Below are 54,088 nucleotides of genomic sequence, written 5' to 3' on the forward strand. Positions count from 1 at the left end.
GGGATCCGCGTAACTTATTACTTGTTCGCCCCACAGGGAAGCGGAGAGGCCGAGAGCTTCACCCCCCTCAAGTGGAGAACCGCCTTCCATCTTTCACATGCTTCTTGAGTGTGTGGGCCTTCGGGTCTAGGATGGGAGTTTCCACCTCTTCTTCGGTTGTTGTTGGTGCGCTTGTGGGTCTTTGATTCGCGGGTTGTGCTGATTTGACTTTCCGGTTGTGGTGGGTAAGATTGAGAAGTTGCCCTGCGGGCCTGGTTGTGATGGCCGGGTCGTGGGAGCATCCGATCCTTGAGAACTCAACAGCGTGCACTTGTCAAATGCCAAATTATCCTCGTCTAGCTTCGGCTGGGTGAGAATTCCTTTGGATCAAAGACCAACCTCCTTGTGGGGTTGGCATTCGGATGAAGTCAGCAATGAATTTGTCTCTTTGGTCAGCATCAAACTCGCTGCGTCACCGTTTTCCCGGTGTCGTATGCATTTCTTTTTTACGGAGAGTTTGATCCTGGCTCAGGATGAACGCTGGCGGCGTGCTTAACACATGCAAGTCGAACGGTGAAGCCCAGCTTGCTGGGTGGATCAGTGGCGAACGGGTGAGTAACACGTGAGCAACCTGCCCCTGACTCTGGGATAAGCGCTGGAAACGGCGTCTAATACTGGATATGTGACGTGACCGCATGGTCTGCGTCTGGAAAGAATTTCGGTTGGGGATGGGCTCGCGGCCTATCAGCTTGTTGGTGAGGTAATGGCTCACCAAGGCGTCGACGGGTAGCCGGCCTGAGAGGGTGACCGGCCACACTGGGACTGAGACACGGCCCAGACTCCTACGGGAGGCAGCAGTGGGGAATATTGCACAATGGGCGCAAGCCTGATGCAGCAACGCCGCGTGAGGGATGACGGCCTTCGGGTTGTAAACCTCTTTTAGCAGGGAAGAAGCGAAAGTGACGGTACCTGCAGAAAAAGCGCCGGCTAACTACGTGCCAGCAGCCGCGGTAATACGTAGGGCGCAAGCGTTATCCGGAATTATTGGGCGTAAAGAGCTCGTAGGCGGTTTGTCGCGTCTGCTGTGAAATCCCGAGGCTCAACCTCGGGCCTGCAGTGGGTACGGGCAGACTAGAGTGCGGTAGGGGAGATTGGAATTCCTGGTGTAGCGGTGGAATGCGCAGATATCAGGAGGAACACCGATGGCGAAGGCAGATCTCTGGGCCGTAACTGACGCTGAGGAGCGAAAGGGTGGGGAGCAAACAGGCTTAGATACCCTGGTAGTCCACCCCGTAAACGTTGGGAACTAGTTGTGGGGTCCATTCCACGGATTCCGTGACGCAGCTAACGCATTAAGTTCCCCGCCTGGGGAGTACGGCCGCAAGGCTAAAACTCAAAGGAATTGACGGGGACCCGCACAAGCGGCGGAGCATGCGGATTAATTCGATGCAACGCGAAGAACCTTACCAAGGCTTGACATATACGAGAACGGGCCAGAAATGGTCAACTCTTTGGACACTCGTAAACAGGTGGTGCATGGTTGTCGTCAGCTCGTGTCGTGAGATGTTGGGTTAAGTCCCGCAACGAGCGCAACCCTCGTTCTATGTTGCCAGCACGTAATGGTGGGAACTCATGGGATACTGCCGGGGTCAACTCGGAGGAAGGTGGGGATGACGTCAAATCATCATGCCCCTTATGTCTTGGGCTTCACGCATGCTACAATGGCCGGTACAAAGGGCTGCAATACCGTGAGGTGGAGCGAATCCCAAAAAGCCGGTCCCAGTTCGGATTGAGGTCTGCAACTCGACCTCATGAAGTCGGAGTCGCTAGTAATCGCAGATCAGCAACGCTGCGGTGAATACGTTCCCGGGTCTTGTACACACCGCCCGTCAAGTCATGAAAGTCGGTAACACCTGAAGCCGGTGGCCTAACCTTTTTGGAGGGAGCCGTCGAAGGTGGGATTGGTAATTAGGACTAAGTCGTAACAAGGTAGCCGTACCGGAAGGTGCGGCTGGATCACCTCCTTTCTAAGGAGCATCTGACTCTTCGGAGTCCAGAACCCCGATCAGAGCGTTCGTCTCTGCGGGGAGCTCATGGGTGGAACATTTGACATGGCATCAGGATCTGATTCTTGAACTAGTACACAGCTTGCTGTTGGAACGTTTGGGTGTCGGGGGTGGGTGTCTGCACGCTGTTGGGTCCTGAGGGACCGGATGTGCTCTGGCCTTTGGGTTGGGAGCCAGTCGGTTACTCTGGACCTCTTTCTGTTTGTCCGTTTGGGCAGGTGGATGGGGGTACCGCCCGTACTTTGAGAACTACACAGTGGACGCGAGCATCTTGCAACTGATCTTCGGATTGGTTGCACAAGATGATCTTAAAGATCATTAGTCAATTTCATGCCAAGCCTTTCGGGGTTTGGTGTCGATTCTGATTCAAACTCATGTGATTTCAAGTCTTTAAGAGCAAACGGTGGATGCCTTGGCATCTGGAGCCGAAGAAGGACGTAGCAATCTGCGATAAGCCTCGGGGAACTGATAAGCAAGTTTTGATCCGAGGGTGTCCGAATGGGGAAACCCCGCTGGGCGGCGTGCCGACCTAGTGACTCCCGCCTGAATATATAGGGCGGGTAGAGGGAACGTGGGGAAGTGAAACATCTCAGTACCCACAGGAAGAGAAAGCAACCGCGATTCCGTTAGTAGTGGCGAGCGAAACCGGAACAGGCTAAACCTAGCGTGTGTGATAGCCGGCAGGTGTTGCACGTTGGGGGTTGTGGGACTTTTCAGTCATCTCTGCCGAGGTGGCGGCGTTACAAGAAGGTATAGACGAACGGTCTTGAAAGGCCGGTCATAGAGGGTGCCAACCCCGTAGTCGAAATGCCTCTCTTGGCGCGAAGAGTATCCCAAGTAGCACGGGGCCCGTGAAATCCCGTGTGAATCTGTCAGGACCACCTGATAAGCCTAAATACTCCCAGATGACCGATAGCGGACAAGTACCGTGAGGGAAAGGTGAAAAGTACCCCGGGAGGGGAGTGAAATAGTACCTGAAACCGTTTGCTTACAAACCGTTGGAGCCTCCTTAGTAGGGGTGACAGCGTGCCTTTTGAAGAATGAGCCTGCGAGTTAGCGATATGTGGCGAGGTTAACCCGTGTGGGGTAGCCGTAGCGAAAGCGAGTCTGAATAGGGCGATTCAGTCGCATGTCCTAGACCCGAAGCGAAGTGATCTATCCATGGCCAGGTTGAAGCGACGGTAAGACGTCGTGGAGGACCGAACCCACTTAGGTTGAAAACTGAGGGGATGAGCTGTGGATAGGGGTGAAAGGCCAATCAAACTTCGTGATAGCTGGTTCTCTCCGAAATGCATTTAGGTGCAGCGTTGCGTGTTTCTTGCCGGAGGTAGAGCTACTGGATGGCCGATGGGCCCTACAAGGTTACTGACGTCAGCCAAACTCCGAATGCCGGTAAGTGAGAGCGCAGCAGTGAGACTGTGGGGGATAAGCTTCATAGTCGAGAGGGAAACAACCCAGACCACCAACTAAGGTCCCAAAGCGCGTGCTAAGTGGGAAAGGATGTGGAGTTGCTTTGACAACCAGGAGGTTGGCTTAGAAGCAGCCACCCTTGAAAGAGTGCGTAATAGCTCACTGGTCAAGTGATTCCGCGCCGACAATGTAACGGGGCTCAAGCACGCCACCGAAGTTGTGGCATTGATATTTTTGGTAGGCCTTCGTGGTCCAGCCGTATTGATGGGTAGGAGAGCGTCGTGTGGCCAGCGAAGCGGCGGTGTAAACCAGCCGTGGAGGCTACACGAGTGAGAATGCAGGCATGAGTAGCGAATGACGTGTGAGAAACACGTCCTCCGAAAGACCAAGGGTTCCAGGGTCAAGCTAATCTTCCCTGGGTAAGTCGGGACCTAAGGCGAGGCCGACAGGCGTAGTCGATGGACAACGGGTTGATATTCCCGTACCGGCGAAGAACCGCCCAAGCTAATCCAGTAGTGCTAAGTGTCTGAATCCCAGTGACTGATCCCTTCGGGGTGACGCTCTGGGCCTAGCGCACGACCCCGTTCTGGTGCGGTTAGCGTATTAACAGGTGTGACGCAGGAAGGTAGCCCAGCCGGGCGATGGTTGTCCCGGTGCAAGTGCGTAGGCCGAGTCGTAGGCAAATCCGCGACTCATACAGGCTGAGACACGATGCGGATAATAAGTGGGTGATCCTATGCTGCCAAGAAAAGCATCGACGCGAGGTTCAAGCCGCCCGTACCCCAAACCGACTCAGGTGGTCAGGTAGAGAATACCAAGGAGATCGAGAGAATCGTGGTTAAGGAACTCGGCAAAATGCCCCCGTAACTTCGGGAGAAGGGGGGCCTTCGGCGTATAGGGACTTGCTCCCAAAAGCGTTTGGAGGCCGCAGAGACTAGTGGGTAGCGACTGTTTACTAAAAACACAGGTCCGTGCCAAGTCGCAAGACGATGTATACGGACTGACGCCTGCCCGGTGCTGGAAGGTTAAGAGGACCGGTTAGCCGCAAGGCGAAGCTGAGAATTTAAGCCCCAGTAAACGGCGGTGGTAACTATAACCATCCTAAGGTAGCGAAATTCCTTGTCGGGTAAGTTCCGACCTGCACGAATGGCGTAACGACTTCCCAACTGTCTCAACCGCGAACTCGGCGAAATTGCATTACGAGTAAAGATGCTCGTTACGCGCAGCAGGACGGAAAGACCCCGTGACCTTTACTATAGCTTTGTATTGGTGTTCGGTGTGGCTTGTGTAGGATAGGTGGGAGACTTTGAAGCATGGACGCCAGTTCGTGTGGAGTCATTGTTGAAATACCACTCTGGTCACTCTGGATATCTAACTTCGAACCGTAATCCGGTTCAGGGACAGTGCATGGTGGGTAGTTTAACTGGGGCGGTTGCCTCCCAAAAAGTAACGGAGGCGCCCAAAGGTTCCCTCAACCTGGTTGGTAATCAGGTGTCGAGTGTAAGTGCACAAGGGAGCTTGACTGTGAGACTGACAGGTCGAGCAGGGACGAAAGTCGGGACTAGTGATCCGGCAGTGGCTTGTGGAAGCGCTGTCGCTCAACGGATAAAAGGTACCTCGGGGATAACAGGCTGATCTTGCCCAAGAGTCCATATCGACGGCATGGTTTGGCACCTCGATGTCGGCTCGTCGCATCCTGGGGCTGGAGTAGGTCCCAAGGGTTGGGCTGTTCGCCCATTAAAGCGGTACGCGAGCTGGGTTTAGAACGTCGTGAGACAGTTCGGTCCCTATCCGCTGCGCGCGTAGGAAATTTGAGAGGATCTGACCCTAGTACGAGAGGACCGGGTTGGACGAACCTCTGGTGTGTCAGTTGTTCCGCCAGGAGCACCGCTGATTAGCTACGTTCGGGATGGATAACCGCTGAAAGCATCTAAGCGGGAAGCCGGCCTCAAGATGAGATTTCCATACCTTCGGGTGAGAGGCTCCCAGCCAGACTACTGGGTTGATAGGCCAGATGTGTAAGTGCAGTAATGCATGCAGCTGACTGGTACTAATAAGCCGATGACTTGATAACACACCGTTTGTTGGTGCTACGCGTCCACTGAGTGGTTCTCGATGTACGGTCGAGAACCGCATAACAACATTGACTTTGTTATGTGTTTGATTGAAACATCAATAGTGTTTCGGCGGCCATAGCGTGAGGGAAACGCCCGGTTACATTCCGAACCCGGAAGCTAAGCCTCACAGCGCCGATGGTACTGCAGGGGGGACCCTGTGGGAGAGTAGGACACCGCCGGACTCCTTTTAGTCAAAATGGCCACCCATCGTTGGGTGGCCATTTTGCGTTTACACGAAAGAGAATAGGAAGCATCATGCCAGAAGAGGAAGAGCGCCGTCCGCGTCGCAACGACAGCGGATCCCGCGATCACCGTGCTTCTGGGGGGCGTCCTGCTTCTCAAAACCGCGATTCCGCGCCTCGTCGTGAGGGTGGTTACAACCGCGACAATAACAGCAGCCGCGATTCCGCTCCGCGTCGTGAAGGTGGCTACAGCCGCGACAGCAACAGCAGCCGTGATTCCGCGCCTCGTCGTGAGGGCGGTTACAATCGCGACAGCAGCCGTGATTCGGCGCCGCGTCGTGAGGGCGGATACAACCGCGACAACAACAGCAGCCGCGATTCCGCTCCGCGTCGTGAAGGTGGCTACAACCGCGACGGCAGGCGCGATTCGGCGCCGCGTCGTGAGGGCGGATACAACCGCGACAGCAGCCGTGATTCGGCTCCTCGTCGTGACGGTGGTTACAACCGCGAGAGCAACCGTGATTCGGCCCCGCGTCGTGAAGGTGGTTATAACCGCGATTCCGCTCCGCGTCGTGAAGGTGGTTACAGCCGTGATTCGGCCCCGCGTCGTGAAGGTGGCTACAACCGCGATTCCGCTCCGCGTCGAGAAGGTGGGCACAACCGCGACAACAACCGCGATTCCGCTCCTCGCCGCGAGGGTGGCTACAACCGCGACAGCAGCCGTGATTCGGCTCCGCGGCGTGAGGGCGGTTACAGCGGCGACAGCAACCGCGGCTCCGCGCCTCGTCGTGAGGGCGGTTACAACCGTGATTCGGCGCCGCGTCGTGAGGGCGGTTACAGCGGCGACAGCAACCGCGGCTCCGCGCCTCGTCGCGAGGGCGGTTACAACCGTGATTCCGCGTCCCGCCGTGAGGGCGGTTACAACCGCGACAACAACAGCAACCGTGATTCGGCGCCGCGTCGTGAGGGTGGTTACAACCGCGACAACAACAGCAACCGTGATTCGGCGCCGCGTCGTGAGGGTGGTTACAACCGCGACTCCGCGCCTCGTCGTGAAGGTAGCCGCGATTCCGCGCCCCGTCGTGAGGGCGGTTACAACCGTGACTCCGCGCCGCGTCGTGAAGGTAGCAACGACCGAGACCGTGCCCGTTCGTATCCGCAGCGTGGGGGAGCGGGCCGGGAACGGCCGGTTCAGGCGACAGACGATCGCCCGCGCCACAACGACCCCATGCTTCCGGACGATGTCACCCCGCAGGACCTGCACTCGTCTGCCCGCAATGAGCTCAAGACTCTGAGCAAGGAGAACGCGGAGGTCGTGGCGCGTCATCTCGCGATGGCCTCGCGTCTGATCGACGAGGACCCTGCACTGGCGCACGAACATGCTCTGGCAGCTTCGCGGCGTGCCGGCCGTATCGCGATCGTTCGTGAAACGCTCGGCATCACCGCCTATGCGACGGAGGACTTCGCTCTGGCCCTCCGCGAGCTGCGGACGTTCCGCCGCATCTCGGGCAAGGACGATCAGATCGCGCTGATGGTCGACAGCGAGCGCGGGATCGGCCGTCCTGATCGGGCACTCGAGACCGGTCGCGCTGCCGATCGCGCCGCTCTTCCCACGCCGGTGCGCGTGGCTCTCGCGATCGCGATGTCCGGCGCCCGCCTCGACCAGGGTGATCTGGAGCTGGCGCTCGGCGAACTGGAGATTCCGGAGTTGAATCCGGATCGCGCCTTCGAGTGGAGTCCTTCTCTGTTCGCTGCGCGTGCGGCTGTCCTCGAGGATCTCGGACGCACCGAGGAAGCGGAGTTCTGGGCGCATCGCGCCGATGTCGCCGCCGAGGCGCTCGGCGTCGACGAGGCCGGCGACGAAGAGATCATCATCGAAGACGGTCTGATCGAAGGCGAGTTCCTCGACGACGACGAAGACGCTCCCGCCGTCGAGGCTGAGGCTGAGGCTGAGGCTGAGCTCGACGTTGACGCTGACGCCGCGACCGACGCCGATGAGGATGCCGCGACGCCTGAGCCTGAGCCGACCGTCGAAGACGAGGTGCGCGAACTCCTCGGCGAGACCGACGAGCCGCAGCAGGAGGCGTAGTGGCGCTGTTCTCGCGCAAGCGCGCCGCCGCTACGCCGCTGGACGGCGTCGACACGGTGCTGGCCGACCTCGACGGCGTGGTCTATGCCGGGCCGGGAGCGTTGCCGTTCGCGGTCGAAAGTCTCAACGAGGCGGCCAAGAGCGCGCGGCTCGGCTACATCACCAACAATGCCTCACGAACGGATGCGTCCGTCGCCGAGCACCTGAGCAGTCTGGGTCTCGACGTCGCGGCCGACGACGTCGTCACGAGCCCCCAGGCAGCCATGCGGCTCCTGGTGGGCATCGTGCCGCCGCCGGCCGTGATCATGGTCGTCGGCGGTGACGGACTCGTCGACGAGGTGCAGAAGGCCGGCTACACGGTCACGCGCAGCGCAGAGGACTCACCGAGCGCCGTGGTGCAGGGCTTCGCCCCGGAAGTGGCCTGGACGGATCTCGCCGAGGCGGCGTTCGCCCTGAAGGTTCCCGAGGACGAGGGTGGGATCCCGTGGATCGCGACCAACACGGACTGGACGATCCCGCGCGAACGTGGCGTGGCACCCGGCAACGGCACGCTGGTGTCTGCCGTGCACACGGCGATCGGGCGTCTCGCGACGGTCGCCGGCAAGCCTGAGGCGCCGATCTTCGAGGTCGCGGTCGACCGCTTCGGCGCACGCAAAGCGCTTTTCATCGGTGACCGCCTCGACACCGACATCATGGGCGCGAGCCGGGTCGGCATCGATTCGGCGCTCGTCCTCACCGGTATTGACCGTCCGAAACATGTGCTGGCCGCTCCGGCTGGCTCGCGGCCGACGTATATCCTGTCGGACCTGCGCGAGCTGCACCTGCCGTATCCGGAGGCCGTCGAGAAGGACGGCGTCTTCACCGTGAACGGTGCGGCGGTTCGTGTGGTGGGCGCCGACGTCGAGATCGTGGCGGAGTCGGGAAATCAGATCGACCTCCTCCGCGCAGGCGCAGCGGCGATCTGGGCGTCCGGGACCCCGGTGTTCGTTCTGCGGGTGCCGGAGCGCCTGTACGACGACCCGTTCCACCGCCCCTGACCGCACCGCCCGCTGACCTGCTCGGATCCTGAACAGGATCCGTCGTGGCTCCGTCTTCGGCGGGACGCGCCGCGTACAGTGGAACGGTGAGCGAAGAGACGACGGATGCACCGACGGATGGCCTGTGGAGCCGTCTGCGTCTGATCGAGGGGCAGCCGCTGTCTGATCGAGCAGAGGCGTATGTCGCGCTGCACGATGAGCTCGCCCGACGTCTCGAGAGCGGGGCCAAGCTCGAGCAGCGGGAGCCCTCCGGTTCCCGATGACGAGACTGGACGCAGCTCTCGCCTCCCGCGGCCTCGCCCGCTCGCGCACGCACGCGGCGACATTGATCGCCGAGGGCGTGGTCAGCGTCGACGGGCGTCCGGTCGTGAAGGCATCCGCCGCTGTCTCAGATGACGCCGTCATCACGATCGCCGCGTCAGACCACTACGTGGGTCGCGCAGCGCACAAGCTGATCGCCGCCCTCGACGGATTCGGGCTGAATGTCGAAGGTCGACTCGCGCTCGACATGGGGGCCTCCACCGGGGGCTTCACGCAGGTGCTGCGCGAACGCGGTGCGCGCCGTGTGCTGGCGGTCGATGTCGGCCACGGACAGCTCGCGCCCTCGATCGCCGGCGACCCGGGCGTCGCGTCCGTCGAGGGCTACAACGTCCGGCACATGACGCCCGAGAATCTCGCCTCTGCCACCGGCGAGCAGGCTCTTCCCGACCTGATCGTGGGGGACCTGGCCTTCATCTCGCTTGAACTGGTCCTTCCGGCTGTCGCTTCGGTCGCTGCCCCGGATTCTGACATCGTGCTTCTCGTGAAGCCGCAGTTCGAGGTCGGGCGAACCGCCGTTCGCGGCGGTCTCGTGACCGACCCCGCCACCCGTGCCGACGCCGTCGCCCGCTCCGTGTGGAGCGCGTGGGACGCAGGACTCGGGATGCTCGGCATCCTGGCATCGCCGATCCTGGGCACGCATGGCAACGCCGAATACCTCGTCCATCTGGCGCCGGGGCGGGGCAGCAATCCGACAGAATGGTTGGATCGCATCAACGCTTTGGCAGGAGGACGATGAACGAGCGCAGCATTCTGGTCGTCGCCCATGCGGGCCGCACCGAGACGGTCGCGGCTGCCCGGCGAGTCGTCGAGGAACTGCGCGGCGCCGGAGCACGTCCTGTGCTCGCCGCCGATGATCGGGCCGAACTCGCCGCCGTCGACGGCGTGTTCTCCGATGTCGCCGTGCTCGGTGAGACGGTCGATCCGAACGAGCTGGAGCTCGCGATCGTTCTGGGAGGCGACGGCACCATCCTGCGGGCCGCTGAGCTCGTGCGCGGCAGTGACGCCCCGGTGCTCGGCATCAACATGGGCCATGTCGGCTTCCTCGCCGAGACCGAGCGCGATGAGATGGACGACGCTGTGCGTCGTGTCATCGCCCGCGACTACGGCGTCGAAGAGCGCCTCGCGCTCTCGGTGCGAGTCAAGGATCACGACGGCACGGTCATCTACGAGACCTGGGCGCTCAACGAGGCGACGGTCGAGAAGGCCAGCCGTGAGCGCATGATCGAGATCGTGCTCGAGATCGACGGCCGTCCGCTGTCCAGCTTCGGATGCGACGGCATGGTCATCTCCACCCCGACGGGATCCACCGCATATAACTTCTCGGCCGGCGGCCCGGTCATCTGGCCGACTGTCGAAGCGATCGCGGTGGTGCCGCTGTCAGCACATGCGCTGTTCGCGAAGCCGCTGGTCGTGAGCCCTGACGCCGCAGTGGCCATCGAGATGCTCGAGCGCACGAGCGGATCGGGCATTCTCTGGTGCGACGGTCGTCGCTCGCATGATCTCCCGCCCGGCGCCCGCGTGGTGGTGCGACGCTCATCGCGCCCGGTGCGATTGGCGCGGCTGCATCCGACGGCTTTCACCAACCGCCTGGTGCGCAAGTTCCAGCTGCCGGTCGAAGGCTGGCGCGGACAGGAACCGGGGAAGACCTCATGATCGAGGAGATGCGCATGCAGGGGCTCGGCGTCATCGCCGACGCCGTGCTGCCCCTCGGGCCCGGATTCACTGCCATCACCGGAGAGACGGGCGCCGGCAAGACCATGGTCGTCACCGGGCTTGGTCTGCTGCTCGGCCAGCGTGCCGACTCGGGGGCTGTGCGTGCCGGCTCGCCTCAGGCATCGGTCGCGGGCGTGTGGATCGTTCCGGACACCGGCGATGTTGCCGATATCGTCGCGGACGCGGGTGGCGAACTCGAACCCGCCGGCTCCGGCACCGCCGAGCTGTATGTGTCGCGCACACTGAGCGCCGAAGGCCGCAGCCGCGCCAGCGTGGGCGGCCGTGCCGCGCCCGCCGGCGTGCTGTCTGCCCTGGCGGAGGAACTCGTGGTCGTGCACGGCCAGTCCGAGCAGCTGCGCCTCCGGTCCGCTGCCGCGCAGCGCGACGCGCTCGACCGTTTCGGCGGCGAGCCGATCGCGACGGCGCTGGCCTCCTACTCCGCCTCATTCGCGCGCTGGCGCGAGTTGGATGCCGAGATCGTCGAGATCACGCAGAACCGCGACCGTCGCGCCGAAGAGGCGTCGCGCCTGCGTGAAGCCCTCGCTCTGATCGAGGCGACCGCGCCGGAAGCAGGGGAGGACGACGAGCTCTCCGCCCGTGCCGAACGCCTCGCCAACGCCGAAGAGCTGCGTCTCGCGGCATCCCTCGCGCACGGGGCGCTCTCGAACGAAGACGGCGAACCCGACGCGACGATACTGGTGGCCGAAGCTCGACGCGCCCTGGAACGCGTGACCGACCCGCAGCTGGCCGACATCGCCGCCGTGCTGGCCGACATCGGGTACCGGATCGCGGATGCCGCCGCCCAGATCTCCGCATACCTCGCCGACCTTGACGAGACAGGGCCGCACGAACTCGCCGCAGTCGAGGAGCGCCGCGCCGCGCTCGGCGTGCTGATCCGCGCGCACGGCTCCCTCGATCAGGCCCTGGAGGTCTGGCAGACCGGGTCCGCCCGGCTGGCCGAACTCGACGACGACGGCGACCGTCTGGACCGCCTCATCGCCGCACGCGACGAGGCCCGCGCCGAGCTCGATGGGTATGCGGCGGCGCTGACCGCCACGCGCGCCGATGCCGCGGAGCGACTCGGCACGGCCGTGAGCGAGGAGCTGCGTGCGCTGGCGATGCCGGACGCCCGCCTGGTGGTGTCCGTCTCCGAGGGCGCAGAGACCGCGCACGGTCGAGACGACGTGTCGATCCTTCTCGCCCCTCACCCGGGAGCCGAACCGCGTTCGGTGGCGAAGGGCGCGTCGGGCGGTGAGCTCTCGCGCGTAATGCTCGCGATCGAGGTCGTGATCGCCGCGACCGATCCGGTTCCGACGTTCGTCTTCGACGAGGTCGACGCGGGCATCGGCGGCGCCGCCGCGATCGAAGTCGGGCGACGACTCGCCCGACTCGCAGAGAAGTCCCAGGTGATCGCTGTCACACATCTCGCGCAGGTGGCCGCGTTCGCCACCAACCACCTCTCCGTTGTGAAAGCCAACGACGGAGCGGTCACCGCCTCGAGTGTGCGTCGTCTGACGGGCACCGAACGGGAGGCCGAGATGGCCCGCCTGCTCTCCGGATTGACCGATTCGGATGCCGCACTCACCCATGCCCGAGAACTTCTGAGCCTCGGGGCCTGAGCCGACTGTTAGGATTGAAGCCCGTGATGAACTCTTCTGAAGCGGGACCCAAACACGACACCACGCAGCGCACATTCACGACGAAGCACATCTTCGTGACCGGCGGTGTCGTCTCGTCTTTGGGCAAGGGACTCACCGCTGCGAGCCTGGGCAATCTGCTCACCGCCCGCGGTCTGCGCGTGGTCATGCAGAAGCTCGATCCGTACCTGAACGTCGACCCGGGAACGATGAACCCGTTCCAGCACGGCGAGGTCTTCGTCACGGATGACGGAGCCGAGACCGACCTCGACATCGGTCACTACGAGCGCTTCCTCGACATCAACCTGTCGGAGGCGGCGAACGTCACCACCGGCCAGATCTACTCGCAGGTGATCGCGCGTGAGCGCCGGGGCGAGTACCTCGGCGACACGGTGCAGGTCATCCCGCACATCACCGATGAGATCAAGCGCCGCATGCGGCTGCAGGCCACGGAGGAGCCCCGCCCCGACGTGATCATCACCGAGGTCGGCGGCACGGTGGGCGACATCGAGTCGCAGCCGTTCCTCGAGTCCGCACGTCAGCTGCGCCACGAGCTCGGTCGCGACAGCGTGTTCTTCGTGCACGTCTCGCTCGTGCCGTTCATGGGTGCGTCCGGCGAACAGAAGACCAAGCCGACCCAGCACTCGGTCGCCGCCCTGCGTCAGGTCGGCATCCAGCCCGACGCCCTGGTGCTGCGCAGTGACCGGCCGGTCAGCGAGAGCAACCGCAACAAGATCGCGCTGATGTGCGACGTCGACGTGGAAGGCGTCATCAACACGGTCGACCTGCCGAGCATCTACGACATCCCGTCCACGCTGAACGAGCAGGGCCTCGACTCGTACATCGTGCGCCGTCTGGGTCTCGACGAGAAGTCGGACGAGGTCGACTGGGCGCGCTGGAACAAGGTGCTGCACGCCGTCCACAACCCCAAGCACGAGGTCACGATCGGCCTGGTCGGCAAGTACATCGATCTCCCCGACGCGTACCTCTCCGTCACCGAGGCGCTCAAAGCGGGCGGCTTCGCGCAGGAGACCAAGGTCAACATCCGCTGGATCCCCTCCGACCTGTGCGAGACGCCGGAAGGTGCGCAGGAGCAGTTGTCCGAGATCGACGGAATCTGCGTGCCCGGCGGCTTCGGCATCCGCGGCATCGAGGGCAAGCTGGGGGCGCTGAAGTTCGCGCGCGAGCAGGGCATCCCGACTCTCGGGCTGTGCCTCGGACTGCAGTGCATGGTCATCGAGTACGGGCGCAACGTCGCCGGCATCGCGGGTGCGTCGTCGACCGAGTTCGATCCGGGCACGGCAGAGCCGGTGATCGCCACGATGGCCGAGCAGGTCTCGATCCTCGACGGCGGCGACCTCGGCGGCACCATGCGCCTGGGGCTGTACCAGGCCGCACTGGCCGAGGGATCGCTCGCCCGTGAGCTGTATGGCGCCGCCGAGGCGTCAGAGCGTCACCGCCACCGCTACGAGGTCAACAACGCCTACCGCGACCGCCTGGCAGACGCCGGACTGGTGTTCTCGGGACTGAACCCCGAGCTCGACCTCGTCGAGTACGTCGAGCTTCCGCGCGACGTGCACCCGTACTACATCGCCACGCAGGCTCACCCCGAGCTGCGCTCGCGCCCGACGGCGCCGCACCCGCTGTTCCGCGGACTGATCGGCGCCGCCATCGAGCGCCACCGCTCCAGCGAGCTGTTCGACGTCAGCGCCGATGCCTGAGTCCGAGAACGACGACCTCTTGCGCGACGAGCCGTTCGCGCCCGAGGTGCTGCGCAGCGACCTCGCCTACGAGGGCGCGGTGTGGAACGTCCGTGATGACCGGGTGCGCTACGGCAACGAGGAGATCCGTCGCCAGTACGTGGAGCACACCGGGGCCGTCGCGATCGTGGCCCTCGATGACGCGGGGCGGGTGCTGCTGATCCAGCAGTACCGGCATCCGATCCGTCATCGCGACTGGGAGCTGCCGGCCGGGCTCCTCGACGTCGCGGGGGAGGAGCCCCTCGAGGCTGCGCGCCGAGAGCTCGCCGAGGAGGCCGACCTGGTCGCCGAGCACTGGGAGCCGCTCGTCTCGCCCTGGACGACTCCGGGCGGCAACGACGAGGTCATCCACCTGTTCCTCGCCACGGGCATCTCGGCCGCCGCGGCCGCTCACGCCCGGGAAGACGAGGAAGCAGACATCCGTGTCGAGTGGGTCCCGCTCGCCGAGGCCGTCGATGCGGTCCTCGACGGCCGCATGCGCAACGGCATCCTCGGCATCGGAGTGCTCGCGGCCACGCTGAGGCAGCACTCCCGGGGCTGAGGGTGCAGCTCGAACGGGCGCTCGACGCCTACCTGCGTCACGTCACGATCGAGCGTGGACTGAGCACACACACAGTGGCGGCGTACCGGCGTGATCTGGGCGGTTACCTCGAGTGGCTGCAGACTGACGGGCTCACCGACACGCTCGAGGTGACGCCGGCCGTGGTCGGACGCTTCATCGCGGAACGCGCCGGCACCGTGCCTCCGCCGGCCGCCACCAGCCTCGCCCGGCTGCAGTCCTCGGTGCGCGGGTGGCATCGCTTCCTGGTGCGGGAGGGCATCGAGCTCGACGATCCGACCGGACGCCTCCGTCCGCCCAAGGCGCCGCGCCGGCTTCCCAAGGCGCTCACGATCGACCAGATCGAGAGACTCCTCGCCGCGCCCTCTGCGGAGGAACCCCTCGGCATCCGGGACCGAGCGCTGCTCGAGCTGCTGTATGCGACCGGAGCCCGCGTGTCCGAGGCGGTGGGCCTCGACGTCGATGACCTCGCCCACGGCGATGTGCTGCGTCTGCGCGGTAAGGGGTCGAAGGAGCGCATCGTGCCGATCGGATCGTACGCGCGTGCGGCGACCGACGCCTACCTGACGCGCGTGCGCCCGCAGCTGGCGGCGAACGGACGGGCGTCGGCGCGGCTCTTCCTGGGCGCCCGCGGGGCCCCGCTGTCGCGTCAGAGCGCCTGGCTCGTGATCCGCGCCGCTGCGGAGCGCGCGCAGATCACGGCGGAAGTCTCGCCCCATACACTGCGTCATTCCTTCGCCACCCATCTTCTGCAGGGTGGCGCCGACGTCCGCGTCGTGCAGGAACTGCTCGGGCATGCCTCGGTCGCGACCACCCAGATCTACACGCACGTGTCGGTGGACGCGCTGCGCGACATCTACGCGACGTCGCATCCTCGCGCTCGCTGACGCCGACCTGAACTCATCCTTAAGGATGATGACTTCAATCGACACGGTTGACTAACGTGGGTCCTTCCGACTGTCGTCGGCTGCACAAAGGAGTCCCCCATGCGTTCCACCGGTCCTCTTGTCGCGCTCGCGGCGACCGCAACGATGTTCGTCCTCGCCGGCTGCTCCGGCACCGCCGGCGATGACGGCCTCAGCTACGAGGACTCCCCGCTGACGAAGTACGTGACCGCCGCCTACGGCGGAGATCTCTCGCCCGAAGAGCAGCAGAAGCAGATGGAGGAGAACCAGCGGGAGATCGAGGAGCTGGTCGCCAAGTGCATGGCGGACGAGGGGTTCGAGTACGCACCGAACACGGATGCCGGCGGAATGGTCATGTCGGACGCCGGCAACGAGTGGGAGCCCGAGAAGCGCGAGTGGGTCGAGAAGTACGGCTACGGCATGGTGAGCAGTCCCTTCAGCGAGCAGCAGGCGGAGGAGTCGGCTGAGGAGTACGTCGATCCGAACCAGGAGTACGTCGAGTCGCTGTCCGAGTCGGAGCAGACCGCCTTCTACGAGACGCTCTACGGAGTCACCCCCGAGGAAGACGAGCTCAGCGAGGACGGCAGCTACGAGTACCGGTGGGAGGATGCCGGATGCCAGGGCGCGGCGCAGCACGAGGTCGATGGCGAGGATGTGTGGCAGAGCGACGAGTTCGCTGACCTCCGCTCGAAGATGGAGGAGCTCTGGACGTCGTCGCAGGAGTCGCCGGAGCTGGCGGATCTGAACGCCGAATGGGCGTCGTGCATGGCCGACAAGGGCGAGCCCGGGTTCTCGGCTCAGAGCGAGGCCGCGCAGTCGATCAGCGACGAGCAGACCGTGATCTACGACAAAGCCTTCGGTGATGGGTCCGAGCCGGTCGACACGGAGTCGGCCGACTTCGTCGATCCCAACGAGAGCCCCGAGATGAAGGCGCTGGGTGAGCGCGAACTCGAGCTGGCACTGGTCGACCTCGAGTGCCGCGAGAAGACCTCGTACACCGAGGAGTCGCTGAAGCTGCAGTTCGCCCGCGAAGAGAAGTTCATCGCCGACAACAAGGCCGAGCTCGACGCGTTCAAGGCCGCCGCCGAGCAGAGCAAGTGATGCGCGGCGACGACACTCCGACCACGGAGCTGCCGGCCGAGCTGACTGAAGGCGTAGAGAAGGCGCCGGACGACGACGTCGACACGACGCGGGTCAGCGGCTGGAAGCGGGTGCTGCGGGGCAACCGCACGCTGTGGATGGTCGCATTGGCCGCCGTGATCTTCCTGGTGGCCGGGCTGCTGGTGGGCCGGTTCGTGTTCTCGCCCGACTCGTCGAGCGCCGATGCCCCCGAAGCCGGTCTGGTGACCGTGCCGGTGGAGTTCGGTCCGCTCAGCAACGACGTCACCCTGCGCGCGGACGTGGGCTATGCCGACGCCGTCGAGGTCAAAGTCGACACCTCCGCGCTGTCGGGCGCGGCCGTCGTCACCGGTCAGGTGCCGGAGGTCGGTGCCACGCTGAACCCGCTCTCCGTCGCGCTCGAGGTGGTGGGGCGCCCGGTGATCGTGCTTCCGGGAGAGCTCCCGGCATACCGCACGCTTCGCTACGGCGTCTCCGGGCCGGACGTGATCCAGCTCAAGCAGGCTCTGGTGGGTCTGGGCATCGACACCGGAGATGTGGCATCGAACGTCTTCGACGAGGCCACCGCCGCGGCCGTGGGGCAGCTCTACGCACAGGTGGGCTACCCGGCACCGGCGCCCGAGGACGGGGCGTCCGACGCCCTGCGCTCCGCTGAAGAGGCCGTGCGCAGCGCCCAGAGTGGCGTCTCACAGGCGCAACAGACCTTGAACACGGCGGGCGCCGGCCCCAGCAAGGTGGAGAGCTTCCAGGCCGACGTGAAGGTCGCGCAGGCCGAGCAGGAGCTCGCGAACGCGAAGGCCTCAGGCGCCGGCGTGCAGGAGGCCGAATGGGCCCTGCAGACGGCTCGACTCGAACGTGATCAACTCTGGGCGGCCAAGAACACCGGCAGTGAGAAGGCAGCACTGGATGCCGCACGAGCCCAGGCGAACTCCGCCGATCAAGCGCTTCAGGAAGCCCGACAGGACGTGCTGCCATACCTGCCGTCGAGTGAGGTGCTGTACCTCACCGAGCTTCCTCGCCGCGTGGATGCGGTGACAGTGGAGCGCGGGTCCGTGCTCTCGGGTGCGGCGATGACGGTCTCGGGTGCTACGGTCCGTCTCACCGGGGCCGCTGCCGAGGCCGACGCCCGGCTGCTCAAGGTGGGTGCCGAAGCCTCCTTCGAACTGCCGGACGGGGCGCAGACACGCGCGGTGATCGCCGAGTTGAAGCCCGGCAAGGACGACAAGGGCCGCTGGGAGGTGCTCCTCGACCCCGACCCGCTGACGCCCGAGCAGATCACGTTGCTGCAGGGGAACAACGTGCGCGTGCGGATCGCGGTGGGCGCGACCGAGGGAGATGTGCTGTCGGTGCCGCTCGCCGCGCTCACGGCCGGGCCCGGCGGTGAATCGCGGATCGAGGTCGTCGACTCGGATCCGCGTGACGGCAAGGACGCGAAGACCCGGATCGTCGTGGTCGAGACGGGACTGGCCGCGACCGGAGCCGTCGAGGTGCGACCCGTCGACGACGAACTGGTCGAGGGCGATCTGGTGGTGGTGGGCCGGTGACGCCGGAGCCGCTCGTCGAGCTCCGTGACGTCACCAGATCGTTTCCCGGCCCTCCCGAGGTGCAGGCGCTGAAGGCGGCGACGCTGTCGGTGGCGCCGGGCGACTACATCTCGATCGTCGGGCCGAGCGGGTCCGGAAAGTCCACGATGCTCAACCTGCTGGGGCTGCTGGATCGCCCCAGTGTCGGGGAGTACCGGCTGGCCGGCTCGCTGACCGGCGACCTCAGTGACGACGAGCGTGCCGCCGTGCGGGCGCGTTTCATCGGCTTCGTCTTCCAGTCGTTCCACCTGCTGCCGCGCCGCACCGTTCTCGACAACGTGCTGCTGCCGATGCTGTACAGCGGTGTTCCGCGCCTCGAGCGGGAGTCGCGGGCGCGGGAGGCACTGACCCGCGTCGGGCTGGCTCATCGCGTCGACTTCCTCCCGGGGTCGCTCTCGGGCGGTGAACGCCAGCGCGTCGCCGTCGCCCGAGCGGTCGTGAGCGGCCCGCAGCTGCTGCTCGCCGACGAGCCGACGGGCAACCTCGATCAGCGCACGTCCGGCGAGGTGATGGAGCTGTTCGAGGAGCTCAACGACGACGGACTCACCTTGATCGTGATCACGCACGACGATGCGGTCGCGCGACGTGCGCGGCGCAGCATCCGGATCACCGACGGCCGATTGAGCGAGCTGTGAAGCGTCTGTCGTGGCGGCGCACCAAAGGCCGCGCGGTGGGCGAGGAGCCGGCTCAGGCTTCCGAGCCGGACAAGACTTCCGAGCCGGATCAGTCCCTCCTGCCCGCGGTGGCGCACGCCGACCGGTTCACGTTCCAGGATCTGGTCGCCGAGGCCACCGCAGACATCGGCTCGCGCCCTGCTCGTCTGGTGATGACGATTCTCGGAACGGTGCTCGGCATCGCGTCTCTGGTGGCCACGCTCGGGTTCGCCCAGACGGCCGCTGCCCAGATCGCGCGACAGTTCGACGGCGTCGCCGCGACGCAGGTCGTCGTCACGGCGGCGAAGGCGCAGTCGGGAGCCCAGAACACGACGGTGGCCGCGGGCCGTCTGCCATGGGATTCGCCCGCCAGGGTCGCCCTACTTGCGGGTGTCGACAGCGCCGCTCTCATCGGCGAGGTCGAGCTGACGGAGGGGGAGACGATCACAGCCGTGCCGGTGAACGACCCGTCGGCGCCGATCGCAGCGTCTCCGCGACTGTTCGCCACCACCCAGGATCTGCTCGACGCGGCAGAGGGTGCGCTTGTGACCGGTCGCTTCTTCGACGAGGGCCACGACGCGCGTGCCGATCGGGTCGCCGTGCTCGGACAGCGTGCCGCCGAGCGGATGGGGGCCAACCGCGTCGACTCGCAGCCGTCGATCTTCATCGCGGGAGTGCCGTATGCGGTCATCGGGATCGTCGACGGGATGGACCGGCGGTCGGATCTCGTCGACGCGGTGATCATCCCGCAGGGGGCGGCGCGCGCCGATTTCGGACTCACGGCACCCAGCGAGCTCGCCATCCACATCGTCGTCGGCGCAGGACCGCAGGTGGCGAAGCAGTCGGTGCTGGCGCTGCAGCCAGACGACCCCGATTCGCTCGAGGCCCGAGCTCCCGCGGGGGCGTCCGACCTCAGCCAGAACGTGCAGTCCGACGTCAACGTCGTGTTCCTGATCCTCGGGGTGATCGCGCTCCTGGCAGGAGGACTCGGCATCGCGAACGTCACCCTGCTGTCGGTCATGGAGCGGATCGGCGAGATCGGCCTGCGTCGTGCTCTGGGCGCGACCCGTCGGCAGATCGGCGCGCAGTTCATGTTCGAGTCCATCGTGATCGGGTTCATCGGCGGGATCATCGGGGCCGCGGTCGGCGTGGTCGGTGTGATCGTCGTCGCCGTGGTGCAGGGATGGGCGCCGGTCACCGATCCGCTCATCGCCGTCGCCGGAGCAGTGCTGGGCGCACTCGTCGGCTGGGCATCCGGGTGGTATCCCGCTCGCCGTGCGGCGCGCATCGAACCCGTCGCCGCACTGCGCGGAGCCTGAGCGCGGGCGCGCCGGGACGACGAGGAAGGGGCTGGCCGCTACAATCGATCAAGCACGAGGGAGCAGGAGAATCGGTGGCTGACAGAGCGAAGTCCAGGGCGAAGGCACAGAAAGCCGACGACACTCCCATGGGACCCACCGGCCGCCCGTATCACGGCTTCGACACTCCTGCACCGTTGACATCGCACGGTCCCGCGCGGATCATCGCCCTCTGCAACCAGAAGGGCGGCGTCGGCAAGACGACGACCACGATCAACCTGGCCGCCGCGCTCGCGGAGTACGGCCGCAAGGTGCTGGCCGTCGACTTCGACCCTCAGGGCGCCCTGTCTGCCGGTCTCGGCATTCAGACCCACGACGTGCCCACCATCTACGATCTGCTGCTCGACACCAAGCGCGACGCGCACGATGCGATCGTGGCCTCCGGCGTCGAGGGCCTCGACGTCATGCCCGCCAACATCGACCTCTCCGCCGCGGAAGTGCACCTCGTCAACGAGGTCGCCCGCGAGACGATCCTCGCGCGCGTGCTGCGTCAGGTCACGGGGGAGTACGACGTCATCCTCATCGACTGCCAGCCCTCGCTCGGCCTCCTCACGGTCAACGCGCTCACGGCAGCGCACGGCGTGATCATCCCGCTCGAGTGCGAGTTCTTCGCGCTGCGTGGCGTCGCGCTGCTGATCGAGACGATCGACAAGGTCCGCGACCGGCTCAACCCCTCCATCACGATGGACGGACTCCTGGCGACGATGTACGACCCGCGCACGCTGCACTCGCGCGAGGTGCTGGAGCGAGTCGTCGAGGCGTTCGGCGACGACGTGCTCGAGACCGTGATCGGTCGCACCGTGAAGTTCCCTGACGCCTCGGTGTCGGGCGTGCCCATCACCGAGTTCGCGCCGGAGCACGCCGCCGCCCAGGCGTACCTGCGGCTGGCGCGGGAGCTGGTCGCCCGTGGCGCCGTCGCCTGACGAGAGCCTCACCGACGCGCGCCCCGAGGAGAGTTCGGGCTTCCGCGTCTCGCTGTCGAACTTCGACGGCCCCTTCGATCTGCTGCTGAACCTCGTCACGAAGCACGAGATGGACATCACTGAGGTGTCGCTGAGCGCGGTGACCAACGAGTTCATCGCGTATCTGAAAGAGCTCGACGACGACGAGGAGCTCGACCAGGCCTCGGAGTTCCTGGTGGTGGCTGCCACCCTGCTCGACATGAAGGTCGCCGGGCTCCTGCCGCAGGGCGAACTGGTCGACGCCGAGGCGGTCGCGCTGCTCGAGGCCCGGGACCTGCTGTTCGCGCGGCTGCTGCAGTATCGCGCGTTCAAGGAGGTGTCAGCGTGGTTCGCCCGGTGCCTGCAGCGTGAGGATCGCCGGCACGTGCGCGCCGTACGTCTCGATGAGAAGCACCGGCGCAAGACGCCCGAGCTGGTGTGGTCGCTCACGGTCGACGATTTCGCGGCCCTTGCGCTTCTCGCGTTCGCGCCCAAGGAGATCCCGCACGTCGGACTCGATCACCTGCATGCGCCGCTGGTCAGCATCCGCGAGCAGGCGGCGATTGTTGTCACGCTGCTGCGCGGCACCGAATCACTGAGCTTCCGCGAGCTCGTCGCCGGTGTACGGGAACCGGGGATCGTGGTCGCCCGCTTCATCTCGGTGCTCGAGCTGTACCGGCACGCGGCGTTGTCGTTCGAGCAGCTGGAACCGCTCGGCGAGCTCACGCTGCGCTGGGCGGCCGACTCCTGGTCGGACGAGACATTGGCGAGTTTGGGAGCCGACTATGACCGATGACCTGACGACGGATGCCGTCGCCGAGCCCGTGCACGACTCGCCGCTCTCTGAGCGTGTCGAGGCGATCCTGCTGATCATCGACGAGCCGATCGGCCTCGTCGCGCTGGCCGCTGCCGTGGGCGCCCCCGTGCCGGCCGTGCGGCAGACGATCGAGACCCTGGTCGCCGACTACGACGGCCACGGCGCCGGTCCGCGGCGCGGGTTCGAGCTGCGTGAGGTCGGCGGCGGCTGGCGCCTCTACGTGCGCGACGATCACGACGACCTGGTGGCGGAGTTCGTCGGAGGGCAGGCGCCCGCGCGGCTGTCGCAGGCCGCGCTCGAGACGCTCGCGGTGATCGCGTACAAGCAGCCGGTCACCCGCAGCCAGGTCGCGTCGATCCGCGCCGTCAACGTCGACTCCGTCGTGCGCACGCTGCTCGCGCGCGGCCTGATCACCGAACTGTTCGCCGACTCCGAGACCGGCGCCATCAACTACGGGACGACCGATGCCCTGCTGCAGCACCTGGGCATCAACTCTCTCGACGAGCTTCCACCGATCTCGCCGCTGCTCGATGACGGCGCTGACGGTTTTGACGAAGGGACCATCCGATGACTGATACTGCACCTCCCGAGGGCGTGCGTCTGCAGAAGGTGCTCGCCGCGGCCGGCGTGGCGTCGCGACGCGTGGTCGAGGACTACATCGTCGAAGGGCGCATCCGTGTGAACGGCGTGACCGTGACCGAACTCGGCCGGCGCATCGACCCCGAGACCGACCTCGTGGACGTCGACGGCAGCGCGGTGCAGCTCGATGTGTCGAAGCGCTACGTCATGCTCAACAAGCCCACCGGCGTCGTGAGCAGCATGCGCGACGAGAACGGGCGCCCCGACCTGCGACTCTTCACCGAGAAGTACGAGGAGCGGCTCTACAACGTCGGCCGACTCGACGCCGAGACCAGCGGTCTGCTCATCCTGACCAACGACGGCGAGCTCGCTCACGTGCTCGCGCACCCCTCCTTCGGCGTCACGAAGGTGTACATCGCCAAGGTCGAAGGCACCGTGACCGCGCAGACGATCGCGACCCTGACGCGGGGTGTGGAGTTGGAGGACGGCCCCATCGTCGCCGACAAGGCGCGCCTGCTCGACACGTCACGCGGATCGAGTCTGGTCGAGCTCACCCTGCACTCTGGGCGCAACCGCATCGTGCGTCGGATGCTCGCCTCGGTCGGACACCCGGTCATCGAACTGGTGCGTCGACAGTTCGGTCCGCTGCACCTGGGAACGCTCCCGGCGGGAAAGACGCGCGAACTGGGTAAAATCGAACTCGGCGCGCTTCTGACCCTGTCGCGTCGTGATTCCAGCGCCGCCGAGGCGCCAGGCGAGCAGCAGGAGAACGAGTGACAGAGACGAGTGTGCCCACCGGGCGACAGTCGCTCGCTGTCGCGCCCCGGCTGTCGGGCACGGTGCGTGTCGTCGGGGCCGGGCTCCTCGGATCGAGCATCGGCCACGCGCTGCGGGCCAAGGGCACCGACGTCGTCCTGACGGACGCGTCTCCTGCGCAGCTACGGCTGGCCATCGACTACGGCGCCGGGCGCGCGGCCGCCGCCGACGACCGCCCCACGCTCATCGTGGTGGCGGTTCCGCCTGACGTGACGGCCGACGTGATCCAGGCCGAGCTCGAGCGCTACCCCGACGCGGTGGTCACCGACGTCGCGAGCGTGAAGCTCGAGCCGTTCCGCACGCTGCAGTCCCGCGGCGTCGATCTCGCCCGATACATCGGTTCGCACCCGCTCGCCGGGCGTGAGCGTGGGGGAGCGATCTCGGCGCGGGCCGACCTCTTCATCGGGCGCCCCTGGGTGGTCTGCCGTGACGGCGACACCAAGGCCGCCGACCTCGCTCTGGTGGAGGCGCTGGCGCTCGACGTCGGTGCGATGCCGCTCGAGATGACGCCCGAGGAGCACGATCGCTCGGTCGCGCTCACCTCGCACGTGCCGCAGGTCGTCGCGAGTCTGCTGGCCGGACGCCTTGCCGACGCCGAGGAGGGGGCACTGCGCCTCTCCGGACAGGGCGTCCGCGACACGACGCGCATCGCCGCATCCGCCCCCGAACTCTGGGTCCAGATCCTCGGGGCCAACGCCGGTCCCGTCGTCGAGATCCTGGACTCCCTCGCCGACGACCTCCGTCAGGTCTCCGAGGCGCTGCGTGCGCCAGAGGCCCCCGGCGCCCGGCGCGTGGTCGCCGAGACGATCCGACAGGGCAACGACGGCGTCGAGCGTCTGCCGGGCAAGCACGGACAGAACCAGCGCTTCGAGTCCCTCGTCGTGATGATCGATGACACCCCCGGCCAGCTCGGGCGCCTCTTCGGCGAGCTCGGCGAACTCGGCGTCAACGTCGAGGACCTGCGCCTCGAGCACTCGCCCGGCGCGCAGTTCGGTCTGGCGGAGATCAGCGTCGAGCCGGCCGCACTGCATGGCGCGATCGCGGGTCTGCAGGAGCGCGGCTGGCGGATTGCGGGGAACACCAATGACTGACGCCACCAAGTTCATCGCGATCGACGGTCCGGCCGGTTCGGGCAAGTCGAGCGTCTCGAAGGCCGTCGCGCGTCGCCACGGCTTCGGCTACCTCGACACGGGGTCGGCCTATCGGGCACTCGCCTGGCATGTGCTCGACCGCGGTGCCGACACCGACGACGCGGATGCTGTTCTGACCGCCGCCTCCGACTTCCCGGTGCGACTCGGGCTCGACCCCGACGACCGCACTGTCCGCGTCGGCGATGCCGACATCACCGACGCGATCCGCGAATCCCGCGTGTCCGGCGCGGTGAGCGGCGTCGCCCGCGTACCCGAGGTGCGAGCGCAGGTGAACGAGCTGTTCCGCTCGCTCGTCGCCGAGTCGCCGTACCCTGCCGTCGTCGTCGAGGGCCGTGACATCACGACCGTCGTCGCTCCTGATGCGCCCGTCCGCATCCTGCTCACCGCGGCGCCCGAGGTGCGTGCCGCTCGACGCGCCGGCGAACTCGCCGGCGAGAATGCGGATGCGGTCGCCGCCGCCCTGCACAAACGCGACGCATCCGACAGCGCCGTCGTCGACTTCCTGAACGCCGCAGACGGCGTCGAGGTCGTCGATTCGACGGAGCTCGATTTCCCACAGACCATCGACGCCGTTCTCTCGGTGATCGAACGAATCCGAGGAGTACACCATGGCTGACGACGAATACGAAGGCGGCCCCGACCAGCTCGCCGAGAAGATGGAAGCGCTCGACGAGCAGCTTGCCGAGGCTCGCGCCGAGACGCTGCGCGCCGGTCTCGCCGACTACGACCTGGACGACGAGGATGCCGCTCTTCTCGCGGGAATCACGCTCGGTGAGGACGGCATCCAGTTCTTCCCGGCGCTGCCCGTCGTGGCGATCGTCGGTCGCCCGAACGTCGGCAAGTCGGCGCTCGTGAACCGCATCCTGGGCCGCCGCGAGGCTGTCGTGGAGGACACCCCCGGTGTCACCCGCGACCGCGTGACGTACAAGGCCGAGTGGGCTGACCGCCGCTTCTCTCTCGTCGACACCGGCGGCTGGGAGCCCGACGCCCGCGGCATCGACCGCTCCGTCGCCGCACAGGCCGAGGTCGCGATCGACCTCGCCGACATCGTGCTGTTCGTGGTCGACGCGATGGTCGGCGCCACGTCGACCGACGAGCACGTCGTCAAGATGCTGCGCAAGAGCGGCAAGCCGGTCTTCCTCGTTGCGAACAAGATCGACGACGCGCGGCAGGAGCCCGAGGCTGCGGCACTCTGGAGCCTCGGTCTGGGGGAGCCGCACCCCGTGTCGGCGATCCACGGGCGTGGCGTCGCCGATCTGCTCGACGCGCTGCTGAAGAAGCTGCCGGATGTGTCGGCCGTCGCGAAGGCCGAGATCGGCGGACCGCGTCGCGTCGCGATCCTCGGTCGTCCGAACGTCGGAAAGTCCTCGCTGCTGAACAAGGCGGCGGGTGAAGAGCGAGTGGTCGTCAACGAGCTCGCCGGAACGACGCGCGACCCGGTCGACGAGATCGTGGAGCTCGGCGGAAAGCTGTGGCGCCTGGTCGACACCGCCGGCATCCGCCGCCGCGTGCACATGGCGCAGGGTGCGGACTTCTACGCGTCGCTGCGTACGTCAGCCGCGCTCGAGAAGGCGGAGGTCGCAGTCGTCGTCCTCGATGTGTCGGAGGCGATCAGCGAGCAGGACGTGCGCATCATCGACCTCGTCCTCGAGTCGGGACGCGCGCTCGTGCTCGCCTTCAACAAGTGGGACCGCCTGACTGACGACGACCTGGAGAACCAGGACCGCCGTCGGTACCTCGAGCGCGAGATCGAGCAGGACCTGGCGCACGTCGCCTGGGCCCCGCGCGTGAACATCTCGGCGAAGACGGGGCGTCACCTCGACAAGCTCGTGCCGGCGCTCGAGACCTCGCTGCAGAACTGGGACCGTCGCATCCCGACCGGCAAGTTCAACGCGTTCCTCGCCGAACTCGTCGCCGAGCACCCGCACCCGCTGCGCGGTGGCAAGCAGCCGCGCATCCTGTTCGGCACGCAGGCATCGACCCGTCCGCCGACGTTCGTGCTGTTCACGACCGGATTCCTCGACCCGGGCTACCGTCGATTCATTCAGCGTCGCCTGCGCGAGCTGTACGAGTTCGACGGCACCCCGATCGTCATCAACATGCGCGTGCGCGAGAAGCGTCAGCGCTGATCGCGCGTCGCTGTTCCGGCGTATGACCGATCCGATGCCGATGCTCCTGGCCTGTGGAAGGCTGGGGACGTGACCATCGTTCCTCCCGGCCCCGGTGAGCCGCGCCGCCCTGTGGGGCCGCGCGACTCCGGGGACGCCTGGGTTGTCGCCCCGACGGGTGAGCGGTACTGGGGGCGCTACGGCGCCGCCGGGCTGCTCGTCGTCGACGCCGAGCGCGGGGTGCTGCTGCAGCATCGCGTGGCGTGGAGCCACTTCGGCGGCACGTGGGGTCTTCCCGGTGGCGCTCTGCATGAGGGCGAGAGCGCCCTCGTCGGTGCGTTGCGCGAGGCGCAGGAGGAGGCCGGCGTGCCGGACGGCGCGACGCGTGCACGGTTCACCAGCGTGCTCGAGCTCGGCATCTGGTCGTACACGACGGTCGTGGTCGACGTGTCGGTGCCGTTCGAACCGGTGATCAGTGATCCCGAGAGCGTGGCTCTGGAGTGGGTGCCGGTCGATCGCGTCGCGGATCTGCCGCTGCATCCGGGGTTCGGAGCAGCGTGGCCGATGCTGCGCGAGCTGCTTTCGGTACGACCGGCGGTCGTGGTGGATGGCGCGAACGTGGTCGGATCCGTGCCCGACGGATGGTGGAAGGATCGTGCGGGAGCGGCAACACGGCTGCGTTCCCAGCTCGCGGACCTCTCGGTGCCGGCTGACGATCTCGGCCTCGGCGGCACGATCTGGTTCCCGGAGGTCGCTCTTGTCGTGGAGGGGCGGGCGCGGTCGCTGGATGACTCGGCGGCGCAGACTTCCGCGGGAGCAGAAGCGGGCCCTGGAACGATTTCGACGTCTGCCGTCGACGTGGTGCGGGCGCCGGCTGAGGGTGATGATGAGATCGTCGCGGAAGCGGCTCGTCGCGTGGCCGACGGGCAGAAGGTGTTCGTCGTGACCAGCGATCGCGACCTGCGAGCCCGGGCGGAGAGCGCTGGAGCGCAGATCGCCTCGGTCCGCTGGCTGCGCGAGTTGATCACGCCGTCCGCGGGCTGACTGCTCTCTGATCGGTCTCTCGGGCTGGCTCTGGCCGCTGCCGCGTCAGACGAACATCACGCGCCGGGGCGGGTGATCTGCATAGTCGCGCCCGAGCGGACTGGTCCACTCGATCGCCCCGCCCGGAAGCGCGCGTGCTGTCCACCTGTGCCGGGAGTCGACATCCGGGTGCTTCAGCGCATGATGCCCCCGGCAGACGTGGCTGAGGTTGTCGAGGTGCGTGCGCCCGCCCTTCGCATGATCATGGTTGTGATCGATGTCGCATCGGTGCACGGGCATGCGGCACCCCGGGAATCGGCAGTGCTGATCGCGGGCGCGCAGATACCGGCGCATGCCTTCGGTCGGAGTGTAGGTGTCGGTTTCGGTGACCATGCCGCTCGGGTCGAGGAAAAGTCGGCTCCATCCGGTGTTCCGGCTGGCGAGATCTCGTGCGATGTCGGGATGCAGCGGCCCGTGGCCGTCGATCTCTCCGGGGCGATCATCGGCGCCGGACAGCGTCGAGGCGCCGATCGTGACCTGGATGCGCGCCTGGATCCCGTCGAGCGCGGTCCTGTGGACGGTGCCGGGGTCTGCGGCCAGCAGCAGGTCGATCAGAAGGTCGGCGCGGGTCTCGTCGAGGGTACGGCGGTCGGCCGGGATGTGCTCGACGTCGGGGGAGCGCTGCGGATGGGTCAGCGGGTCGATGAGGCCACGCAGGGGATCGGTCGTGAATGTGTCGGAGTCGCCGAAGATCACCGCGTCGTCGAAGAGGCCGTCCAGCGAGAGGTCGTCGGGCGAGATCGGATCGGGGCCGAGGTCGAGGGAGTCGGGGGAGAGGACGGGATCGAGATCGTCGCGCGTGCGGATGACCTCACGCGCCATCTGCGTGAGGCGGTCCTGGATCGCCAGGGCGAGGTGCTCCGGCAGAACGGCCGTCAGCAGCGCGAGTCCGTCGTCGAGGGAGCGCACGCGGACGGAGCGTTCTTGCTGGGCACGCTCGTGCCGATCGTTGACGGTCTCCCCGACCAGTGCCGCGGCGACCTGTCGCGCGTGCGCCCGGGTGCGGGCAGCGGTGTCGGCCTCGGCGACCACGAGAACAGCCGTCTCGTAGAGCGAGAGTGCGCCGGCATCCGCCTTCCGGTTGCGCACGGCCTCGCTGACGACGGCGCCGGCGCGCGCGATCTCGCGCACGTGTGCGGCCGAGATCGTGCCCGCCTCGAAAGCAGCGCGCACCGCGGGAAAGGACGACGCGATCGCCAGCGCATCGGCGAACGCGAAGTCCATCGAACCCTTCGGCAGATGGCCGGCCGCCGCGTACTCGGCGATCATGTCTCGGTGGATCGAGTCGCGGTGGAATGGGCTCGCTGCCACGTCGTCGTCGTGCACGGCGATGCGCTCGATGAGAAGGGTGGATGCCCGTGCTTCGAGTCGCGCGATCTCACGCCGCGTCTCGCCCCACTCGTCGAGCAGGCGCCGTCGCTCCTCGAGTTCGAGAGCGGTGTCGGCGGTTGCAGGCATGCTTCCAGCATAGAACATATGTTCGAAAAGCGGAAGCTACTCTGTGGAAAACTCGCCGTCGTGATCGTCGCGCCCGCGCAGTCGATCGATGTCGCGGCGTTCCCGTTTCGTGGGCCGCCCGGCTCCCCGATCACGCAGCCCGAGTGCGGCTTGAGGCTCGCGTTCCGGAGTGCGGTCTTCGTATGCCAGCGCGGCGACTGGTGCGCCGACGCGCTTGACGAGCAGCTGGCGTACGAACAGGATCCGGTCGAATCCGGCGATGCGAATGCGCAGTTCGTCGCCGATGCGGATGGCTTGAGCGGCCTTCACCTTGTCGCCGTTCACGCGAACATGCCCGGCGCGGCATGCGGTCGTCGCGGCGGATCGGGTCTTGTAGACGCGGATCGCCCAGAGCCAGCTGTCGACGCGCACGGACTCAGGCATCGGGACTCCTCGTCTGCAGGGCGAGCAGTGCTCCCGCGATAATCAGGCCCTGTCCGAGCGTGTAGGTGAGCATGACAGCGGGCTCGCTCCATGACGGCAGCCCGTCGGGCAGGAACAGTCGGAATGCAAGAATCGTGTCGCTCGCGAGGAAGAACGCGCCGCCTGTCGCGACGATGGCTGAGCAGCGGGCCGAGAATGCGGCGGTTCCGCCGAGCACCAGGCCGTATGCGCCCACGGCGAGGAGTAGTCCGCCGGTGTGCGGACCGAGAACGGTCAGCATCATCACCCACCATGCCGCGTAGACGAGAGCCCACCACGGCATCCGCGAGCGGGCGAGGTGTCGCGCGAAGAGCACGATGTACGCGATGTGCGCGATGCCGAAGAAGCCGAGCATGAGGGGCAACTCGGGTGCTGCAGGGAAGAAGGAGCCCGCGCTGTCGCCCAACCACGAGAACAGCAGTGCGACGAGCATGAGGGCCAGAGCGGATCGAGAGCGCACACGTCGCGCCGCCACCACGACCGCGACGGCCAGCAGCGGCATGAGCGCAATCTTGGTCGGGCCGGCCCACGCGCTGTCGATGCCGAGAAGTGCGACGTGCAGTGCCGAGACGATGATGAACGGCGCGACCGACAACACCAGCGGGGTGAGAGATGCGCGGGTCGGCTTGGTCTCGTCGGACGGGCGCGTGGCAGACGCCATGGTGGTGGTCAGGACTCCACGGTCACGTCGACGACGCTGTCATCGGCGGCGAGGTGCACGGCGGGCCAGTACCCCTCGGGGAAGTGGTCGCCGCCGTCGGTCAGGTGCAGCACGATCGTGCCGTCGGCCGAGGCTTCGATCGTGTCGACGGCGAGTTCGGATGCGGCGTCGTCGAGTTCGTCCTGCTCCGGTTCGCCCTGACTGAACCGGGTCACGACGGCGTCCGACGCGCGGCGGCGGAGCGCTTCGAAGTCGGCGATGATCTGCCGCACGCGGGGGAGCAGGACTGAGGCCTCCTCGACCGTGGTGCTCTCGAGCATGATCTCGACGTCGTCGTCACCGGCCTGCACGGTGCCGACGAACCAATCGTGCACGAGTTCCTCGCCGTCGGTCAACTCGGTCGTCGCGCGGCGCAGTGTGCCGAGCACGGGATCCTCGATGGTGGGCTGTTCATCGCTCATGGCTCCACGCTATCGGTGGGAGGGGTCGGCTGAGCGGGCGAGGACAGCTCTCGTGCGACGAGCGTCCGCCCGGGCTTCATCTCGGACGCGATCTCGAAGCCCGCGGCCAGGAACGTGCGCAGCGTGCCGTGAAAGAGATCGTTCGCGCGTTGCGAGGCGCCCCCGGTGTCGACCGGATACCCCTCGATCACGCGTGCACCGGACTCGCGTGCGAACTCCACCGCCGCATCGAGCAGGGTGCCGTTGAGCCCGATGCCGCGGTGCTCGCGTCGCACCACGAAGCACGTGACCGCCCACACAGACTCGTCGTCGAACGGTTCGCTGGTGCTGGCCGCGATCATGCGCGTGCGGGGGATGCGTGCCTGCTTCGGGCGGGGACCGATGCGGATCCACCCTGCAGCCTCCCCGTCGACATAGGCGATGATGCCCGGCGGCGGGCCGGCGTCGATCTCGGCGCGAAACATCTCCGTGCGCTCGGGCGTCGTGGTCGCGTTCCAGTCCTTGTTGCTGAGCATGGGCCAGATGCACTGGCAGCTGGCTCCGTCGCCGCCGCCCGTCAGCGCGTGCTGCACGTCATCCCACCGGTCGCTGGTTGCCCGCTCTGTCGTGATCGTTGCCATGCCGAAACGCTACGCTGGGCCTCCGACACCCCGCAACGGCTCGGTTCGCGCACGCCGCTCGGTGCGGCTAAGATAGTGGAGTTGCCTGCGCGCGAGCGCGGATAACGGGCTGTGGCGCAGCTTGGTAGCGCACTTGACTGGGGGTCAAGGGGTCGCAGGTTCAAATCCTGTCAGCCCGACCAGCAAGCCCCGGAGAACCGCAGAATCACGCGGATCTCCGGGGCTTTTTCTATGCCCGGATTTGGCCGCAAGGGCAGCCGTCTCATATTCGTCTCACATGGGAATGAGCGAGAGGCGCTAGAGGGCGCGGAGCTGGCCGAGACCGAGCGCGGCCGCACGACGTCGTTCGACGGCGTCGATAACCTCGTCGACGCGGTTCGGCCAGAGATGGGAGTACGTGTTCAGTGTCTCGGTGGCGTCCTTGTGGCCGAGCATCAGCTGCACGAGCTTCACGTCCGCGCCCGCCGCGATGGCATTCGTCGCGGCTACGTGGCGGAGGTCGTGAACCGAGTAGCCGGATGCCGACCGGACGGCTTGCCTCGCCTTGAGCCAGACCCGGTTGTACCAGTTCTTGCCATCGACGGCTGCGCCTCGCACGGTGACGAATAAGAAGTCCTCGGGATCGCGACCGGCGACGATCTCGCGGATCCCTTCGACGACGAAGTCGGCGAGCGGCAGCCACCGCTTCTCCCACGTCTTGACCGGCCCGAGCTTCCGCAGCCCGGCGCGATCGGTCGTCCACGTGCGATGAATGCGAGCGCGCTTCTGATCGAGATCGAGGTCTTTGATCTTCAGCGCCGTGGCTTCGCCGATGCGAGGTCCACTGTTCGCGAGCATGTCGAACAGCACGCCGTCGACCGGTCGTCGGGCCACCGCGGCAACGGCCGAAGAGATGCTGTCGAGCTGCACGTACGAGAGCGAGGGGAGATCGTTCTCGATGTCGCCCTCGTCGCGCGGGAACTCCACCTTGGCGAGAGGGTTACGCCCGATCCACTGCTCGGCGACGGCATAGCGCATCGCACCCCCGAATGTCGATCCGACAACGTGGCGGAGATAAGCAGCGCTCATCTTCACGGGCTTGCGGCCCCCCTCGCTGAGGTGATTGTTCTTGTCGAAGACGAACACTGCAGTGCCGGCGCGCAGCTCAGCGATCCACGCGTCGATCTGCGGGCGCGTGATGCTGCCGACTGCGCGCGAACCCCAACGGGGGAGGACGTAGTTGTCGAGCTCGCGTCGGTAGCGCCGCCAGCTCGAGTCTTTGATCCTGTTCTTCGACGCGAGCCACGCCTCGGCGGCAGCCTCGAACGTCCGCTCGCGCGCGGAGGGGTCGACGTATCGGTCGGACCGGATGTCGTCCTCGATCTCTGCGATGAACGCCTCGGCATCCGAGCGACGCGCGAACAGTCGCTTCTTCTGCAGGCCATCAGGGTCATACCAGCCGGCCTCCCATCGCGAGCCTCTGCCGAACTTCGTCGTGCGAAAGTGCTCCGGCATTGTCTTCAGCGACTTCATCTGCGCACTCGACGGGCTGATCTTGGTCACGGTCCCGTCTGGCATCGCGACCTTCGCGTCCTTTACCCACCGGTCAGTGATCCATGCCTTCGCCATCAGCCGACCTCGATGCGGTGCGCGAACTGCCCGGCGCCCATGCGCGGGTCCACATACACAGCGCCCTCGGTCCGAAGCAGGAGGCTGCGAAAGACGACGACAAGCTCATCGGGCACGTTGAGCGCGATCGCGATCGACGTGACATGACCGTTGTGATGCTGCTCCGCCTCGGCATAGGCCGCCGGTTCGATGAGCGTCTGCGCTGCCCACACATTCGCAGCGGCCTCTTGCCGTTTGCGGATCAGGCCGAAGTCAGTCGGTCGGTGGCCGAGCACGTGGTGAGCGATCTCGTGACACATGACGCCGCGGAGAACACGACCACGCATGCCGGGCGTGAGCTCGATGTGGTTGTTTCCGGGAGCGTAGCCGCTCCGGTGAGTGCCGCGGTGTTCACGGACGGTTAGGCCTAGATCGGCTGCGAGATTCCATACGTCCATGCGGGACCCCCTCGGTAAAGCATGGTTATGCGTTGTCGTAGTCGGCGTCGTTTCCTTCGGGGAACTCGTCGATCGATTCGTTCGCGACTAGTTCGTAATCCTGTGGGCGGCGTACGACACTCTCGGCCCGCTCGACCAGCTCCGAAGCCGAGAGGCCGACCGCGGATCCGATAAGGCCGATCTCGCCGAGAGTGGCGGGTGGCGATTCCTGGCGCAGGATGATCCCGATGCGGTTGATCGACATGCCGGTGTCGGAAGCGATCTGCCTGTAGGTGACGCCGGACTGTTGCACGGCCTCCAGGAGGTATCCGGCGATGAGCGCGTCCATGGGGAGCAGATTCTTAGCCACTTCGGGAGTGTACCCATTTCGGTTCACCTAGCGCAAGAAACTTGACTTTGAACCGAATTCGGTTCACGCTGGGGTTATGGACATGAACCGAATTGGGTTCACCGGTCTCGATGCCGGTGTAGCCGCAGAAGTGCGGTCGGAGATCGCCCGCAGCCGAACGGCTTCCGTGAAGGGGATCGCTGAGAAGCTCGGCATCCGACGCGCGACATTGTCGTCGCGGGTGAACGGTCATGCAGCCTTCACACCGTCTCTGCTCGCAGCGGTTGCCGCCGAGTTGGACACAACGGCCTCCGCGATCATCGCGCGAGCTGAGCGCAGGATCATCGCATCGGAAGCGGTGGCATCGTGAGCAACGTCACCGCGTTCGCCCGAGGCGCAGAACCGGAGGCCGTCGAACCTCTGAGCAGCGCCGTCGGCTTCGAGGATGTCCCGGCGATCATGTCTCCGAAGACTCTGGCCGAGGTTCTCGAGGTAAGCACGAAGACCCTCGAGCGATGGCGTGATGCCCGAGCCCGTGACGGGAAGACGGGCCCGGCCTGGCACAAGCTGCCGGGATCGAGTCTGATCCGTTACTCGCGATCCGACGTGATCGAGTGGTTCGCCGCTTGCCGTGAATCGGAGGCCGGGTCATGAGCGAGCATTTGAGCTTCACTTCGATGCTGATTGTTCAGGGTCCGGAAGCGACTCTTCTTCTCGTCGGCCAGCTGAGTCTCGCCACCTCGCTGTGTGCCGCTCCAGCCGTCGCAATCGCCGCCAGCGTCGCGGGAGCGCGAGTGGTTCGTATCCTCCTACTGGCAAGAAGGGGACTACATCCACCTCTCCGACTCGTACCTGCAAGATACGTCGAGTGGCTCGCGACCAGGCCCTACCAGGTCGGTGATTCCAGGTGATCACGACAGCAACGTTCTCCCAGTCCTTCTCGAACGCCATGCCGTTCACGACGACTGACTCTCCAGGCGCGAGGTTCGGAAGCCGCTGCACGAAGCGGCGGGTTTTCCCTGGGGCCGCAGGGTCCAGGGCGATCGCGACGTCGCAGAGATGCCCGGTGACGACGAGTTCGCGCGCATGGCCATCTCCAGCGTTCGTCAGCAAGAAGTCGAACTGCTGCACTTCGGGACGTGGGTCCAGGAGGTCAGCACGCATGTACTGCCCCTCGATCGTCAAGACTGCTCGCGGAATATCGAAGTACCGCACGACGAGCGTGACGACGACGGAGATCACCGTCGCGACCGGAACGACTGCTAACCAATCCATGTCGATCACTCTAGGAGAGGGGTTGGCATCATGATCTCCCGGTCTGGGGACCGGGTGCCCGGTGGGGTATCGGGCCAGGCGGGTCGGGACACCGTGGGGACGGATGCCCTGACCGCGTCGCTCGAGCTCCGGCTAGCTCACGTAGAGCTTGACGGTCTGCTGTCCGGGGTTCCCGAGCTCGCTCAGCCATCGCACGTCGAAGTGAAGATGGAAGCCAAACGGGAGGTTTACGACGCCGATGCGGTCAACTCTGGCGCGGGCGCTGAACTCCTCGTTGTGAATCCGGTGGTTCTCCCGGCGCTGAGGGACCTCCGGGAACGCGATCGCGATCTCGCCATCACGGGGAATGCGGTCATCGCCCCTTACGAGCTCCTCGACGTCTGCTCGCTTGAAGAGGACGGTCGAGTCGAGCGCGTCGTGGCGGCCGCGATTGGTGATCCTCGCAACGGAGGCTTCTTTGTCCCACTTCGCGACCCATTCGACGTGCGATGGGTCGGACTGCTTAGCGGACTGAGCCAAGGAGATCGCGTTCGCTTGCTCACTGAGCTGATTCGCGTGCTGGGAAATCTGGTTCGCTTCGGCAGCCTGGCGGACAGCATCCGCGGCGAGCTGATTCGCGGCCTCCGCGAGCCCGTTGGCGTTCTTCGCGCGCTTGTTCGCGACGCCGGCGAACACCCAGCCAACGAGACCGACAACCACGGCGCCCCCGACTCCGATCCACGCCGCAGTGATCTCATCCACCTGAACAGCGTAGGGGAGGAGGCATCATGAGCGCGCTCGCCGTGACCGGTGTCGTCCGCTTTCAGTTCAACGGCGACCGAGTCCGCACCGCAATGATCGGCGGCGAGCCCTGGTTCGTGGCAAAAGACGCATGTGACGTGCTCGGCATCGTGAAGTACCGCGACGCAATCGCACAGCTCGACGTTGACGAAAGGGCGTCCGCCGCCGTGGACACCCTCGGAGGTCGACAGCAGATGGGCGTCGTCAGCGAGTCGGGCCTGTTCGCGCTGATGCTCATCAGCCGTTCCCCGAAGGTGCGGGAGTTTCGCCGCTGGGTGACGCACGAGGTGCTCCCGAGCATCCGCCGCACCGGTACCTATGTCACAGAGACGCCCGAGCAGCTGATGTCCCGTGCGCTCGTGACTGCCCAGGGCATCATCGAGCGCAAGGACGAGCAGATCTCGGTGCTCACCCCGCGCGCCGAGGCATGGGACGAGCTCGCCGACGCGGGCACCGACTATGCGGTCGCGGATGCCGCGAGCATCCTGAAGCGCGCTGGTGTCGACACCGGCCCGCAGCGCCTGTTCGAGTCGCTCGCAGAGATCGGCTGGACCTACCGGGGCGAGCGTCGCCGGTGGCGGCCGTACGCGAGGGCCCTCGACAGCGGCTATCTCACTGAGCGGGCGATGCCGCCCTACCGCGACCACGCCACAGGCGACCTGGTCCCCGCAGCCCCGCAGGTGCGCATCACATCGCGCGGCCTCGAGCGACTCCGAGTGCGTCTCGGCGCGCTCGTGCTCCCCGACTGATCCCAGAAACAGCGAAGCACCCGCTGGAACGGGTGCTTCACCAACAACGAAAGGCAATGCAGATGCCTGATGACCAGAGTACCGATGAAGCGGTCGACGTGGTGGAGTTTCCGCCGCTCCCGGCCGGGCTCCACCTGAGCGGCCTCGACCACACCTCGCCCGTCCCCGCCCCGGCGAGCATCTATCCGCTCGCGCCGTGGCGCTGGGTGCTCCTGATCTGCGGCCTCTCGCTCGCGATCTTCTGCGCGATCCCCGCGATCTCCCCGCTCGAGAACGGCATGCACGTGTTCAACGGCGCCGACCTCGGCGTGCTCCTCAGCCTGGCGATGTTCGTCGCCGCATTCACCCCCTGGAAGGACTGACCATGGCCGTCAAAATGTCCGGCAGCTTGCCGCAAGAACACGACCGCAACGGTATGGAGCGACTGCACTCGCAGCTCGTCAAGCACCCCGAGCGTCGACACGTCGTCGTCATGGTGGTCGACTGCCTCCGCACGACCGTCGAGCACGGCGGCGACGGCGACCGCTTCACGCCGACCAGCGGGATCCTGTTCATCGAGCCGATCCAGGACGACGAGGACGTCGACACGATCGTCGACATCATGGGCCGCGTTCGCGCGGAACGCATCGACGACGGCACCCTCGATTTCGACTTCGGCGTCGGCTCGGATCCGATGGCGAAGGCGGCATTCGACCTGCGCACAGCGTCCGGCGTGTTCGTGAGCAACTCCGACGAGGACGCATCATGACCCCCGCGATCACCGCCGCGCACGTCGTCGTCCCTGAGGACGCGCCCCGCACTGTGTGGATGATGGAACGCGGCGAGGGCGTCACTGCCTCCGAGGTGTGGGCTGTCGCCCGCGCCGGCATCAAGGCACGCCGCCGCATCGTCGAGTCGAAGATGAACGGCTCGACCTTCCGCGGCAACAAGGCCACGAACGCCGGTCACGCTCGCGAGGCGGCGCTGCTCGACGAGGCCGCCGAGCGCATGGCGTCGCTCACCCCGAACGGCGCACTGTGGGCCGCCATTGAGAACGACCTGCACCGCGCGACGCCCGACGCGATCGCGGTCGACCAGGACGGCGCGCTCGTCGCCGTCGAGGTGAAGTCGCACGAGTACGGCTGGAAGCTCGACACCATCCCGATCGAGCACATGGCGCAGATGCAGTGGCAGATCCACGTGCTCGGCGCCGACTACGCGCTCTACGGCTTCGAGGTCCGCGACGAGGACGACATGCCGCCCGCCGATGGCGCGACATGGATCCCGGTGCCGCGCGACGACGAGATGATCGCCTACCTCGTGCTGCGCGCCGATGCCTTCATCGCATGGCGCGACGCCGGATGCCCCAACGTCGACGATCTCCCTGAGGAAGTCACCGCCGCGATCGCCGAATGGGCACCGCTGAAGCGCGCGCTGGACGCCGCAGTGAAGGCCGAGAAGATCGCGAACGCCGCCGTAAAGGCGGCCCTGGCCGACCTCCCGCACGCTGCACGCTTCGGCGCCGTCGGCATGACGGAGGCCGGCGGCTTCCAGGCCACGGTCTCCGAGACGACCGTCATCGACGAGGCCGCGTGGAAGACCGCTGCGCCGGAGAAGCACAACCGCGCGGAGATGCTGCGCGTCGAGCTGGCGCTGATCGAGGCCGCCGCGCTGAAACAGTACCCGCGCACGACCCGCAAGGCACCCGCCCTGAGCTTCCTGGAGGTCGAGAATGTCTGACACCACCGCACCCGTACCCGAGGTCAAAACGATCGCCGAGGTGGAGCGCATCGTCAACGGCTCCGGACTCTGGGACGGCACCGGCACGATCGAGTTCTCCGACGACGGGATCACCTGGACCCCGGCATGGTCGCCGACCGACGACATCGCACACCCGCAGTTCGCACGCGTCGCGGTTCACCGCAAGGACGTCCGCATCCCGACGACAGCGATCATCCGCTGGGACGAGCAGTTCCCCGAAGCGTCCGAGGAGTGGTCGGGGAAGTGGACCCGCTCGCCGATGCGCCACTTCGGCCGCACCGTTCGCATGGTCGCCTACCGGCAGACGTTCCGCGAGCTGCTCGGCGACGTCCGCATCGAAGACGAGGCCGACGACCGAGTCACCGGAGCACTCGAGACGGATGCCGCTCCCGTAGCGCGCGACTTCGCCGCTGAGGTGCAGAAGGCCGAGACCGTCGACGACATCGACGCGATCGAGCGCGACGCCCGCGCTGTCCGTGCGTTCACGCCCGACAAGGCCGGGACCGACCTGCACCGCCTGTTCCGTAACCGTCGCCGTGAACTCGTCGACGCGGCATGGGCGGCCAGTAGCGCCGACCGCACAGTGTCCGCGTCCGAGGCCGTCGAGACCGTGGCCGAGACACTGCAGCAGCCCCTGGCGCCGCGCAGTTACCCGACGCCGTCGAACCGCGCGGCCCGCCGCAAGGCATCTCGCAAGAAGGGCGGCAAGCGATGATCGTCGACGAGACCGACGGCACGGTCACCGAGGGCGCGGTCGAACTCGTGCCGTTGAACCTGACGCTACTCAACGAGGACGAGCTGCTCTCTATGTTCCCGACGCCCGTGCAGTGCGCAGGCGCGCTGCTCATGGCGCGGCAGATGATCGCGCAGGCGCCCGCGGTGCTGGCCGAGCGCTCGAAGGCCGTGAAGGACGCGAAGCGGAACCTGATCGTCGCCCGCGGCTACGCCCGCCAGCGCGCCGCTGGCCGCGACGCCGATACCCGCCGCCTCGTCGCCGAGAGTGACGCCGAAGTGCTCATCGCGTGGGAAGCGATCGACACCGCCGAGCTCGCGCTCGAGTACGCCCGCGAGCGCCGCAAGTCCCTGAGCGAGGACATCGAGATCCTCCGCTCGCTGAACGCCAACTTCCGAGGAGAACACCGATGAGCGAGGAGCTACTCGTCGCCAGAAGCTTGATTCAACATGGCGCGGAAAATCGCGACGGCCGTCATGGCAACACCCATGCCGAAAGCGCACCACACCAGGGTTGCACCGGTTCTCTCGAGCCCATCATTGGCTACGCCGATCACGCAGAGGATCAGTCCGCCGAGGCATCCCCATGCTGCGATCGAGACGTAGACGAGAAGCCAGTCGGGCGGGCTCTTTCGCAGCACTTTCCCGTCGAGCACCATGATGACCAAGAGCAACGGGAAGATCTGGGCGAGTACAGCACAGGCGCTCGGGTTCACGTCGGAACTCTATCGGGGGTGACCCGATGAGCAAGCCGACCGAGGCGACGCGCCAAGCCGTCTATCTGCGCGACGGATACCGGTGCGCAGCGTGCGGCCGCCCCGAAGCGCTCACCTTCCAGCATCGCCGAGCTGTCCAGATGGGCGGGTCGAAGATCACCCCGCCACCCATCGACGGACTCACCCTCTGCGCAACCTGCAACGAGGCATGCGAGCACGCGATGCAGACGCATGCCCTCGCGAGCGGATGGAAGGTCCGCAAGTGGGTGACCTGCCCCGAGCGAGTCCCGGTCTACGTCGCGCACGAACTCTCCTGGTACCGACTCGAGGGAACTATCCGCATCCGGATCTCGACAGCCGTCGCGATGGAGATGGGTTGCTCGGTCTACGGCGACCAGTGGATGCAGTGGCGCACGAGGGCTGCAGCATGAGTGCGCCGCAGACGACGCCGACCGGTATCGCAATCGTTGACCGCGAGCTGTGCCAGCGCCGGCACCCCGAGACGCGGAAGCACTGCTCGACGTGCGGATCTCCGAGCCTGTTCCCGCACTCCTTTCACGGGGGTGCCTCGTGACCCTGATCAGTGAGGCCTTCGCCGAGTGGCGCGAGTGCCGTGCCGAGTACGACGGCACGCTCTATGCGCAGTACGAGGCCGCGGAGGAGGCGACGCGCGGCGCGATGCTGAACGCCCGCGGTCGCGCCCGCAACATCGACGCGCTGAGCCTGTTCATGGGGACGGAGGTGCGCGCTCTGGCGTACGCATCCGAGGAGCTGATCGAGCACTGGGCGACGCACCCCCGGGTGACGTTCGCGATGTTCGAGAAGCAGTGGCAGCGCAACCGTAACGAGCTCCTGCAGGTGGCGTCATGACCGCCGTGCTCGAGGCCCTCATCGCGCGGTCGCTGCCCGCGTCGGAGGAGAAGGATTGGGAGCCGAACCGTGAGGTCACTCTCGAGCAGCTGCGCGTCGTCGACATGATCCACGAGGGCAAGCCGACCTGCCGTCTCTGCGGCCAGGTCGTGAACCGCCTCGACATCTTCGGACTCTGCTCGAAGGTCTCCGATGCGCACAAGGAACGGCGCGGCGACTCTGTGCCCCGCAAGAAGGCGAGAACACAATGACCCCCGACGAGATGCTCGGCAAGCTGTCCTACGCGCGAAAGCGCCTCGAAGCGGCACAAGAAGCGAAGGCGAGCGCAGAGAAGCTCTCGGCCGGCGCAAGTGAACTCGGCGGCGGGATACCTGGATTCGGGGGATCGGGGAAGCAGGCTGCAGCGGGCAAGATGCGCGGCACCCATGACCGTGCTGCTCGTGCGCACCGTGATGCGGATGAGCGGATCGCGAAGTGGACCTACAAGATCAGCTCGCTCGAGCGGCGGATCGCTGAACACGAGCGAGTGGCCTTCACCGCGAAGGATCTGCAGGGAGCGACGCATGTGCGCTTTCAGCACGGGTGGTACAAGGTCGTCCGCGTCAACGCGAAGACGGTCACTGTTGCCACCCCGTACTCATGGACCGACCGTTACCCGATCGAGCAGGTTCGCGAGTTCCGGACGGTGACGTCATGAGTGCAATGCCGGAGTTCGCGATGACGTACATCGTCTACTGGCCAGAGGCCGGCGTGCTGAAGGTCGGCCGCGCATGGCGGTTCCACCGCGTGCAGATGATGACCCGCTCCGGCGGTCACATCGTCGTGCTCGCCCGTGGCACGGACAAGACGTGGGAGGCCGAGGCGCTGCGCACGCTGCGCCGGTGGTTCCCGCAGGCGTTCCGCAACGAGCGTGAGGCCGCGGACCTGTTGTTCATGGGCCGCGGGTGGACGGAGTGCTTCGAGGTTGACGAGCACCACCTGCAGCTGGCCGTCGACCTGTGTTTTGAGGGATTCGCGAGAGGTAGCGACCAAGGTGTCAACGAAGAACGTGCAACGGAAGATCAGCGCGGAGGATCTGCAGTTCCCGGGGTACCTGCGCGCACCGATGGCGGCGAAGCCGACGGCGATCGGGCTGTGGCTTCACACGGACGGTCTCGGCCGTCGGGAGATGGTGCCGGAGCTGCTGGCCGCGGCGATCTATCCGGGCGAGGCCGCGACGGACATGGTGATCGAGCATCTGCTGATGCTGGACGAGTCGAACTTCCTCGACCTGTACCGGGATCCGTCGGGCCGCGAGTGGATCACACTGACCCGCCCGCTGAAGGTGGACTCCCGCCTCGCGTGGTCGAACTGCCCCGAGCCGCCGGATCGCGAACATTCGCGAAGATTCGCGGCTGTGGAGGGAGCGCGGGAGCGGGCGGGCGCGAGGGTGCGAGCCGAGAACGCCGAGCGGGCCGGGCAGTGGGCGACCTGGGCGGACGAGCACGAGAGCAAGCCCGTACCGCCGAAGCGACCCCTGCTGCTGGATGCCCCGCCCATCGGTTGCCCCGAGCACCCTTTCGGCAGGTACAAGGACTGCGGCCCCTGCGGAACAGCGCGCCGCCGGCACGACAGGTGGGTGCAGGAAGCCCGCTACGGCGAACAGCTCACCGAGTACGAGCAGTCACAGGACACCGGAGAGGAGTGGAGCGATGAGCCCTTCTGAAACGAAGACCATCACGATCCCGCTGAAGGTGTGGGGGCAGCTGGCATCGGAGGCCGATCACCGGGGCACCAAGGTCGAGGACGTCCTCGTAGGCGCGATCAATCAGGTGAGGCTCCGGAGCCAGCGCCAGGCGGTCTGCATCGGCCTGGCCGTGATCGGCCACTCAGACCGCGTCATCGCGGAACTGACGGGCGAGGCCCGCGACTTCATCGGCGAGGCGCGCAGGAGCGTCGGCCTAGCAGCGAACACGAGCGAGAGGAAAAGAGCATGAGCACTCCCAAGATCAGCAGTTGGACTCCGAAGGAACTCAAGGACACGGTGTACCTGCACCTTCGCCCGAAGACGTCGTACTACGGCGTTCTCGAGGGCATGACCGTCGTGAAGACGGTGAAGTCCACCGAGGCGGAGATCGCGCCGGGCGACTTCATCGTAAAGCTCGAGGTCACCGTGCCGGCCGAGTTCTTCATCGAGGCCATGCCCTCCGCTCGGATCACCCTCGACTCAGGGCAGGTCATCCCGGTCGGCTTTGAGCAGCAGACGGAGGACGAGGACTGATGCCTGGCGAGACCGTCATCACCGTCGGCAACCTGACCGCTGACCCCGAGCTGCGCTACACGCAGAATGGCCTCCCGGTGGCGAACTTCACGATCGCGAGCACGCCGCGCAACTTCGATCGCACCGCGCAGGAGTGGAAGGACGGCGACGCGCTGTTCCTGCGGGCGTCGTGCTGGCGGGAGTTCGCGGAGCACGTGGCCGGGAGCCTGTCGAAGGGCATGCGCGTGATGGCGCAGGGCCGCCTCCGCCATCGGACCTACCAGGACCGCGAGGGGAACCAGCGCACGGCGATCGAGCTCGAGGTCGATGAGATCGGCCCGAGCCTCCGCTACGCGACCGCACAGGTGACCCGTGCGGCCCGCACCGACAGCCAGGGCAGGACGTCCGCGCCAGCGGCTGAGACAGAGCAGTGGGCGACGACGTCGCCTGCAGCTGAGGGATGGAACCATGGCGACGACACTCCGTTCTGAGCTCATGACGCGCCTCGAGGTCGCGCTCGTCGACGAGGTGTATGACGGCAGCTTCGGCGCTCTGACCGATGAGCAGCTCTCGACGCTCGTGCGCCGTCTCGCTGAGACGGCGCACGAGGTGGTCGGCGAGGTGCAGGGCGAGCCGTCGGAAGCCCGAATCGAAGCGGCAGCGCGTCGCCTGTTCGGTGCGACCGTCGACTCGATGCCCCGTGCCCGCGAACTTGCTCGCGCCGCTTTCGCAGCACCACCGCTGGTTGCATGCCCGCACTGGGCGCCGGGAAAAATCACGCTCCGCAACGGGTGCACCGCATGTGCTGCGGTCACCGAGGGGGAGAGCGATGTCTGATCGTTACTGCATCCGTGGGTGCACGGTTCGCGGCGACCACTATGCCGCCTGCGCGCACAGCGGACCGGACTACGAGGGCGACACCCCGTGCAGTGGATGCGTGCAGGTCGAGGCCCGTGACGGCGTGATGCTGTGCGAGCGCTGCTACCGCCGTCTGCGTCGTCACCTCGAGGACGCGGCCGACATCGTCGGTCACCTGCGTTCGATCGCTGACCCGACGAAGGCGGCAGTGTTCGATCGGATCCGGGTACAGTCGTCGGCGATCGAGATCCCAGCACCGGTGGCTGCTGACCTGATCGATGCCTCGAACGACATCACGACGACGCTGAACATGTGGGCGAACCACGTCGCGGGGGAGGACCGGCCCGGCGCCGGCCTCTCGGCGGGTGCGATGGCCGACGAGGCGCACGTGACCGTGCAACTCGCCGCCGACGTCATCCTCGACGACCTCGACACCGTCGCGAACGACTCGCATCAGGTGGAGGCGCTGTGGGAGGGCGTCTGCTCGACGAACGGCGCCGCCCCGGAGGTGTGGTCGATCGCGGATGCGTCGATGCGGTGGCCGCTCGAGGACGAGCCTCGGTGGGCGCAGGCCCCGTGCCCGAAGTGTGAGCTGATGGCCGTCCGTGTTCAGCCTGGCCGCAACGGCCGCCCGTCCCGGTACCGGTGCACGACGTTGATGTGTGACTGGGAGGCGAACTCGATGGATGACGACGGCCTGTGGGCGTCGGTGTTCGCCGAGCCGGCGCCGCCGGAGATCCGCGCTCACGACCCGCGCTGGTTGACCCTCGTCGATGCTGCTCGTCTGGTCGACCGCACTCCCGGCACTGTCCGCGGATGGGTGACACAGGAGCTGCTCGAGCCGCAGCTCGGCCGCTACTGGCAGGACGACGTGCTCGCCGTCGCGGCGGCCAAGAGGGGAGAGGCCGCATGAAGACCTGGCTCACGCTCGCCGGGGCCGCAGACGTCGCGCGACGCACCGAGCGCACCATCCGCAATTGGGTCGAGGCCGACGAGCTCAGACCACGCCACGGGCGCTTCATGCGCGACGACGTGCTCGCCGCCGAGCAGCGGATGCGGCGCCGAATCGGCCGGCCCCGCAAGGCAACGCGGGGAGACACCCGTTGAGCGAGGCAGAGCGGAGGCGCGCATGGTGGTGCGGTCCCATGACCTCGCGTGACACGCTCACTCCTCGATGTAAGAATTTTCCCAAAAATATTCGACGGGATGCTACTCTGCATACTATGGTCTCGGAACTTACACGTCGACTGGTTATCCGCGAGGGGTCGCTCCTCGCACCTTCTCTGTACGCACATCTGGACACATCCGATGCGCAGACTCGCCAGATGCTAGGAGGTCGTCTCCCCGAGAGGGATAACCCGCTCGCTTTCGCGCACGTGCGGCGGGGGTTGCTGCGGAAGGGCCTCGCATCAGAGGGTCTTCCGGGCGGCTGGGAGATCGCGGGAAATCCGAGGCTGGGAGGTCAGCTGCTGCTTGCGCACCAAGCCTATGGCGCAACGATGCGTGTGCTCTCCGAGAGTCGGGTCACGCGCAACGGCGTCCCCCATGCGGGTTCCAATGCCGCACGCCGCGAGGCCTGGTATCAGCCGCTTCGGCCGCTGTTCTACGGCACTGACCTCGTCGGCGAAGATCATCTGCAGCTCTTGCTTCTGATGAATCTGCGCGGGGAGCAGCCCGTGTGGCGTATCGTGCACCCGACCGAGGCCGGAAAATACAGTGGATCTGTTGAGTGCGACCTCGCAGTGGGCCTCCTTCGAGACACTGACACGGCCGCAGGGAGATTCGAGGCCGACGAGGAAGATGTCGATCTGTTCCGCGCCGACATCGATGAGGAAGTTGGAGATGTCTGATGCGTTCAACGGCGCCCGCCTGGAGTCTTTGCGCAACCTGTTCGGTCTGACGCAAGGGGAACTCGGTGCCCGGCTCGGCGTGACTCAGTCGCTCCTTTCTCGCATCGAACACGGGCATGCGCCACTCACGGCAGAGCTTGCGTCATCGGCGAGTCAGACCTTCGGCGAGCCCATCAGCTTCTTCAAAGTGCCGCAGCATCCTGTGCCACTCGGTCCCCTGGCCTTCCGGCGCAAGTCATCGACTCGCGCAGCAGAACGGTCGCGTATCGGCGAGTTGTACCGCGAGGCATCGCGCGTCTTCCATGAAGTGAGTTCCGCCTCGGGATATCACGCTATCTCGTCGGAACTTACCGCCGGCGCCGAGGACCTCGATATCGCGGCCGATCGAATACGCGGCGCGGCGGGTGTTGCGAAGGACGCACCGATCCGGAACGTCACGCGAATGCTCGAGAGGTTCGGCGTCGGCGTCGTCGTTGACCTCGATGACGAGGCTTACGCACAGGACCGCGCCGACATCTCGGGGATTAGTATGCCCACGAAGAACAATGGGCGCCCGCTCGTCGCCACGACATCTATCGGCCGGGGCGACGTGCAGAGGATCACTCTGGCGCATGAGCTTGGCCACTTGGTGCTGCATCGAGATGCGCCATCGATCAACTGCTCCTTGCGTCACCCTCAAGAACAGGAGGCATTCTCCCTTGCCTCGCTCGTGCTGGTGCCTCGGGGCGTGATGAGTTCACGAGTCTCGGAGTCGGCGACGCTTCGCGAGTTCTTGACTATCAAGGCGGACTACGGAATCTCGGCCGGGGCTGCTGTTGTCCATGCGCATCGACTTGGTTTGATCAGCGCGGACCGGTACCGGGGCTTGCAGATGCAGATGCAGGCACGTAAGTGGAAGTACAACGAACCCGGCGAGGTTACGACCGAGACTCCCCGGCTACTCGGGCAGGCGTTGACGAGGGCGTATCCCACTGCCACCTACGCGCGGGCATCCCACGATCTCGGCGCGAGGCCGTCTCGCCTGCGCCGTTGGGCACATCACGCGGAGACCTTAGACACGAACGCCGATTCAGGTCAGGTAGTGCCGGACAACGTGACGCCACTGCGGAGGAGAGCATGACTGATACCCACAGCAATTGGTGCGCTCACGATCGCGAGAATGCACCGTCGAGGCGGAAACGCTTCAAACTCTTCCAACCGACGTGTTAAGCTGTGCTTGCACCTGAACCATGTCCCCGAAGCCTCGCCGATCCGGCGGGGCTTTCGTGGTTCTCGGGCTCTTCCGGCGTCCCCAGCGTCGGGCTCTCGCCCCGCCGCCACACGCTCACATCCCTCTGCAGAGCGACCGCCGCTGCCATGACCTCGCGTGCGCACCCGATGGATCGGGATGGCCGTAGAGCGAGCAGCACCCGGGCGGCATCGCATGATGCGCACACTCGAGCGGTGATGGGCGGCGGGGCGCAGTCTTCCTCGTGATCGGAGGCCGCGGTTGTGAGCAAGCGGACGCATACCCGCGAGGATCAGCGGCAACGCACGGAGTTTTTCGAGGAGGGCAAGCGCCTAGACGCGGATCCAGCGACACGGCACCTCGCCGGGTGCTGGCTGTGCGGCCTTCGCGTCGACTACACGCAGGCACCGGGCACCACGACGGACTCACACACCCTCGACCACTACTTCCCCGTCGATGACTTCCCCGAGCTGCAGAACGACCCCGACAACTTCCGCCACTCGCACTTCGACTGCAACAGCAGCCGAGGCAAGGGGGACGCCGAGCGTGGCCTCGGTGACCTCATGCCGGCGTGGTGGTGACCGAGGCTCCCGGCTTGCCTTCGCTGCGGCGCACATACCCCGCGCGCAGGCTGAGCGAGCCGGGCAGGACATCCGAGGAGACACCATGAACCGCTTCGCTGCTGTGGGCCTGTTCGTCGAGGCGGCGAAGGGCAAGCGTGTCCTCGTGCTCACCCCGCGTCGTCACGAGATCGGCGACGCACTCGACTGCTTCATGCGGGTCGACGAGGTAGCGCAGTGGCCCGGGGTGCGGGTGCGTCGTGCCAACGGCGACGAGCGCATCGACCTCGGCGGTCGCGGACGCATCGTCTTCCACTCGGTCTCATCCTCGCTGAGGGGGCAGAGTGCCGACATCGTCTTCATCGACGAGGAGGCGGACCGCAGACTCGACGACGCAGGTCGCGATCGGTTGTATCGCGACCTGCGTGCCATCACCGACGCGACCCCGACTGCCGAGGTGGTCCGCGCATGAGCACCCGAGCACGCAAGGCACGCAAGCGCGCGGGTATCCCGTACACCAAGCCGCAGAAGCGCCCCACGGTGGTGTGGAGCGCCCGTAGAGGCCTCGGTCTCATCAGCGGTGCCGAGATCCTCGCCCGCGTCCTCGCCCGCCCGTCCAGATAGGCCCCCCGCCGAAAAATCCAGCCTCGGGGGCGGAGGACGGAACACCGCTGGGTGGGTGTTCCTCTCTCCCCGCTAATTCTCGGTAGGGGGTCGCACGCGCGCGCACGCGAGAAGGGTGGTCCGACGTGACCGTTTTCGCTCAGGAGTCCGTGACCGAGGCGCTCGAACGCGGACTGCGCAACGCGAAGCATCTGCGGATGCGGCACGCGCCGGCCGTGGCAGCCGCCCGAGCTCTCGCACGCAAGATTGACGCCTGGGACACCATCGTCGACTGGGCGCTCGAGGAAGCCGCCGAGACCCGAGGTGCTCGCCCCGCCGTCCCCGCCAACGACAACGTGTCGATCGCGAGCTTCCTGAAATACCTCGACGCGCTCGGCCTCACGCCGGAAGACGAAGCACCCGCCGCCGCGCCGGGCCGACCGGCAACGAAGCCTGCGCCTGCAGCGGCTCCGACGAACAAGGTGCTCGCGTTCCGGCAGAAAACACAGGCCGGATAGGGGGCACGGTGACGATCACGCATGGGTTCACCGAGCCGCGTGTGTGGACGAAGCCGCTGTGTGAGTTGACCCCGCGAACCTCTCGCGGATTTGAGGTCATCGAATTCGCCGAAGACGTCCTGAACGTCCACCTGTTCCCGTGGCAGAAGTGGCTCCTCATCCACATGATGGAGCTCGACTCATTCGGGCTGCTCCGCTTCCGCAAGGCGCTGATCATCGTCGGTCGGCAGAACGGCAAGACGCTGATCGCAGCGGTGCTCGCCGCGTACTGGCTCTACGTCGATGCCGGTCGTTGGCCGAACCAGCTGCCGGAGCAGGACTTCATTGTCGTCGGCGCGGCGCAGAAGCTCGACATCGCGATGAGGCCGTGGCGGCAGGTTCGTCGCTGGGGCGCTCCCGACGACGTCAAGATCGGGATCGCTCGCGACCGTGTCCCTGACCTGCAGTCGCTCACATGGTCGCCGCGCACCACCAACGGCGAGACCGAGCTGCGCACACATGCTGGTGCCGCCTACCTTCCTCGTACCTTCGACGGCGCCCGCGGGCAGTCCGCCGCCCGACTGATCCTCGACGAGCTGCGCGAGCAGTACGACTACGAGGGCTGGTCGGCGATCGAGAAGTCCGCGAACGCCATGTTCGACTCGCTCCTCGTCGCCTTCTCCAACGCAGGTACCCGGCGATCAAGAGTGCTGCGCGACGTCCGCGACATCGGTCACGAAGGCGTCGACGACCCCGACACGCAGTGGTTCATCGCCGAGTGGTCGGCGCTGCCGGATGCCCGTCTCGACGACATCGAGGCGTTCGCGCAGGCGAATCCGTCCGCCGGCTACCTGCCGGGCATGACACTGCTCGGCCTAATGCGCGCCGCGGCGGAGGCCAAGGAGAAGAACGTCGAGCGCATCGAGGTGCTCGGTCAGTGGGTGACCGCGAAGGTCAACAACTTCATCGAGGTCGAGGACTGGAAGCAACTTCACGAAACCATCGACAAGGTGCTCGCATCCATCCCGCGAGGTGGTCGCACCGTGTGGGGCATCGACATGTCGCACAAGCGGAACAAGACCTGGCTATCCGCAGCCGTGCTCACGGAAGACGGGCGCCCTTTCGTTACGGTCCGCGTCAAGCGACCCGGATGGGCGTGGGTGATCCCCGCGCTGATCGAACTTGCTCAGGCGTCCGGTCACCGAGAGGTCGCCGTTCAGGCAAAGGGCGTGCCCGCTGCTGACTTCCTCAAGCCGCTGCAAGACGCGGTCTTTGACATCAACGGAAGGCAGTCGGGCTTCATCGTTCACGCGATCGACTGGTCCTCGTTCGCACTCGCGACGGGGCGGCTCAGCGATCGAGTTCGTGATCGAGGCATCGTGCTCGTTCCTCAGCCGGATGTCGACCGCGCCATCCCTGGCGCGGTCGTGCGTGCCTATGCGGAGAACACGGGCTGGTCGCGTGAGAAGTCGATGCCGATCGACATCGCCGGGATCTGCGCGATGACTATCGCGCTCTACGCGCTCGAGGCGCTCGAGCCGGAGCCGGAGCCTACGCCAGTCCGCCCACCCGCCGCTGAGTCCGTCATCTACGGCGGCGACAGCGTCACATCGACCGGACCCAACTTCGCGACGGTCGCATTCTGAGAGGAGGCCCCCTGTGCCAGATGAAATCGGGTATGTGAAGGGTGGTCTCCTCGCCTGGGAGACGCTCGCCGACGAGGCGCACGAGAAGAATCCGGACCTGCAGTGGCCGAAGTCGACCGAGGTCTACGACCAGATGCGACGCGAGGACGCGCAGGTCGGGTCGGTTCTCCGGGCTGTGACGCTCCCGATTCGCGCGACTCGGTGGGAGATCGACCCGGCCGGTGCTCGCGAGGAGGTCGTCGCGCTCGTTGCGCAGGACCTCGGCCTCCCGGTCAAGGGCCAGGAGGAGGCACTGCGCCCGCGCCGCCAGCGTGGCCGGTTCTCGTGGGACGACTTTCTCCGCCTCGCGCTGCTCGAGCTGCCGTTCGGGCACTCCGTGTTTGAGCAGGTCTACCGCATCGAGAACGGCCGTGCGCATCTCGCGAAGCTCGCATGGCGCCCGCCGCGCACGATCTCGAAGTTTGAGGTTGCGCCCGACGGCGGTCTCGTCGCGATCGAGCAGCACGGTCTCGTCGGCGGGACGAACGTCCGCATCCCGGTCGACCGTCTCGTCGTGTTCGTCAACGAGCGCGAGGGCGCGAACTGGCTCGGCCAGTCGCTGCTCCGACAGGCGTATAAGGACTGGCTCCTGAAGGACCGGTTCCTCCGCATCCAGGCGCTCGTCGCCGAACGGAACGGTCTCGGCGTTCCGGTTGTGAAGGGTGCCGAGCTTCCCGAGGCGATCGCGAAGGACACTGCCAAGGCGACCGAGTGGCTCGCGACTCAGAAGTCGGAGGGACTCAAGCTCGCGAAGGACTTCCGCGCGGGCGAAGCAGCGGGCGCGTTCATCCCACACGGCGGAGACCTGGCGCTCATCGGCGTCACGGGGAAGCTCCCTGACATGGACGGCCCGATCCGCTACCACGACGAGCAGATCGCGCACGCCGTCCTGGCGCACCTCCTGACCCTCGGCGGCGACAACTCCACCGGGTCCTACGCCCTCGGCGACACCTTCGAGGACTTCTTCACCGGGTCTCTCAACGCGGTCATGAACCACCTCGCCGACGTGATCCAGCAGCACGTCATCGAGGACCTCGTCGATCAGAACTGGGGACTGGACGAACCTGCCCCGCAGATCGTCCCGCACCCGCTCGGCAAGGACCAGCCGCTCACGGCAGACGCGATCCGCGCACTACTCGACTCCGGCGCGCTCTCCTGGGATCCCGCCCTCGAGGCGTTCGTGCGAGCGAAGTACGACATCCCTGCGAAGCCCGAGGGCTCTGCAGACACGTCATCCGAGGCACGCGAGCGGGCAGTCAGCGCCGCGACGATCGCGCAGAAGGTCTACCTCGCGACCGACAAGAAGCCTCTCACCCAGCAGGAAGCCCGCGAGTTGATCCGTCTCGCGGGTGCCGATCTTCAGGGCGACGGCCCGACGGCCGAGACCGCCCCCGCAATCGAGCCCGAGGAGGCCGCATGAGTAACGAGCACACCGGTGCGAACCGGTTCTGGGGTAAGCACACCCCGCCCAAGTCGAAGACCGAGTTCTTCGACGCGGTCACCATGCCGTCCCCGGTCGGCGAAGGCTCGATCGCGACGATCCGCATGTACGGCCCGATCGACTCCTGGGGCGGGTACTGGGGTATCTCGACGAAGGACGTCAGTGAGGTCCTCGACGGACTGCCCGACTCGGTGACGCAGATCATCCTCCGGATCAACTCGCCCGGTGGCGAGGTGTTCGAGGGCGTGTCGATCCTGAACATGCTGCGGGCGCACAGCGCGTCCGTCATGGCGGTCGTTGACGGGCTGGCAGCATCCGCCGCCTCGGTCATCGCGACGGGGTGCGACGAGACGGTCATGTCCCCCGGCACGCAGCTGATGATCCACTCGCCCTCGACGATCGTCTGGGGCAACGCAGCGGACATGCGGAAGGTCGCCGACGTCCTCGACGGCATCGAGGAGTCGATCATCTCGATCTACCGCGACAAGGCGGGCGAGTCCGCATGGGGCGAGCTGCTCTCTGCAGAGACGTGGTACACCGCGCAGCAGGCGGTCGAGGCCGGTCTCGCCGACCGCGTCGCCGTCGTCAAGGACGCGGGCGAGACCTCGACCGCAGGCGCGGATGACGACGACCTGATTGACCCGCTCGAGGGTGACTCGGTCGAGGACAAGTACCAGTCGGCGCGCGCCCGTCTCGCCGCGAAGTTCACCGGTGCCACGGCGCCGATCAAGCCCCCGAGCTCAACCGAGCCGGGTAACCCCACCCAGAAGGAGGCACTCGCGATGAGCGACGCCCTGAAGGCTGGCCTGTCCGCACGGCTCGGTGTGACCGATGCTGCGATCTCTGACGACGACCTCCTGGCCGCCGTCGACGAGGTCCTCGGCGAGCAGGCAGAAACCCCGGCAGCATCGGCTGTCACCACCACCATCCCGGCCGGCACGCAGCTGATCGAGGACAACGTCCTCGCCGAACTGCGCAAGAACGCTGCGGCTGGCGCGGAAGCTCGCGCCCAGCAGATCAGCGATCGTCGCGCCGGCATCATCTCGGCCGCACTGCAGGAGGGTCGCATCTCCGCGGCCTCGTCGGAGAACTTCCGCGCCCTGCTCGACGCCGACGAGGAGGGCACCACGAAGCTGCTCAACTCGCTCGCGAAGAACTCCGTCCCGGTCGCCGAGATCGGGCATGCCGCCGGCGAGGTGACCGCGGAGGACGCGGCGTACCGCGCCGTGTTCCCGACCACCGAGAAGGAGGCCTGACATGGCCAAGAGCTACCTGCCCCTGTTCCGCCCGGGTGACACCGTCACCTTCGGCGTGACGACCGCCGTCACCGCCGGTCAGACCGTCGAGGTCAGTGCAACCGCTGACATGTCGGTCGCGCCCGCCGCCGCCGGATCCGCGAAGTACGTCGGCGTGGCCGGCCACGACGCGGCCGTCGGCGACAAGCTGACCGTCGAGCTCGGCAAGCCCATCCACGAGCTCAAGGCATCGGGCGCAATCACCCGCGGCCAGCGGCTCGAGACCGGTGCCGCCGGCACCGTTCGCACCGTCGCTGCGGGCACTGCCGTGTTCGTCGCGCTCTCGTCCGCCGTCGATGGTGCGCTCGTGCGCGCCGTCCAGCTCTAAGAAAGGAGAGCACGATGCAGACCTACCCGCTCACCCCGAGCCAGCTCGCCAAGGTCTCGGCAGCCGATCTGATCGCGTTCCTCAAGAACCCGACGCTCGTCGCTCGTCGCATGTCGGAGATCCTCTCTGCGCAGCAGTTCCTCGGACTGTTCCTGCTGCAGAAGCGGTTCACCATCACCGGCGGCGCGATCGGTGTCCCGATCAACGAGGTCATCCGTGCCGCTCGCGGTGCGGAGATCGTCGCCCCCGGCGCTGAGTACAAGCTCACGCCGATGTCGGCCGAGGAGTACGAGTTCTACTCCGCCATGAAGGAGGGCCTCGCGACCGAGGTCACCGACGAGCAGGTCGGCCGTCTCCTGCGTCAGCCGATCGACGACGCGTTCACCTTCCTGCAGACCGAGCTCGTGTTCTCGGCGAACGATGCCGCCCTCGGCGCCGTCGCCTCGTCGATCACGAACACGCTCGCCGCCGGCGCTGCGTGGACCACCGGCAAGCAGATCTACAAGGACGCGCTGCGCGTGAAGGCGCGCGTCCGCCGTCAGAAGCTGGGCTACGACATCGACACCGTCGTGCTCCCCGGCGAGCAGTACGCCGAGGTCATCCCCGAGCTGCTCGACATCCTTC

At 66.4% G+C, this 54,088-nt stretch carries 62 protein-coding genes, 1 tRNA gene and 3 rRNA genes (1 of these 66 cut by a window edge); 55 read left to right on the top strand and 11 right to left on the bottom strand.

The genetic code is table 11. The features are described from left to right. The first annotated feature begins 484 nt into the window (after positions 1–484). The 24 genes from AC2D10_RS00005 (at position 485) to AC2D10_RS00120 (ending at position 27,944) form a co-directional block, all read left to right on the top strand. A 16S ribosomal RNA gene (locus AC2D10_RS00005) occupies positions 485–2,006 on the top strand. Positions 2,007–2,425: 419 nt separating this feature from the next. Then, positions 2,426–5,529, top strand: a 23S ribosomal RNA gene (locus AC2D10_RS00010). Positions 5,530–5,637: 108 nt separating this feature from the next. Continuing rightward, a 5S ribosomal RNA gene (gene rrf / locus AC2D10_RS00015) occupies positions 5,638–5,754 on the top strand. Together the 16S, 23S and 5S rRNA genes form the textbook arrangement of a ribosomal RNA operon. A 73-nt stretch (positions 5,755–5,827) precedes the next feature. Then, the gene (locus AC2D10_RS00020; protein ID WP_484709687.1) at positions 5,828–7,843 is read left to right on the top strand and encodes a primosomal protein; all 2,016 of its coding nucleotides are present in this window, start codon (positions 5,828–5,830) and stop codon (positions 7,841–7,843) included. Further along, on the top strand, positions 7,843–8,880 hold the full coding sequence (locus AC2D10_RS00025) for an HAD-IIA family hydrolase (RefSeq protein WP_484709688.1): 1,038 nt from the start codon (positions 7,843–7,845) through the stop codon (positions 8,878–8,880). Before AC2D10_RS00020 ends, AC2D10_RS00025 begins: the two co-directional genes overlap by 1 nt. An 86-nt stretch (positions 8,881–8,966) precedes the next feature. Next, entirely contained in the window at positions 8,967–9,143 is a 177-nt protein-coding gene (locus AC2D10_RS00030; RefSeq protein WP_484709689.1) for a hypothetical protein, read from the top strand. Beyond that, positions 9,140–9,937, top strand: a complete 798-nt coding sequence (locus tag AC2D10_RS00035) for a TlyA family RNA methyltransferase (RefSeq protein ID WP_484709690.1) — start codon at positions 9,140–9,142, stop codon at positions 9,935–9,937. Before AC2D10_RS00030 ends, AC2D10_RS00035 begins: the two co-directional genes overlap by 4 nt. Next, positions 9,934–10,854, top strand: coding sequence for an NAD kinase (locus tag AC2D10_RS00040; RefSeq protein WP_484709691.1), 921 nt, complete (start codon positions 9,934–9,936; stop codon positions 10,852–10,854). The genes AC2D10_RS00035 and AC2D10_RS00040 overlap by 4 nt, the downstream gene beginning before the upstream one ends. Next, positions 10,851–12,533 carry a DNA repair protein RecN gene (gene recN, locus AC2D10_RS00045; RefSeq protein WP_484709693.1) on the top strand — a complete coding sequence of 561 codons (1,683 nt, stop codon included), beginning with the start codon at positions 10,851–10,853 and terminating at the stop codon, positions 12,531–12,533. The genes AC2D10_RS00040 and recN overlap by 4 nt, the downstream gene beginning before the upstream one ends. Before the next feature lie 26 nt (positions 12,534–12,559). After that, complete coding sequence (gene pyrG / locus AC2D10_RS00050; RefSeq protein WP_484709694.1) at positions 12,560–14,272, top strand: CTP synthase; 1,713 nt, start codon at positions 12,560–12,562, stop codon at positions 14,270–14,272. Beyond that, positions 14,265–14,852 carry an NUDIX domain-containing protein gene (locus tag AC2D10_RS00055; protein ID WP_484709696.1) on the top strand — a complete coding sequence of 196 codons (588 nt, stop codon included), beginning with the start codon at positions 14,265–14,267 and terminating at the stop codon, positions 14,850–14,852. The genes pyrG and AC2D10_RS00055 overlap by 8 nt, the downstream gene beginning before the upstream one ends. Positions 14,853–14,854: 2 nt before the next feature. Further along, complete coding sequence (gene xerD / locus AC2D10_RS00060) at positions 14,855–15,757, top strand: site-specific tyrosine recombinase XerD (RefSeq protein WP_484709697.1); 903 nt, start codon at positions 14,855–14,857, stop codon at positions 15,755–15,757. A gap of 99 nt (positions 15,758–15,856) precedes the next feature. Next, positions 15,857–16,876, top strand: a complete 1,020-nt coding sequence (locus tag AC2D10_RS00065) for a hypothetical protein (protein WP_484709698.1) — start codon at positions 15,857–15,859, stop codon at positions 16,874–16,876. Further along, positions 16,876–18,438, top strand: coding sequence for an efflux RND transporter periplasmic adaptor subunit (locus AC2D10_RS00070; RefSeq protein WP_484709700.1), 1,563 nt, complete (start codon positions 16,876–16,878; stop codon positions 18,436–18,438). The genes AC2D10_RS00065 and AC2D10_RS00070 overlap by 1 nt, the downstream gene beginning before the upstream one ends. Further along, positions 18,435–19,112, top strand: coding sequence for an ABC transporter ATP-binding protein (locus tag AC2D10_RS00075; protein ID WP_484709702.1), 678 nt, complete (start codon positions 18,435–18,437; stop codon positions 19,110–19,112). Before AC2D10_RS00070 ends, AC2D10_RS00075 begins: the two co-directional genes overlap by 4 nt. Positions 19,113–19,210: 98 nt before the next feature. Continuing rightward, positions 19,211–20,449, top strand: coding sequence for an ABC transporter permease (locus AC2D10_RS00080; RefSeq protein ID WP_484711776.1), 1,239 nt, complete (start codon positions 19,211–19,213; stop codon positions 20,447–20,449). Between the two features lie 128 nt (positions 20,450–20,577). After that, the gene (locus AC2D10_RS00085; RefSeq protein ID WP_484711777.1) at positions 20,578–21,411 is read left to right on the top strand and encodes a ParA family protein; all 834 of its coding nucleotides are present in this window, start codon (positions 20,578–20,580) and stop codon (positions 21,409–21,411) included. Next, on the top strand, positions 21,395–22,225 hold the full coding sequence (locus AC2D10_RS00090) for a segregation and condensation protein A (protein ID WP_484709703.1): 831 nt from the start codon (positions 21,395–21,397) through the stop codon (positions 22,223–22,225). Before AC2D10_RS00085 ends, AC2D10_RS00090 begins: the two co-directional genes overlap by 17 nt. Beyond that, positions 22,215–22,817 carry an SMC-Scp complex subunit ScpB gene (scpB, locus tag AC2D10_RS00095; protein ID WP_484709704.1) on the top strand — a complete coding sequence of 201 codons (603 nt, stop codon included), beginning with the start codon at positions 22,215–22,217 and terminating at the stop codon, positions 22,815–22,817. The genes AC2D10_RS00090 and scpB overlap by 11 nt, the downstream gene beginning before the upstream one ends. After that, positions 22,814–23,602 (top strand): pseudouridine synthase, encoded by a 789-nt coding sequence (locus AC2D10_RS00100; RefSeq protein WP_484709705.1) that lies wholly within the window; start codon positions 22,814–22,816, stop codon positions 23,600–23,602. Before scpB ends, AC2D10_RS00100 begins: the two co-directional genes overlap by 4 nt. After that, on the top strand, positions 23,599–24,732 hold the full coding sequence (locus AC2D10_RS00105; RefSeq protein WP_484709708.1) for a prephenate dehydrogenase: 1,134 nt from the start codon (positions 23,599–23,601) through the stop codon (positions 24,730–24,732). The genes AC2D10_RS00100 and AC2D10_RS00105 overlap by 4 nt, the downstream gene beginning before the upstream one ends. Next, on the top strand, positions 24,725–25,408 hold the full coding sequence (gene cmk, locus AC2D10_RS00110; RefSeq protein ID WP_484709709.1) for a (d)CMP kinase: 684 nt from the start codon (positions 24,725–24,727) through the stop codon (positions 25,406–25,408). Before AC2D10_RS00105 ends, cmk begins: the two co-directional genes overlap by 8 nt. Continuing rightward, the gene (der, locus tag AC2D10_RS00115; protein ID WP_484709712.1) at positions 25,401–26,921 is read left to right on the top strand and encodes a ribosome biogenesis GTPase Der; all 1,521 of its coding nucleotides are present in this window, start codon (positions 25,401–25,403) and stop codon (positions 26,919–26,921) included. The genes cmk and der overlap by 8 nt, the downstream gene beginning before the upstream one ends. 69 nt (positions 26,922–26,990) lie before the next feature. Then, positions 26,991–27,944 carry an NUDIX domain-containing protein gene (locus AC2D10_RS00120; RefSeq protein WP_484709714.1) on the top strand — a complete coding sequence of 318 codons (954 nt, stop codon included), beginning with the start codon at positions 26,991–26,993 and terminating at the stop codon, positions 27,942–27,944. Positions 27,945–27,989: 45 nt separating this feature from the next. Here AC2D10_RS00120 and AC2D10_RS00125 read toward each other — a convergent pair whose 3' ends face one another. The 5 genes from AC2D10_RS00125 to AC2D10_RS00145 are packed head-to-tail and all read right to left on the bottom strand — an operon-like array spanning position 27,990 to position 31,645. Beyond that, positions 27,990–29,441 (bottom strand): HNH endonuclease signature motif containing protein, encoded by a 1,452-nt coding sequence (locus tag AC2D10_RS00125; RefSeq protein WP_484709717.1) that lies wholly within the window; start codon positions 29,439–29,441, stop codon positions 27,990–27,992. 36 nt (positions 29,442–29,477) lie between these two features. Further along, a complete protein-coding gene (locus AC2D10_RS00130) occupies positions 29,478–29,864 on the bottom strand; it encodes an RNA-binding S4 domain-containing protein (RefSeq protein ID WP_484709719.1) in 387 nt (128 codons plus the stop codon). Then, complete coding sequence (locus tag AC2D10_RS00135) at positions 29,857–30,564, bottom strand: lysoplasmalogenase family protein (RefSeq protein ID WP_484709720.1); 708 nt, start codon at positions 30,562–30,564, stop codon at positions 29,857–29,859. Before AC2D10_RS00135 ends, AC2D10_RS00130 begins: the two co-directional genes overlap by 8 nt. Before the next feature lie 8 nt (positions 30,565–30,572). Continuing rightward, a complete protein-coding gene (locus AC2D10_RS00140; protein ID WP_484709721.1) occupies positions 30,573–31,025 on the bottom strand; it encodes a hypothetical protein in 453 nt (150 codons plus the stop codon). Further along, a complete protein-coding gene (locus tag AC2D10_RS00145) occupies positions 31,022–31,645 on the bottom strand; it encodes a GNAT family N-acetyltransferase (RefSeq protein ID WP_484709722.1) in 624 nt (207 codons plus the stop codon). Before AC2D10_RS00145 ends, AC2D10_RS00140 begins: the two co-directional genes overlap by 4 nt. Before the next feature lie 105 nt (positions 31,646–31,750). Here AC2D10_RS00145 and AC2D10_RS00150 point away from each other — a divergent pair. Next, a tRNA-Pro gene (locus tag AC2D10_RS00150) sits at positions 31,751–31,827 on the top strand. Between the two features lie 115 nt (positions 31,828–31,942). Here the strand turns inward: AC2D10_RS00150 and AC2D10_RS00155 are convergent. The 3 genes from AC2D10_RS00155 to AC2D10_RS00165 all read right to left on the bottom strand — a co-directional run bounded on the left by AC2D10_RS00155 (position 31,943) and on the right by AC2D10_RS00165 (position 34,018). Then, positions 31,943–33,187, bottom strand: coding sequence for a tyrosine-type recombinase/integrase (locus AC2D10_RS00155; protein ID WP_484709724.1), 1,245 nt, complete (start codon positions 33,185–33,187; stop codon positions 31,943–31,945). A gap of 65 nt (positions 33,188–33,252) precedes the next feature. Next, entirely contained in the window at positions 33,253–33,552 is a 300-nt protein-coding gene (locus AC2D10_RS00160) for an ImmA/IrrE family metallo-endopeptidase (protein ID WP_484709725.1), read from the bottom strand. Positions 33,553–33,715: 163 nt separating this feature from the next. Next, complete coding sequence (locus tag AC2D10_RS00165) at positions 33,716–34,018, bottom strand: hypothetical protein (RefSeq protein WP_484709727.1); 303 nt, start codon at positions 34,016–34,018, stop codon at positions 33,716–33,718. Positions 34,019–34,121: 103 nt separating this feature from the next. On the opposite strand from AC2D10_RS00165, the gene AC2D10_RS00170 reads away from it, so the two are divergent. Together AC2D10_RS00170 and AC2D10_RS00175 are read left to right on the top strand one after the other, a co-directional pair. Then, positions 34,122–34,388 carry a helix-turn-helix domain-containing protein gene (locus AC2D10_RS00170; RefSeq protein WP_484709728.1) on the top strand — a complete coding sequence of 89 codons (267 nt, stop codon included), beginning with the start codon at positions 34,122–34,124 and terminating at the stop codon, positions 34,386–34,388. A gap of 89 nt (positions 34,389–34,477) precedes the next feature. After that, a complete protein-coding gene (locus tag AC2D10_RS00175; protein ID WP_484711778.1) occupies positions 34,478–34,672 on the top strand; it encodes a helix-turn-helix transcriptional regulator in 195 nt (64 codons plus the stop codon). 15 nt (positions 34,673–34,687) lie between these two features. Here the strand turns inward: AC2D10_RS00175 and AC2D10_RS00180 are convergent, their stop codons facing one another. Beyond that, complete coding sequence (locus AC2D10_RS00180) at positions 34,688–35,293, bottom strand: hypothetical protein (RefSeq protein ID WP_484709730.1); 606 nt, start codon at positions 35,291–35,293, stop codon at positions 34,688–34,690. 132 nt (positions 35,294–35,425) lie between these two features. Further along, on the bottom strand, positions 35,426–36,034 hold the full coding sequence (locus tag AC2D10_RS00185) for a hypothetical protein (protein ID WP_484709732.1): 609 nt from the start codon (positions 36,032–36,034) through the stop codon (positions 35,426–35,428). A 26-nt stretch (positions 36,035–36,060) separates the two neighbouring features. Here AC2D10_RS00185 and AC2D10_RS00190 point away from each other — a divergent pair, with 26 nt between their 5' ends. The 6 genes from AC2D10_RS00190 (at position 36,061) to AC2D10_RS00215 (ending at position 39,708) form a co-directional block, all read left to right on the top strand. Beyond that, the gene (locus AC2D10_RS00190; RefSeq protein WP_484709733.1) at positions 36,061–36,822 is read left to right on the top strand and encodes a BRO family protein; all 762 of its coding nucleotides are present in this window, start codon (positions 36,061–36,063) and stop codon (positions 36,820–36,822) included. A gap of 62 nt (positions 36,823–36,884) precedes the next feature. Then, complete coding sequence (locus tag AC2D10_RS00195; RefSeq protein ID WP_484709734.1) at positions 36,885–37,184, top strand: hypothetical protein; 300 nt, start codon at positions 36,885–36,887, stop codon at positions 37,182–37,184. 2 nt (positions 37,185–37,186) lie between these two features. Continuing rightward, positions 37,187–37,570: a hypothetical protein gene (locus AC2D10_RS00200; RefSeq protein ID WP_484709736.1), complete on the top strand. Its 384-nt coding sequence runs from the start codon at positions 37,187–37,189 to the stop codon at positions 37,568–37,570. Then, entirely contained in the window at positions 37,567–38,541 is a 975-nt protein-coding gene (locus AC2D10_RS00205; protein WP_484709737.1) for a PDDEXK family nuclease, read from the top strand. Before AC2D10_RS00200 ends, AC2D10_RS00205 begins: the two co-directional genes overlap by 4 nt. After that, positions 38,534–39,277 carry a hypothetical protein gene (locus AC2D10_RS00210; RefSeq protein ID WP_484709738.1) on the top strand — a complete coding sequence of 248 codons (744 nt, stop codon included), beginning with the start codon at positions 38,534–38,536 and terminating at the stop codon, positions 39,275–39,277. The genes AC2D10_RS00205 and AC2D10_RS00210 overlap by 8 nt, the downstream gene beginning before the upstream one ends. Next, on the top strand, positions 39,274–39,708 hold the full coding sequence (locus AC2D10_RS00215; protein ID WP_484709739.1) for a hypothetical protein: 435 nt from the start codon (positions 39,274–39,276) through the stop codon (positions 39,706–39,708). The genes AC2D10_RS00210 and AC2D10_RS00215 overlap by 4 nt, the downstream gene beginning before the upstream one ends. An 8-nt stretch (positions 39,709–39,716) precedes the next feature. Here the strand turns inward: AC2D10_RS00215 and AC2D10_RS00220 are convergent, their stop codons facing one another. Then, on the bottom strand, positions 39,717–40,010 hold the full coding sequence (locus AC2D10_RS00220; protein WP_484709740.1) for a hypothetical protein: 294 nt from the start codon (positions 40,008–40,010) through the stop codon (positions 39,717–39,719). A 26-nt stretch (positions 40,011–40,036) separates the two neighbouring features. Between AC2D10_RS00220 and AC2D10_RS00225 the strand changes: the two genes are divergently transcribed. From AC2D10_RS00225 to AC2D10_RS00330, 22 genes are all read left to right on the top strand, one after another. Beyond that, the gene (locus tag AC2D10_RS00225) at positions 40,037–40,441 is read left to right on the top strand and encodes an HNH endonuclease (protein WP_484709742.1); all 405 of its coding nucleotides are present in this window, start codon (positions 40,037–40,039) and stop codon (positions 40,439–40,441) included. A gap of 139 nt (positions 40,442–40,580) precedes the next feature. Next, positions 40,581–40,880, top strand: coding sequence for a hypothetical protein (locus tag AC2D10_RS00230; protein WP_484709744.1), 300 nt, complete (start codon positions 40,581–40,583; stop codon positions 40,878–40,880). Beyond that, on the top strand, positions 40,877–41,131 hold the full coding sequence (locus AC2D10_RS00235) for a hypothetical protein (protein ID WP_484709746.1): 255 nt from the start codon (positions 40,877–40,879) through the stop codon (positions 41,129–41,131). The genes AC2D10_RS00230 and AC2D10_RS00235 overlap by 4 nt, the downstream gene beginning before the upstream one ends. Then, positions 41,128–41,577 carry a hypothetical protein gene (locus AC2D10_RS00240; RefSeq protein ID WP_484709749.1) on the top strand — a complete coding sequence of 150 codons (450 nt, stop codon included), beginning with the start codon at positions 41,128–41,130 and terminating at the stop codon, positions 41,575–41,577. The genes AC2D10_RS00235 and AC2D10_RS00240 overlap by 4 nt, the downstream gene beginning before the upstream one ends. A gap of 351 nt (positions 41,578–41,928) precedes the next feature. Further along, positions 41,929–42,585 carry a hypothetical protein gene (locus tag AC2D10_RS00245; protein WP_484709750.1) on the top strand — a complete coding sequence of 219 codons (657 nt, stop codon included), beginning with the start codon at positions 41,929–41,931 and terminating at the stop codon, positions 42,583–42,585. Next, entirely contained in the window at positions 42,572–42,856 is a 285-nt protein-coding gene (locus AC2D10_RS00250; RefSeq protein WP_484709753.1) for a hypothetical protein, read from the top strand. The genes AC2D10_RS00245 and AC2D10_RS00250 overlap by 14 nt, the downstream gene beginning before the upstream one ends. Beyond that, positions 42,853–43,140: a hypothetical protein gene (locus AC2D10_RS00255; protein ID WP_484709755.1), complete on the top strand. Its 288-nt coding sequence runs from the start codon at positions 42,853–42,855 to the stop codon at positions 43,138–43,140. The genes AC2D10_RS00250 and AC2D10_RS00255 overlap by 4 nt, the downstream gene beginning before the upstream one ends. Then, entirely contained in the window at positions 43,140–43,610 is a 471-nt protein-coding gene (locus tag AC2D10_RS00260; RefSeq protein ID WP_484709756.1) for a single-stranded DNA-binding protein, read from the top strand. Before AC2D10_RS00255 ends, AC2D10_RS00260 begins: the two co-directional genes overlap by 1 nt. Next, on the top strand, positions 43,588–43,956 hold the full coding sequence (locus AC2D10_RS00265; protein WP_484709758.1) for a hypothetical protein: 369 nt from the start codon (positions 43,588–43,590) through the stop codon (positions 43,954–43,956). The genes AC2D10_RS00260 and AC2D10_RS00265 overlap by 23 nt, the downstream gene beginning before the upstream one ends. Continuing rightward, the gene (locus AC2D10_RS00270) at positions 43,949–44,890 is read left to right on the top strand and encodes a hypothetical protein (RefSeq protein ID WP_484709760.1); all 942 of its coding nucleotides are present in this window, start codon (positions 43,949–43,951) and stop codon (positions 44,888–44,890) included. The genes AC2D10_RS00265 and AC2D10_RS00270 overlap by 8 nt, the downstream gene beginning before the upstream one ends. Continuing rightward, complete coding sequence (locus AC2D10_RS00275; protein WP_484709761.1) at positions 44,887–45,084, top strand: hypothetical protein; 198 nt, start codon at positions 44,887–44,889, stop codon at positions 45,082–45,084. Before AC2D10_RS00270 ends, AC2D10_RS00275 begins: the two co-directional genes overlap by 4 nt. 116 nt (positions 45,085–45,200) lie before the next feature. Further along, positions 45,201–45,827, top strand: a complete 627-nt coding sequence (locus AC2D10_RS00280) for a hypothetical protein (RefSeq protein WP_484709764.1) — start codon at positions 45,201–45,203, stop codon at positions 45,825–45,827. Beyond that, positions 45,820–46,947: an XRE family transcriptional regulator gene (locus AC2D10_RS00285; protein WP_484709766.1), complete on the top strand. Its 1,128-nt coding sequence runs from the start codon at positions 45,820–45,822 to the stop codon at positions 46,945–46,947. Before AC2D10_RS00280 ends, AC2D10_RS00285 begins: the two co-directional genes overlap by 8 nt. A 371-nt stretch (positions 46,948–47,318) precedes the next feature. Beyond that, positions 47,319–47,636, top strand: a complete 318-nt coding sequence (locus AC2D10_RS00290) for an HNH endonuclease (protein ID WP_484709767.1) — start codon at positions 47,319–47,321, stop codon at positions 47,634–47,636. An 85-nt stretch (positions 47,637–47,721) separates the two neighbouring features. Then, complete coding sequence (locus tag AC2D10_RS00295; protein ID WP_484709768.1) at positions 47,722–48,087, top strand: hypothetical protein; 366 nt, start codon at positions 47,722–47,724, stop codon at positions 48,085–48,087. Then, a complete protein-coding gene (locus AC2D10_RS00300; RefSeq protein ID WP_484709769.1) occupies positions 48,084–48,239 on the top strand; it encodes a hypothetical protein in 156 nt (51 codons plus the stop codon). Before AC2D10_RS00295 ends, AC2D10_RS00300 begins: the two co-directional genes overlap by 4 nt. Positions 48,240–48,364: 125 nt before the next feature. Further along, positions 48,365–48,736, top strand: coding sequence for a terminase small subunit (locus AC2D10_RS00305; protein WP_484709771.1), 372 nt, complete (start codon positions 48,365–48,367; stop codon positions 48,734–48,736). Between the two features lie 8 nt (positions 48,737–48,744). Continuing rightward, the gene (locus AC2D10_RS00310; protein ID WP_484709773.1) at positions 48,745–50,361 is read left to right on the top strand and encodes a hypothetical protein; all 1,617 of its coding nucleotides are present in this window, start codon (positions 48,745–48,747) and stop codon (positions 50,359–50,361) included. 13 nt (positions 50,362–50,374) lie between these two features. Then, positions 50,375–51,820, top strand: coding sequence for a phage portal protein family protein (locus AC2D10_RS00315; protein ID WP_484709774.1), 1,446 nt, complete (start codon positions 50,375–50,377; stop codon positions 51,818–51,820). Beyond that, on the top strand, positions 51,817–53,097 hold the full coding sequence (locus tag AC2D10_RS00320) for a head maturation protease, ClpP-related (RefSeq protein ID WP_484709776.1): 1,281 nt from the start codon (positions 51,817–51,819) through the stop codon (positions 53,095–53,097). Before AC2D10_RS00315 ends, AC2D10_RS00320 begins: the two co-directional genes overlap by 4 nt. Position 53,098: 1 nt before the next feature. Continuing rightward, the gene (locus tag AC2D10_RS00325) at positions 53,099–53,464 is read left to right on the top strand and encodes a capsid cement protein (protein WP_484709777.1); all 366 of its coding nucleotides are present in this window, start codon (positions 53,099–53,101) and stop codon (positions 53,462–53,464) included. Between the two features lie 14 nt (positions 53,465–53,478). Next, a protein-coding gene (locus AC2D10_RS00330; RefSeq protein WP_484709779.1) for a phage major capsid protein crosses the window boundary here: on the top strand, positions 53,479–54,088 show its 5' portion. Its footprint extends 305 nt past the window's final position; the window shows 610 of its 915 coding nt (coding positions 1–610); it begins with the start codon at positions 53,479–53,481; the stop codon falls past the right edge of the window.

The sequence above is a fragment of the Microbacterium sp. PI-SA-G genome, from assembly GCF_057215335.1.

Excerpts from the sequence above, each read along its gene's own strand:
- AC2D10_RS00170 (WP_484709728.1), top strand. The coding sequence starts at position 34,122 with ATGAACCGAATTGGGTTCACCGGTCTCGATGCCGGTGTAGCCGCAGAA.
- AC2D10_RS00260 (WP_484709756.1), top strand. The coding sequence starts at position 43,140 with ATGCCTGGCGAGACCGTCATCACCGTCGGCAACCTGACCGCTGACCCC.
- recN (WP_484709693.1), top strand. The coding sequence starts at position 10,851 with ATGATCGAGGAGATGCGCATGCAGGGGCTCGGCGTCATCGCCGACGCC.
- AC2D10_RS00275 (WP_484709761.1), top strand. The coding sequence starts at position 44,887 with ATGAAGACCTGGCTCACGCTCGCCGGGGCCGCAGACGTCGCGCGACGC.
- AC2D10_RS00195 (WP_484709734.1), top strand. The coding sequence starts at position 36,885 with ATGCCTGATGACCAGAGTACCGATGAAGCGGTCGACGTGGTGGAGTTT.
- AC2D10_RS00100 (WP_484709705.1), top strand. The coding sequence starts at position 22,814 with ATGACTGATACTGCACCTCCCGAGGGCGTGCGTCTGCAGAAGGTGCTC.
- pyrG (WP_484709694.1), top strand. The coding sequence starts at position 12,560 with ATGAACTCTTCTGAAGCGGGACCCAAACACGACACCACGCAGCGCACA.
- AC2D10_RS00040 (WP_484709691.1), top strand. The coding sequence starts at position 9,934 with ATGAACGAGCGCAGCATTCTGGTCGTCGCCCATGCGGGCCGCACCGAG.
- AC2D10_RS00070 (WP_484709700.1), top strand. The coding sequence starts at position 16,876 with ATGCGCGGCGACGACACTCCGACCACGGAGCTGCCGGCCGAGCTGACT.
- AC2D10_RS00270 (WP_484709760.1), top strand. The coding sequence starts at position 43,949 with ATGTCTGATCGTTACTGCATCCGTGGGTGCACGGTTCGCGGCGACCAC.
- AC2D10_RS00300 (WP_484709769.1), top strand. The coding sequence starts at position 48,084 with ATGAGCACCCGAGCACGCAAGGCACGCAAGCGCGCGGGTATCCCGTAC.
- AC2D10_RS00255 (WP_484709755.1), top strand. The coding sequence starts at position 42,853 with ATGAGCACTCCCAAGATCAGCAGTTGGACTCCGAAGGAACTCAAGGAC.
- AC2D10_RS00165 (WP_484709727.1), bottom strand. The coding sequence starts at position 34,018 with ATGGACGCGCTCATCGCCGGATACCTCCTGGAGGCCGTGCAACAGTCC.
- AC2D10_RS00295 (WP_484709768.1), top strand. The coding sequence starts at position 47,722 with ATGAACCGCTTCGCTGCTGTGGGCCTGTTCGTCGAGGCGGCGAAGGGC.
- AC2D10_RS00215 (WP_484709739.1), top strand. The coding sequence starts at position 39,274 with ATGATCGTCGACGAGACCGACGGCACGGTCACCGAGGGCGCGGTCGAA.
- AC2D10_RS00065 (WP_484709698.1), top strand. The coding sequence starts at position 15,857 with ATGCGTTCCACCGGTCCTCTTGTCGCGCTCGCGGCGACCGCAACGATG.
- AC2D10_RS00160 (WP_484709725.1), bottom strand. The coding sequence starts at position 33,552 with ATGTGTCACGAGATCGCTCACCACGTGCTCGGCCACCGACCGACTGAC.
- AC2D10_RS00285 (WP_484709766.1), top strand. The coding sequence starts at position 45,820 with ATGTCTGATGCGTTCAACGGCGCCCGCCTGGAGTCTTTGCGCAACCTG.
- AC2D10_RS00020 (WP_484709687.1), top strand. The coding sequence starts at position 5,828 with ATGCCAGAAGAGGAAGAGCGCCGTCCGCGTCGCAACGACAGCGGATCC.
- AC2D10_RS00320 (WP_484709776.1), top strand. The coding sequence starts at position 51,817 with ATGAGTAACGAGCACACCGGTGCGAACCGGTTCTGGGGTAAGCACACC.
- AC2D10_RS00265 (WP_484709758.1), top strand. The coding sequence starts at position 43,588 with ATGGCGACGACACTCCGTTCTGAGCTCATGACGCGCCTCGAGGTCGCG.
- AC2D10_RS00175 (WP_484711778.1), top strand. The coding sequence starts at position 34,478 with ATGTCTCCGAAGACTCTGGCCGAGGTTCTCGAGGTAAGCACGAAGACC.
- AC2D10_RS00190 (WP_484709733.1), top strand. The coding sequence starts at position 36,061 with ATGAGCGCGCTCGCCGTGACCGGTGTCGTCCGCTTTCAGTTCAACGGC.
- AC2D10_RS00325 (WP_484709777.1), top strand. The coding sequence starts at position 53,099 with ATGGCCAAGAGCTACCTGCCCCTGTTCCGCCCGGGTGACACCGTCACC.
- AC2D10_RS00055 (WP_484709696.1), top strand. The coding sequence starts at position 14,265 with ATGCCTGAGTCCGAGAACGACGACCTCTTGCGCGACGAGCCGTTCGCG.
- AC2D10_RS00085 (WP_484711777.1), top strand. The coding sequence starts at position 20,578 with ATGGGACCCACCGGCCGCCCGTATCACGGCTTCGACACTCCTGCACCG.
- cmk (WP_484709709.1), top strand. The coding sequence starts at position 24,725 with ATGACTGACGCCACCAAGTTCATCGCGATCGACGGTCCGGCCGGTTCG.
- AC2D10_RS00125 (WP_484709717.1), bottom strand. The coding sequence starts at position 29,441 with ATGCCTGCAACCGCCGACACCGCTCTCGAACTCGAGGAGCGACGGCGC.
- der (WP_484709712.1), top strand. The coding sequence starts at position 25,401 with ATGGCTGACGACGAATACGAAGGCGGCCCCGACCAGCTCGCCGAGAAG.
- AC2D10_RS00235 (WP_484709746.1), top strand. The coding sequence starts at position 40,877 with ATGACCGCCGTGCTCGAGGCCCTCATCGCGCGGTCGCTGCCCGCGTCG.
- scpB (WP_484709704.1), top strand. The coding sequence starts at position 22,215 with ATGACCGATGACCTGACGACGGATGCCGTCGCCGAGCCCGTGCACGAC.
- AC2D10_RS00205 (WP_484709737.1), top strand. The coding sequence starts at position 37,567 with ATGACCCCCGCGATCACCGCCGCGCACGTCGTCGTCCCTGAGGACGCG.
- AC2D10_RS00240 (WP_484709749.1), top strand. The coding sequence starts at position 41,128 with ATGACCCCCGACGAGATGCTCGGCAAGCTGTCCTACGCGCGAAAGCGC.
- AC2D10_RS00145 (WP_484709722.1), bottom strand. The coding sequence starts at position 31,645 with ATGGCAACGATCACGACAGAGCGGGCAACCAGCGACCGGTGGGATGAC.
- AC2D10_RS00130 (WP_484709719.1), bottom strand. The coding sequence starts at position 29,864 with ATGCCTGAGTCCGTGCGCGTCGACAGCTGGCTCTGGGCGATCCGCGTC.
- AC2D10_RS00250 (WP_484709753.1), top strand. The coding sequence starts at position 42,572 with ATGAGCCCTTCTGAAACGAAGACCATCACGATCCCGCTGAAGGTGTGG.
- AC2D10_RS00210 (WP_484709738.1), top strand. The coding sequence starts at position 38,534 with ATGTCTGACACCACCGCACCCGTACCCGAGGTCAAAACGATCGCCGAG.
- AC2D10_RS00200 (WP_484709736.1), top strand. The coding sequence starts at position 37,187 with ATGGCCGTCAAAATGTCCGGCAGCTTGCCGCAAGAACACGACCGCAAC.
- AC2D10_RS00280 (WP_484709764.1), top strand. The coding sequence starts at position 45,201 with ATGGTCTCGGAACTTACACGTCGACTGGTTATCCGCGAGGGGTCGCTC.
- AC2D10_RS00180 (WP_484709730.1), bottom strand. The coding sequence starts at position 35,293 with ATGGATTGGTTAGCAGTCGTTCCGGTCGCGACGGTGATCTCCGTCGTC.
- AC2D10_RS00140 (WP_484709721.1), bottom strand. The coding sequence starts at position 31,025 with ATGAGCGATGAACAGCCCACCATCGAGGATCCCGTGCTCGGCACACTG.
- AC2D10_RS00225 (WP_484709742.1), top strand. The coding sequence starts at position 40,037 with ATGAGCAAGCCGACCGAGGCGACGCGCCAAGCCGTCTATCTGCGCGAC.
- AC2D10_RS00135 (WP_484709720.1), bottom strand. The coding sequence starts at position 30,564 with ATGGCGTCTGCCACGCGCCCGTCCGACGAGACCAAGCCGACCCGCGCA.
- AC2D10_RS00035 (WP_484709690.1), top strand. The coding sequence starts at position 9,140 with ATGACGAGACTGGACGCAGCTCTCGCCTCCCGCGGCCTCGCCCGCTCG.